Source organism: Halopseudomonas sp. L-58 (genome assembly GCF_056859475.1).
The window spans coordinates 1-53,158 of the sequence record NZ_JBSXON010000029.1; the positions used below are offsets into that span (position 1 = coordinate 1).

The window sequence follows — 53,158 nt, forward strand, 5'->3', positions numbered from 1 at the left end:
CGCCGCGCACGGCGCTGGAGCTGCCCAGAGTCGCACCATCCGGGTCGCTCAGGGTCAGGGTCAGGTTCTCGAAGGTCCCGACACCCCCTTCAAACAGGGCGTCGTCCAGGGTCGGAATACGAATCTCGCCGTTCAGATCACCGCCCGGAATCTCCAGCACACCGCTGATGGTCTGGGTATCCAGATCCGCCGCGCTGCCGGTGTTGGAGGTCAGGGTCCAGCTGAGGGTCACGGCCTCGGTGGACTCGTCGCTCATGGTGACGTTGAACACCAGGTCTTCACCTTCAACCACCCGCGACCCTACGCCATTGAGCTGTTCCAGATTGAGCTCCGGCACGTCGTTATCTTCGATCTGACCAGTCACGCTGGTTGTGCTACCCAGATTCGCACCCGATACCGAGGTCAGGGTCATGGTCAGATCTTCAAAACTGCCCGCACCGCCTTCGAACAGGCTGTCATCAAAGGTTGGAATGGTGATGCTGCCGGTGGTGCTGCCTGCCGGAATAACCACGCTGCCGGAGTAGACAACCGGATCAGTCAAATCGCCTGCTTCGGCGCTGCCGTTCAGGGTTATTGTCCAGTTGACAGTCACGTCCTCATCGGATGCACCGCTCATGGTGATGCCGAAGACCAGGTCACCGCCTTCGACGGTCTGTGCGCCGATACCGTCAGCATCGTCCAGGTTGACGACCGGAATGGCGTCATTGTCTTCGATCAGGCCCACTGCAGACACATCACCCGGCACCGCCGCAACGACATCGGTAATGGACACAACCAGGTCTTCAAAGGAACCTGGACCGCCTTCGAAAAGAGCGTCATCGAAGGTCGGAATCGACAGCAGATAACTGGTCTCACCGGCCGGAATGGTGACCGTACCGGTCAAGAGAGTGCCGCCGGGCAGGTCATCGCCGTCAGCAGAGCCCAGGGTTACGCTCCAGGTAAAGGTAACCGGCACCGTGCTGGGTGCGGAGAGGGACACCAGAAAGTCGAGAGAGCCGCCTTCTACCGCCTGCGCACCGTCTACATCGCCGCCGGGCTCAACCGGTGTAATGGAAATAACCGGGCCGCCATCCTCGGGCAGAAACAGGTCTTCTTCGTTGGGAATCTCAAGGGGAGCGGACGCAATCGGGCCGGTATCCAGGCCAACGTCGGGGGTCACACGCAGATCAAGACGATCAAGCAAAACGAAGGAATGGCCACCACCCTGACCACCGGCACCCGCTGCGCCGGCCGCCGGACCGGCCGCTGTCGCCTCAAGCAATTGGGTCGGGTCAACACCGGCTGCGATCGCCGCCTGAATGGCGTCAATATCCAGATCCTGGGGCTGGTCTGTTGCTGCGGCAGCTTCATCGTCGGCAACGCGGAAGGAAGAGTCACGACCCAAGTCGACCTCGCGACCATCGCTCAATTCAAGCGATACACTGCCCTGCTCGCCGGTAAATACCTGTTCACCGGCCATCAAACGGTCGCCTTCAACCAGCAGGCGCTTCTCCCCGCTGGGCGCGACTGCAAAGACCTGACCGACAACCTGAGTAACTTTTGCGCTGGTAGCCATTTTCATGACTCCTTTCATTTCATGTGGACAACAGCCCCGGGACTGTCAATTCCTGACATCACCCGGGAACCCTCGGCTTCCCTTCACTACCCTCAACGCCGGCTCCGCTAGACTTCCCCTGACGAGACAGCCACCCTACGACGCGCGAGATTCAAAGCCAACCAATTGACGATGAAATAACATAAATATTCATTCGTCAATTTGATGACTATGTGTAAATATACTAAACCTTCAGGGAACACGCTCTTACTGTTTTAGATGCTTTGGCAATATAGCCGCAGGAAGCTGCTCCAATTTAGTATCAAAACAGTATTACAGAGACAGCTCTCCCGCCGAAAAGCCTGACTAGACTTGAGAGCATGCGTGGAGCCTGTCATCCACCGCACAAATACTACTGGCGCACCATCAAGGAGGATCTATGAAATCCTTAACCCCGTGGCAGTTTCTTGCACTGCCGCTGACCCTGTCCGTCTCTCTGGCGGTTTCGGCGCAGTCGCTGCCCGAAGCCATCCAGACCGCTATCGACAACCACCCGGAGCTGCGCGCTTCTGCCAGCAGCCGACTTTCAGCGGAAGAAGACCTCAGGGGAGCACGGGCAGGATATTACCCGACGGTTGATCTGACCGGCGGCTACGGCAGGGAAGGCACCGACAGTCCGGCCACTCGCGCTGCGGGTGAGCACTGGGAAAAACTGAACCGCGGCGAGGGCGCACTGCGTCTCGGGCAGATGCTGTTCGACGGCTTTGCCACCGCCAACGAGGTTGGCCGCAACGTCGCGACCGTCAACTCCCGCGCCTACCGCGTACTGAGCACCGCCGAGCAGATCGGCCTGGCCACTGCCGACGCCTACCATCAGGTACTGATGCGCCGCGAGATGGTACGCCTGGCTGAGGAAAACATGCGCAGCCACGAACGTGTTCATGATCAGATCCGCCTGCGCAGCGAGCGCGGCGTCGGCCGCAATGCCGACCTGGATCAGGCCGAAGCGCGTCTGGCCCTGGCCCGCAACAATCTGGTTACCGAACAGGCCAACCTGGCCGATGCCGAAGCAGTCTATTACAGCATCGTCAGCCAGCCACCGGGCGATCTGACACTGCCCGCGCCCATTACCGGCATGCTGCCCGAGTCGGTGGAAGCAGCGCTGCAGGACATCCCCAATAACCCGTACATCAAGACCGCCGAGGCCGATCGCACTGCCGCCGAACGCCAGTACGAGGCCGCCAAATCGCCCTTCTACCCGCGCTTTGACCTGGAGCTGTCACGCAACTTCGACAACGACCTGGACGGCACCGACGGCCACTACAACGAATGGCAGGCCATGGTGCGGATGCGCTACAACCTGTTCAGCGGCGGCCGCGACAAGGCTCGCATGGCGTCCAGTGCGCACCAGATCAACGAAGCAATCGAGATTCGCAACAATGCCTACCGTCAACTGAGTGAAGAGTTGCGGCTGGCCTGGAACGCCATGGACAGCGCGCGCAAACAGGTACCGATCGCCCAGCAGTATGTTGATCATACCGTTCGCGTTCGCGAAGCCTACCGCTCACAGTTCAACATTGGTGAGCGCACCCTGCTCGACCTGCTGGACAGTGAGAACGAGCTGTTCACAGCGCAACGCCGGCTGACCGAAACCCGATTCTCCGAGTATCTGGCGCAGTACCGCCTGCTGGCGGTTGCCGGTGAACTGCTGCGCAGCCAGTCGGTAGTACCGCCGGCTGAATCAATGGCTCTGAGCGATTCCGGCTCTTCCAATTCCGATTTGCCGACAGGTCAATAACGTTTTGACAACGCCTGATGTACTGACGGGGCCGCAAGGCCCCGAACAGGGGGCGAGCAGCAACGCGGGGGACGACCCCCGCAGCCGCTTCGATGATCCACTGCTTGATGCGCTGCTGATTCTCTGCACCTGCCTGCAGGTGCGGACCAGTCGTGGCGTGCTGGCTGCTGGCCTGCCTCTGCGCGACCAGCGCCTGACACCGGAGTTGCTGCCTCGCGCGGCGGCAAGGGCCAATCTGCAAGGTCGAATCCTCAATCGTCCGCTGGACCAGATTGACGCCATTGCCCTGCCCGCACTGCTGTTTCTCAAGGATGGCCGCAACGTTGTGCTTGAGTCCTGGCAGGACGGCAAGGCACGCCTGCTGACCAGTGAATCCGCCGGCGGCGCCAAGCTGATGGACAAGTCGGCACTGGCAGAGCTGTATAGCGGCAAAGCCTTTTTTGCCCAGCCCAGACACCGCTTCGAGGTGCAGTTCGATTCCCCGCTGCCTCGCACGAAACATTGGTTCAAGGATACCCTTCGGCTTTCGCGTCGCCTGTATTCCGATGCGATGGTTGCCAGCTTTCTGATCAACCTGATTGCGTTGATGACGCCGCTGTTTGTCATGAACGTCTACGATCGGGTGGTACCCAACCAGGCCACGACTACGCTGTGGGTACTGGCTATCGGTATATCGCTGGCACTGTTGTTTGATTTGATCCTGCGCACACTGCGCAGCTACTTCCTCGATCTTGCCGGGAAAAAGACCGACATCATCCTGTCGGCGACGCTGTTTGAGCGAATTCTCGGCATGAACCTCAAGGCCCGCCCGACGCGGGTCGGCAGTTTTGCGCAGAATATTCACGAGTTTCAGAGCCTGCGCGACTTTTTGACCTCGCTGACCCTGACCAGCCTGATTGATGTGCCGTTCTCACTGCTGATCCTGCTGGTAATCGGAATAATCGGCGGACCACTGGTCGCCATTCCGCTGCTGGCCTTTCCTCTGACGTTATTGCTGGGCTGGCTTATTCAGGGGCCGCTGTCGCGCTGCATAGATCAGACCCTGCACCTGTCGAGTGAACGCCAGGCGATGCTGATCGAGACCCTGGGCGGCATCGACCTGCTGAAGGTCAACTGCGCCGAAAGCGAAAAGCAGCGCCAGTGGGAAACCACCGTGGGCGCGCTCGGGCGCCTGGAGATGAAAGCGCGAAAACTCTCGACTCTCGCGGTCAACGGCACCCTGTTCATACAGCAGCTGGCCGGCATCGCGATGATTGTCAGCGGGGTCTATCTGATCGGCGATGGCGCCATCAGCATGGGCGGTTTGATCGCCTGCTACCTGCTCAACAGCCGCGCCCTGGCACCGCTGTCACAGGTATCCAGTCTGCTCACGCGCTACCAGCAGGCGCGCCTGACCATCGGCACTACCGACGAAATGATGAGCATGCCGCAGGAGCGCCAGCCTCAGGCCATTGCGACTCAACGCCGCCAGCTGCATGGGGCCATCGAGGCGCGAGACCTCTGCTTTACCTATCCCGGTCAGCAGTATCCCGCGCTCGACCACCTGAACCTGCGCATCCTGCCCGGCGAGCACATCGGCATCATCGGACGCAGTGGTTCGGGCAAAAGCACACTGGAGAAGCTGCTGCTGAATCTGTATCAGCCCGACAGCGGACATCTGCTGGTTGATGGCGTTGATATCCAGCAACTGGAGGTAGCCGACCTGCGCCACAACATCGGTTACGTACCGCAGGATATTCAACTGTTCAACGGCACCCTGCGCGACAACCTGACCCTGGGCGCGCGCTACGTAGACGACGAGCGCCTGCAGCAAGTAGCCGACATGGCCGGGGTTAGCGAGTTCGCCCGCCTGCACCCGCTTGGGCTGAATCTGCAGGTTGGCGAGCGCGGCATGAACCTCTCAGGCGGCCAGCGGCAGGCCGTGGCAGTCGCCCGCGCGCTGCTGCTTGACCCGCCGGTACTGGTGCTGGATGAACCCACCAGCGCCATGGACAACAGCAGTGAGGAACGCCTCAAGCGTCAGCTGCAACCCATTTTGCACAACCGTACGCTGTTGCTGGTGACCCACCGGGCTTCAATGCTGTCGCTGGTGAACCGGCTGATTGTGATTGACGGCGGCAAGATTGTCGCCGACGGCCCCAAGGAACAGGTACTGGAAGCCTTGCGCAAAGGACACGTGAATGTCGCACGGAGCTAAACCCACCCTGCAGTTGGGTAACAAGCCTGCCCCCGCTAGCGCCGCGGCTGCAGACACGCCATTGCAGGATCTGACCCACGCCATTCTGGAGGACTCCCCCAGATCAGCTCGGCTGATGCTCTGGGCGCTGGTGGCGTTTTTGCTGACCGGGCTGCTTTGGGCACACTTTGCCAAGGTGGAGGAGCTGACACGCGGGCTGGGCAAGGCCATCCCGCCCGGCAAGCTGCAGCGGGTGCAGAACCTGGAAGGCGGCATCGTTGCCGAGATTCTGGTCCGCGAAGGTCAGATCGTCGAGAAAGGCGCCCCGCTATTGCGCCTCGACGACACCCGGTTCGCCTCCAATGTCCAGGAAACCCGTGCTGAACAGCTGGGCAAACAGGCTGCACTGGCCCGTCTGACTGCCGAAGCCGAAGGTGGCGAGCTGGTGATGCCGGACGAGGTTCTGCGAGATGCTCCGGAGCTTGCCGAAGCGGAAGTGGCCCTGTACCAGTCGCGGCAACGGCGGCTGGCGGATGAGCTGGCGATTCTCGATGAGCAGCGCCGTCAACGCGAACAGGAGTTGAACGAGCTCCGCTCAAAGCAGCGTCAGTTCCGCAATAGTCTGGGGCTGCTGCAGCGCGAGATCAGCATGTCTGCACCGCTGGTGAAAGACGGTGCCATCTCCGAGGTAGAAGTGCTGCGCTTGCGCCGGGCCGAGGTGGAAACACGCGGCAATCTGGACGGCACCACCCTGGCCATACCGCGCGCCGAGTCGGCGTTACGCGAGGTCGAACGCAAAGCCGAGGAAGCACGTAACCGCTTCCGCAGCGAAGCCTTTGAAGAGCTAAATCAGACCCGCATTGACCTGCAAAAATCGTCTGCGTCAGGGCTGGCACTTGAAGACCGGGTGCGTCGGACGCTGGTAACCTCGCCCGTGCACGGTATCGTGCAGCAGCTACTGGTCAACACTATTGGCGGCGTTATTCAGCCGGGCAGTGATCTGGTGGAAATCATTCCGCTGGAGGATACCCTGCTGTTCGAGGCGCGTATCCGCCCGCAGGACATTGCCTTCCTGCATCCAGGCCAGGAGGCCATGATCAAGATTACCGCCTATGACTACACCATCTATGGCGGGCTCAAGGGGGAACTGGAGCATATCAGCGCCGATACGGTCACTGACGAGAATGGCGACAGCTTCTATCTGATTCGCCTGCGTACCGACAAGAACCACCTGGGCAGCGAGGAGAATCCGTTGCTGATCATCCCCGGCATGGTCGCCAGTGTCGACATCATTACCGGCCGCAAGAGTATCCTCAGCTATCTGCTCAAGCCGGTACTGCGTGCCCAGGCCGAGGCGCTGCGCGAGCGCTGATACGCTCAGGCTGCAGCGCCGACCCAGCGCTGCAGCAGCGCCAGCACCTCATTTGGCGAGCGATAGCCATTGCCCAGCAGCGCCAGCTGCCCGTCGCGCTCGGCGAACAGAATCGGCAGCTCGGCCAGTCCCCGATCAGCCGCCCAGCCCCAATCCTCATCGAGCAGTTGCTGCGTATCGGCCTGATCGAAGCGTGCCGCAAATTCAACCGGGTCATAGCCGTTGGCAGCGGCAATCTCAAGCAAGACCGCTGGCCGGGTAATATCCATGCATTCGGCGAAAAACGCCTGCTGCATGGCCCGAACAAAGGGCCACAGCCGCTCGACGTCGAGGGCGCGCGCAACAATCAGTGCCTGACTGGCGGGACGCACGTTGTAGATCAAGGGTTCGGGCAATGCCTGCGGGTCGGCAAACGGCTGACCACTGAGCGCAGCGACTGATTGCCAGTGGGCGGCCAGCGCCTGGCGGGAGGCGTTATCAAGCGGCGCCTGCAGGTGCGGCCGCAAACTGCCGGCCACCAGGTGGACCGGCACATCAGGATGGGCCTGGAATATCGCATCAATCAGCGGCGCCAGACCCCAGCACCATGAACACATCGGGTCCATCACGTAGATCAGGCGCTGCTGCATGGCGTACTCCGGGTCGGTCAGCTATCGGCCTTGGCGTTGGGCGAGGCCAGTTGCGGGGGCATGCCAATCGGATGCGGAAGGTTGCGCGCCTTGGCCAGCTGAATCTGGCGCTGACGCTCTTCGGCGCGTTGCCGGGTTTTCTCCGGCAGGCTGTCGTAGCAATGCGGGCAACTGATGCCCTCTTCGTATTGCGGCGATGCCATATCCTCGGCGGATACCGGGTGACGACAGGCGTGACACTGATCGAATGACCCCGGGGCCAGATCATGGCGCACGGTTACCCGGTTGTCGAACACGAAGCACTCACCGTTCCACATCGACTCTTCGGCCGGCACATCTTCAAAGTACTTGAGAATACCGCCCTTGAGGTGAAATACCTCATCAAAGCCTTCCTCCAGCATATAGCTGGAGGCCTTTTCGCAGCGGATGCCCCCGGTACAGAACATTGCCACCTTTTTGTGACGTTTTGGATCGAAGTGCGCGCGCACGTATTCCGGAAACTCGCGAAAGGTCTTGGTTTTCGGATCGATCGCACCCTGGAAGGTGCCGATCGAGACTTCGTAGTCGTTGCGGGTGTCGATCAGCAGCACCTCGGGATCGCTGATCAGGGCGTTCCAGTCCTTTGCCTCGACATAGGTGCCGACCTTGCTGGTTGGCGAAATGCCGGGCACGCCGAGGGTGACGATTTCTTTCTTGAGCTTGACCTTGGTGCGGTAGAACGGCATCTCGTCGCAGTAGGACTCCTTGTAGTCCAGGTCTGCCAGACGGGTATCGGAACGCAGCCAGTCCAGCACCCGGTCCATGCCTTCACGGGGGCCGGCGATGGTGCCATTCATGCCCTCTCGCGCCAGCAGCAGGGTACCTTTGACGCCGTTGGCGACAAGGGTATCAAGCAGGGGTTGGCGAAGAGCTTCGTAGTCGTCCAGCTGGACGAACTTGTAGAGTGCCACAACAACGATTGCAGACATGCTTACCTCGGTATTCAGTGAGCGCCCGCGTAAAGGGCGTACGTTTTGAAGCGGCGCATTCTAGCAAAGTGACCGCCGGCGACAAACCACCGGCAGACGGAGGGTCAGTGCTGGTCTGCCTTGCTGCCACCCAGGCAGTTGGGCGAAGCCGGCGCCTGCTGACGCTGCTGCCACTCGGCCGGTGTGTAAGTGTGCAGGGCCAGCGCGTGAATACGCTGCATCAGTTCGCCCAGGGTGGCATATACCAGCTGGTGCCGCTTGACCGAATTTAGCGCGCTGAAGCGCTCACTGACCACCACCGCCTTGAAATGCGACTCCGAGCCGGGCGGCACGCTATGCATATGGCTTTCGTTGATCAACTCCAGATGCGCAGGGTTCAGTGCCTGCAGGGCCTGTTCAAGTGCTTGTTGGACGACAGCCATAGTCATCTCCTGAAAAAGGTTTTCTCGTAATAGCGGCGGCCTTGGCATTCGCAGGGCGGACTAAGCGCAGCGTATCCGCAGTGCTCCACATTTTCAGCCCCGGTGGCCAACGCTATGCGTTGACCACCCTACAGGCGATATGTCGCAGGGCCTGGCAAAGCAGCCGATGACGATGCCGGGCCACGGCGGGGATAATGCGTAGATACCGTCTTCCAACTTAGTGCGCAATGGCCAATGCGGGATCGAAGGGCTTACCTGATTTGAGTACGCCATAGGCGATACTCAGCAGCTTACGCATGGCCGCGCACACGGTTTGCTTACCCATTTTGCCCCTGGCCCTCAGACGCTCGACTTGCGCCTTGATCGCCGGGTTGTAGGTCATCGCTACAACAGCAGGTAGGTAGAGGGCACTGCGTAGTCGAGCTGACCCTGTTCGTGAGATGCGGGTACGACCGTAGAAGGCGCCTGACTCTTGCAGGCGCGGGTCTAGGCCCGCGAACGCAGTGACCGCGCGGGAATGGGTAAAGCGTTCTATCTCGCCCAGCTCAGCCAGGATCAGCGCCGCTGTCTTGTCAGCGATGCCGTCGATGCTCACCAGCAGATCACGTTTACCACGTAGATCCGGGTCATCATCGATATGCTGCTTGATCTGCTTTAGCGTCCATTCGATTTGTTCATTGAGCCGCTGCACGATCGCCTGAATCGAGTCCTTGACGTTTTCCCGGCTGACATCAAGTCGGTTCAGCTCCATCTGCCGCAGTGCTTGAAGGTCTTCCAGATGCCGGGTTAGCGCTCGCAGCTGGCGCAGTGACCGGGGTTCGGGTTGCCAGGCTCGCAGGTGATCCAGGTGGCGCTGACCATAGGTGGCGATCAGCTTGGCATCGAGCTTATCTGTTTTGCTACGCTGCAACTGACTTTGAGCGTAGCGAGCAATTTGTGCGGGGTTGAGCACTGCGATTCGATAACCTAGAGCATGGAAATGCTCGGCGAGTGCTTCATGGTAGATGCCGGTAGCTTCCATCACGATCCAGGCCCCTGGCTCAGCATGGCGCTGGAGCCAGTCTTCAAAGACGGCGAAGCCTGCCTGATCGTTGCTTAATTTGCTCTTGGTTCGGTGTTTGCCGTTGGGCTGCAGTATGGCCAGATCAAAAGTGCGCTTGGCGATATCAATGCCCACTACCAGTGTCATGAGATGTCCTCCATGCAGTCGTCTTGATGATCACGTCACCCCGTCCAACCTTGTGCAATGCGAGCTCTTGCGGCTCTAGATACCGTTCGGACTTGAGGGATGAAATGGAGGTGGCAGCCCAATCTACGCTGCAAGCTCGGCGGCTTAAGGGCGGACACGGCTTACCAGCCTCCCCCGAGGATCAGTCGGGAACTATGCCCCCTTGGAGAGGCAGTAGTCGAGATACAAGGGCGGACTAAGCGTAGCGTGTCCGCCATCGATGCTTGGCAACCATTCTAACGCAACAATCGACCGACGATTGCCTCAGGACCCGGCTGGCGGCGGTGTAACGGCAAGGCGGCGCAGACGCCGCTGCCGAATACTGTTCATCAGGCTTGGTGCCAGCGCAATCAATGCCGAGCCTGCAACCACCATCAGTGCGCCCAGATAGGCGAGGCTGTTGAGAATCTCCGGCTCGATCACCCCCGGCCAGAGCATGGCCCCAAGGGCCACCAGCGAGAAGGTAAACAGCGGCGTAGTAGTCACGGTCGCGCTCACCCGGGACGCCTCCCAATGCGCCAGCGCTTCGGCAAAGGCACCGTAGGCAACCAGCGTATTGAGGCAGCAGCCCAGCAGCAGCCAGCCTTGCAGAGGAGTGAGGCTGAGCACCTGGGTTGGTGTAGCAAGCGGGGTGATCAGCGCAGCGCACGAGAGGTAGATGACCATCATCACCGATACCGACGACCAGACCGTCAGCAGCTGCTTCTGGGCCAGGCCGTAAAGCGCCCAACTGAAAGCCGAGGCAATCGCGATCAGGATACCCAGGGTGTAGCTGCTCATTTGCGTCATCAACTCAACCAGTCGCTGATTGAAGAACAGCGCAAATCCCGGCAACAGGACGACCAGCCCGAGTACCTGGCCGACCCCGAAACGCTCGCGGAAAAGCAACATGCTGCCAATCATCAGCATGATCGGCGCGGTCTGAATAATCAATTGCATGGTCCCGGCCGACAGCCGGTTGAGCGCCATCAGATAGAGCACGTAGTTGAACGCCAGACCCAGCACGGCGATAACCAGCAAGCCCCGATTGCGCGTCGACAGCGCACGAATCGAGGGCAGCTTGCGTTTGGCGGCCAGCCAGATCAGAAGCACCAGACCGGCGCTCAGCAGGCGATACCAGGTCACGGTATAGGGGTCCATGACCTTGAGCACTTCCTTGAGCATGATCGGCAGCACACCCCAGAGCAGAGTGGTGGTTAACGCCAACAGGAATCCGTACAACCAACGGCCGGATGAAACATGCATGCTGCAAACTCGGAAAGCAAAGGGAGGGAACGCTATTCTAGAAAGCCGCCTCGCATCGCAACAGAGACAGTTTCAGCTGGCTTGCACCCCTAACTGTACCGGTCAGGCCTCGGTTGCAGGCTGCGCGTCGGTGACCCGGTGCCACTGCCGCCCCTGCTCATCCGGCGCCACCCTGTAGCGCGCCCACCGGACAAACTCGCTGACCCGGCAGATGCCATTGCCGCCCTCGCCCGCACCCTTGATGATGCGGTAACGCACGCGACCGGCGCGCCCCGGCCGGCTGACTACCTGCAGCACCTCGCGCACCGACCAGTTCCGACCCGGCAAGCCGTTGCTGTAGAAGCCACCCGGCTCCAGGTCGGCCGCAGTCACGCCCTTGCTCTGCGCGTTGGCGTTGGCCAGCTCGACAAGTCGCAGCAGATCGTTGAAGTCGATATCCATGTAGGCGTTCATTTGCTTGAGCGCATGCTCGAAATCTTCCGGCGCGATACCCGGCGCCCGGCCTATGGCATGCCGAGTCAACGGCAACGGGTAGCGCCGGCTGGTGAACAGGCTGTTGAACAGCACGGCAAACAGCACAATAACCAGTACATCAAGCAAGATCGGATAGAGCACGAAACTGAAGCCCGCATCGACAATCTGCGGCCCGCCCAGCACCACAATCATGGCGGTTGCGCTGCCCGGCGGATGCAGGCAGCGGGCATACATCATGATGATGACGCTCCCCCCCACAGCCAGGGCGGCGAGCCAGAACCCGGAAGGCAACCACTGCACACAGGCCACTCCGAACAGCGCAGACAGCACATGGCCGCCAATGACCGACCAGGGTTGCGACAGGGTGCCGTGGGGCATGGCGAACACCAGCACCGCGCTGGCGCCCATCGAGCCGGTCACCCACAGCGCACTCTCTGCGCTCATCACCAGATGGGTAATCCAGTACAGCAGAATCAGCGCCAGCGTCGTGCCCAGCGCCGAGATCAGCTTTTCCTGATGGGTGGTACTGTCCGGGCGCCAACCGAGGAATCTGAGCCACCGGCGCAACCACCGCACACGAATCACCTGTCCGAATCCCCCAATTTTGTCACCATGCGCAAGATGATAACGCGTTCCACCCATCCGCGAACTGCTAAGCTGCCTGAGAAACCCTCTGCTGGAGCACAAACATGCACGACCTGGCCGAACGAGAATTAGCATCGGCAGATAACGCCAGCGCACTGGTGCAGGAGCAGATTCTGGCCCTGCTCGCCGCCCTCCCCGACTGGGAGCTGAATTGTGTCGAGGGCATTCACCGCATTGAACGGGTCTACCCCTTTGCCGACTTCGCCAGTGCCCTGGCGTTCGCCAACCGGGTCGGCGCTCTGGCAGAGGAACAGGATCATCACCCGGCGCTGCTGCTCGAGTGGGGGCGGGTCACCACCAGTTGGTGGAGTCACTCGCTGGGCGGGGTGCATATGAATGACCTGATCATGGCGGCGCGCACCGAGCGGCTATTCCAGAGCGGCGAGCCCCGCTGAGGGCGATTGGCGACATCACCGCGTGCGCTTGTAGCCATTTTGTCTAACACAATTCCACGCCGGGCCGGAACACCCGGGCATCGCGTGCTATAACAAAAAACAGGCACTATTTATCGCTACCGCGATCCGTTTTGCGGCCTCCCGTCCAACCAGACCATGCGCCGCCTGATACCCACAAGGTATTCATGCTAATAAAAACAAGAAGGCATATGCCATGAAATCGCTGCTCAAACCCAAATGGTCCACCGTTGCGCTGGTTGTCCTGGCTACCTGGCTGCTGCTGATTCTGCCCAATATGGGGTAACGGCCGTCGGCACGGTACAATAACCGGGAATCCCGTATCCCCGGAGCCTGCGTGAGCGCACCTACTGTCGAGTCTGCCGACCTGGTCTGGATGGAAGGCGACCAGCCCTTCTCCAGTCGCTTTGATGATGTCTATTTTTCCCGCGACAGCGGCCTGGAAGAGACCCGGCACGTATTTTTGACCCACAACCGCCTGGCAGAGCGCTGGCGCGCGATGGCCGCTGGCGAGCATTTCTGCATCGCGGAAACCGGGTTCGGCACCGGACTTAACTTTCTCGCCGCCTGGCAGCTGTGGCAGGCCAGCGCGCCCGACGATACCTATCTACACTTCGTCAGCACGGAAAAATACCCGCTCGCGCGCACGGACCTGCAACGCGCCCTGGCCATCTGGTCAGAGCTGGCAGACCTGAGTGCCGAATTGCTGGATCAATATCAGGATCTGACGCCCGGCTGGCAGCACTTTTCCTTTGCCGGTGGACGCGTCACCCTGACCCTGCTGATTGGCGATCTGTTCGATACCCTGCCGGAGTTGGACGCTCCCGTTGACGCCTGGTTTCTCGACGGGTTTGCCCCGGCACGCAATCCGGACATGTGGCAGCCGGCGCTGTATCAGCGCATGGCGGAACTGTCACGGCCGGGCGCCACGGTCGCGACCTTTACCAGCGTCGGTGATGTGCGCCGGGGACTGATCGCTGCCGGCTTCGAGATGCGCAAGGTCAAGGGTTTTGGTCGCAAACGCGATATGCTCTGCGGTCAGCTGCAGCAGCCGCCAGCGCAACCCTGGCGAGCCCCCTGGTATGCTCGACCGGAAAGATCGGGAAAGCGCTCGGCGATCATCATCGGCGCTGGTCTGGCTGGCTGCAGCACTGCCCACGCCCTCGCCCCCCGCGGCTGGCAGGTGCAGGTTATCGAGCGTTTACCCGACATCGCGGGTGCCGCCTCCGGCAATCCGCAAGGCATTCTCTACTGCAAGCTATCGCCCCACCATCCGCCGCTGTCGCGGTTTATTCAAAGCGCCTATCAGTACAGCCTGCGCCTGCTGCAGCGCGAACTGAAACAGGGCGAAGGGCGCTGGCATGCCTGCGGCGTCCTGCAGCTGGGCACGGACGACAAGGAGCAGCGCCGACAACAGGGACTGGCAAGCCAGGGCTATCCCGCCAGTTTCCTGCAGGCAGTCGATGCCCGCCAGGCCAGCGCGCTCGCCGGCGTGGAGATCAGCAGTCCCGGCCTGTTCTTCCCCGCAGGCGGCTGGGTCAGTCCGCCAACCCTGTGCCGGCAGTTGCTTGAGCACCCCAATATCGAGGTCAGAACCACCACTGCCGTCGCCGATCTGCGCTATGACGGCAGCCAGTGGCAGTTACTGAACGAACAGGGCGATTGCCTCGCTGCCAGCAGCACGGTGATCATCTGCGGCGCCCACGAGACAGCGCGTTTCTCCCAGACCCGCCATCTTTCGCTGAAACCGATCCGCGGCCAGATCACCCATCTGCCGGCCGACGCACACAGTAGCCGACTGAAGACGGTTCTCTGCGCTGATGGCTATGTATCGCCGGCAAGGCAAGGCGAGCATCACCTCGGGGCAAGCTTTCGCTTTGACCGCCTCGACCTGACGCCCAGCAAAGAGGAAAACCGCCATAATCTGCAGCTACTGCAAAGCCTGTCGCCTGAACTGCACCGCCATTTCAGCGCGACAGCGCCGCAGGGCGCACGTGTCGGCTTGCGCTGCACTGCCCCGGACTACCTGCCGCTGCTGGGGCCAGTGCTGGACCCCGACGCATTCCTTGATCAGTACGCGGTTCTGGGCAAGGACGCTTCGCAGCAACCAACGGGCCCCGCGCCCTGGCAGCCTGGGCTGTACGTCAACACCGCACACGGATCACGCGGTCTGATCAGTGCCCCACTCAGCGGAGAGTTGCTGGCTGCCTGGCTTGGTGACGAGCCGCTGCCGCTGCCGCGGGACCTCAGTGAAGCCGTGCACCCCTCCCGTTTTCTGCTGCGTCAGTTGGTCAGGGGCAACGCCTCCAGCAGCCAGAAATCGAAGCAGTAGCGGCGGCGATAATGACCCTGTGCTAGCATTCGGATAGATCAAAACAAATAACAAAAGATCACACGCTGGTGGTCTAGCCGAGTGCACTCTGTATGCGTTTGTGCCGCGTTCTTATACTGTGCTGGGTTGCGCTGGGCATGGCCTTCTCGTCCTGCTTGGCGTTCGCCCAGGTTAGTCACCAACTGGCTGAAAGCGTCGATATCAGCAACCTGCATGCTCGCCTGTCACTCGGCCGGCAGTTGCTGCTCCTGGAGGACCCACAGGGCAGCCTGACTATCGAGCAACTGCAGCGCGGCAGCGTTCAGCCCTGGCGCCCGATCAGCAGCCAACATATCAATGAAGGCAAGGACTCATCAGTCTGGTGGGTTCAATTTGCCCTGCGCAACACCCTGACTACCCCCATCGAAGGAGTAGTGGAAATCGAGTATCCACTACTGGACAACCTGACGCTCTACCAACTGCGCCCCGGGGCGGCCCCACTGATACAGCAGGGCGGCGACCATCTGCCACCCAGTGCGCGCGCGGTTGCCGTCAGCAACCACTGGTTTCCGGTCACCCTGCCGCCGGGAGAAACGCGCTTCTACCTGCGCGTTGATACCGCCAGTACCGTGTTCGTCCCGCTCTACTTCTCCAGCTGGCCAGCCAGCAGCGCGCAGCTGGAGACCAGCATGCTGGGTGCAGGGCTGTTCTACGGCATTCTGCTGGGGCTGTTTGCCTACAACCTGTTCCTGCAGCTGTCGCTGCGCGAGGCAACCTATGCCTGGTATCTGGCCCATATCCTGAGCATCTTGCTGTTCATGGCCACCTTCGATGGCCTGCTGTGGAAATGGATTGACGCCAGCATTACGTTACAGACTCTGGCCATCTACACGCTGATGTTCATTCATTGCGCCGTGTCGACCCAGTTCAGCCGGCACTATCTGCACACCCGCGAGCAATTCCCGCGTCTGGATCGGATACTGCGCGTAAAGATTCTGATCGTGCTGGCCGCGATGGTGGTGATACCCGTATTCAGCACCACTTTGTACAACAACATGGCCAGCCTGTTTGTACTGGTCAGCTCAATCATTCTGCTCGGCACCGGCATTTATGTCTGGCGCAAGGGTTTCCGCTACGGCGCCCACTACACCCTGGCCTGGGGCTTTCTGCTCTGCTCGCTGATTCTCTCGACTGCGGGCTCGCTGGGATTTGAGCTGTTTGGTGCCAGCTACGGCACTCACTGGGTGAAGTTCGGCATGTGCGCCGAGATGATCATTCTCTCGCTGGGACTGGCCGACCGCATCAACGCCCTCAAAGAGGCACGCTACCGGGCAGACGAGGAAGCCAGGCAAGCACGCCTGGAAACCCTGGCGCAGAGTCGCTTTCTGGCGCGCATGAGCCATGAAATCCGCACCCCGATGAATGGGGTTCTCGGCATGCTGCAGCTATTGATGGAAACCCGTCTGGATAACCAGCAGCGATTCTATCTGGACACCATCAGCAAGTCCGGCCAAACCCTGCTGACGGTCATCAACGACATCCTGGACTTCGCGCGTCTGGAATCCGGGCAGGTCAAACTGGAAACCCTCGCCTTCGACCCGGAAGCCCTGGTGTCGGAAACGGCAGGCCTGTTCACCGCGCAGACACTGGAGAAACACATTGGTCTGTATTGCAGCGTATCACCGGCACTGCCCGAGCAGTTGATTGGCGACCCCACCCGACTCAAGCAGGTATTGATGAACCTGCTCAGCAATGCATTCAAGTTCACCAGCAAGGGGCATGTCAGCGTCGAGGTCAGCGGCGCGCCGAGCGATCGGGGGAACGGGCAGTGGGATATCCGCTTCGACATCAGTGATACCGGCATCGGCATAGCACGTGACGCGCAGGCAGGCCTGTTCGACTCCTTCACCCAGGCCGACAGCAGTACCACAAGGCGCTATGGCGGAACCGGCCTCGGTCTGGCAATCAGCCAGGAGCTGGTGCGCCTGATGGGGGGCACCATCACGCTGGAGAGTGACAAGGATCAGGGAACCTGCATGTCGCTTTCACTGCCGATGCAGAGCGCTGGCGCAGCACCGGACAAGCCGCTCGCAGGTATCGCCACCATCGTGACCCGTCATGCGGCAGCCCGCCCGCATTATCAGACCCAGCTCGCACGACTGGGCTACCAGGTCGAGCCCCTTGAAGGAGAGGCTTGCGAACAACAGACTGCACTGGTGCTGCTCGACGCCCAGGACATACCGACCGACCGCCTCCAGCAACTGCTGCATCACTACGAACAGGAGAACACTCCGATCCTGCTGCTGCGGGCAGCCGACGATCATCGCCAGCTAGCCTGGCAGGGCCAGGTGCTGGAGCAGAGCCTGCCGCTGCTTCCGGGGCAATTGCAGAAGGCGCTGGCGCTGCTGCTCAATAGCAACCCACCGCAGGCTCAGCCAACCGAGCGTCCGATCAGCGAGCAGTGGCGTGGACGCGGGCATCTGCTGATTGCCGAAGACAACCAGGTCAATCAACTGGTGGTAAAGACGCTGCTGGAGAAAGCGGGTTACAGCCTGGAACTGACCGAAAATGGCGCAGATGCCCTGCGCCTCTACCGGGAGGACCCGGAGCGCTACGATCTCATCCTGATGGACTGCGAAATGCCCCAGATGGACGGATTTGAGGCAACCCGGCGGATACGCGCCCATGAACAGCGGGAACATCTGCCACGCACGCCGATTGTCGCCCTGACCGCCCATGTACTCGACACTCATCGCCTGGAGGGCATGACCGCCGGCATGGACGACTACCTGCCCAAACCCGTCGACAGCGAACAGCTGTATGCCAGTCTGCAGCGACTGATCAGGAGCCGAGCAATCCAATGACGCCTTCGACCAGCAGCTTGCCACCGGTCAACAGCAGAAACAGGTAACACAACCGATAGATCAGCTGCTCATTGCTGCGTTGCAGCATCCAGAACCCGAGTTTGACGCCGATCGGAGCCAACGGCATCAGCGCCAGCGACGTCAGAAGGTTCTCAGTGGAAAACTGCCCGAGATAGACATAGGCAGGGACCTTTACCCAGTTGACCAGGGTAAAGAACACGGCCAGCGTGCCCATCAGCACCGTTTTCTCCAGCCGCTGAGGCAGCATGTATACATTGATCGGCGGCCCGCCGGCATGGATGCCAAAGCTGGTAAAACCGGAAACAAGCCCCCAGAACCGGCCCCGCCAGACACTGGCAGGACGCGCCAGCGTCTGATCACGGCGCAACCAGGCGTTTAGCACAAAAAGGACGGCGATGGTGCCAATGAGCAGGCGGATATGCTGCTCGTTGAGCACCCGAAACGAGAGCGCACCAAGCGCAACGCCGACCATTGCAGCAGGCAGAATGATACGCAGGTTGGTCTTGTCCCAGCGCCCGCGAAACGTACGGATGGCAACCAGATCCATTGCACAGAGAATCGGCAGCAGGATCGCTGCCGCCTTCTGTGGCGACACCACCATGGCCATCAAGGGCACGGAGAGAATGGCAATATTTCCGCCAAAACCGCCCTTGGCGATGCCATACAGCAGCACCGCGGGCACGGCACAAAGATAGAATAGCGGGTCGTCGATCATCGTCCGGTCAATACCCTCTTAAAGGGCGCGAGTGTAACATTGCCCCCACCGTCAGCAGAGAAACCGGCGCATGTTGATTCCCTATCAGTTGTTGGAACCAGAAACCCTTGATGCACTGCTGGAAGACTTTGTCACCCGCGATGGAACCGACAATGGCGACGACAGCAGCCTTGAGGTGCGGGTTGCCCAGGTAAGACGTCTGCTGGAACGCAAGGAGGTGGTCATCGTATTCCACCCCGATACCGGTGATACCAGCCTGGCCCACCGCCACAGCGTGCCGCCCGAACTGCTGGAGGCGTTTCTCGAGTAACCGCAGCAGGACACCTGCGTTGAGCAGTGTGTGACATATCAGCGCAGAGCAACCGCCGGAAAGCACCGGAAAAACCACGTCAAGCGAGCTATTTCGCGGCCTTCAGGTCCAAGCGGCGAGCTGATGACGATGCCCGGATGCATGCGCGAGCGCTTGGAGACAGGCCGGTGAGCGGCTACCATAGGGGCTTCCCCATGCAGGCATGCGAGGTAGAGATGAAACAGTTAGTTGTACTGGGCCTCAGCGGCCTGCTTGGTCTGGGCAGCCTCACTGCTCAGGCATGTACCCCGGAAGAGGCGATTGCCAAAGGCGAGCTTCTGGCGCAGATGATCTACGATCGCACCAAGGACCAGCCGGGCATGGCCGAAGAGCTCAATGCACGCCTCAAGGCGCTGCAAGAGCAGGATCCGGCCAACGGCCGCTACGACTCCTGCCAGGGCTACCAGCGCATCATTGACGAGCTGGAAGGCCGCGCCCCAGCCGACACACCTGCCGAGGCGCCCGCCGAAAGCAATCAGTAAATTCGATACGATTAACGTATTTTTTGCGTTATCAAATCGAATTTACCAGTCATACAATGGCGCAAAACCTATCCTTGGGAGATGCGCCATGACTCAGCACCGTGATCTGATCGAAGCCATTGTCGGGCAACCGGCCTCGGACGGCGACGGCGTGCGCCTGACCCGCGTATTCGGCGGGCGTGATGCTGCGCGTTTCGACCCCTTCCTGATGCTCGACGAATTCAACTCCGACAGCGCAGACGACTACATCGGCGGCTTCCCTTCCCACCCCCATCGCGGCTTTGAAACCGTCACCTATATGCTTGAAGGCCGCATGCTGCACGAGGACCACCTCGGCAACCGCGGGCTCCTCGGCCCCGGGGACGTGCAATGGATGACCGCAGGCCGAGGCATCATTCACTCGGAAATGCCGCAACAGGACCGGGGAACCATGCGGGGTTTTCAGCTCTGGCTGAACCTGCCCGCAGCCGACAAGATGCAACCGGCGCACTATCGCGACCTGCCAGCGTCGGCACTGCCAGAGCAGGCACTCGCTGGCGGCGGACAACTCAAGCTGATCGCCGGCCGTATAGAGCACAACGGTCAATCAGTGACAGCACCGATCAGCGGCGGCAAGACCGACCCCTTGTACATCGATGTGCAATTGAACGCGAACGAGCATGTCAGCTTGCCGATTCCGACCACCCACCGGCTGCTTGGCTACGTCTATGAAGGAAGTGTCGCAGTGCAAGGCGAGCAGCGCACCGCCGTGCTGGAAAAGGGCCGCCTTGGGCGTTTCGGTGAAGGCGACAGGGTCAGTTTGCAGGCGGGCTCCGCCGGGGCCCGGCTGTTGCTGCTGGCAGGTCGTCCGCTGGGGGAGCCGATCGTTCAATACGGCCCCTTCGTGATGAACAGCGAGGCTGAAATCCATCAGGCCATACGTGACTACCAGCTCGGACGACTGACCGACTAGGCGCCGGCGCCGACCTCAGAGGATCGGCGTTCGGCCGGCCAGCGCGTGGGCCAGGGTGCCGCCGTCGATATACTCCAGCTCGCCGCCGAGCGGCACGCCGTGGGCAATACGCGATACCCGAATACCGCGCGGGCGCAGCAACTCCGCGATGTAATGGGCGGTGGCTTCGCCTTCCACGGTCGGGTTGGTCGCCAGAATGATCTCGTCTACCGGCCGCCCCTCGATACAATCGAGCAGCGCCGGCACGCCGATTTCCTCAGGGCCCATGCCGTCAATCGGCGACAGATGGCCCTTGAGCACAAAGTAGCGTCCGTTGAATCCGCCAGCCTGCTCGACCGCCCAGACATCAGCCGGGCTTTGCAGCACACAGAGCAGGCGGTCGTCCCGGCGGGGATCACTGCACAGCGAGCAAATCTCGGTCTCGCTCAGGGTGCGGCAGCGCTGGCAATATCCCACACCCTCAACCGCCGCCTGCAGGGCATGTGCAAGGTGAGCCGCTGCAGCACGATCACGTTCCAGCAGATGCAAGGCCATGCGCTGGGCAGTTTTCGGCCCTACGCCCGGCAAACCACGCAGGGCGTCGACCATCTGACGAATCAGCGGACTGAAACTCATCGATCAGAACGGCATCTTGAAGCCGTCGGGCAGATTCATACCCGCGGTAAAGCCGGACATTTTGTCCTTGTTTGCCTGCTCCAGCTTGCGCACAGCATCGTTCACCGCGGCCGCGATCAGGTCTTCCAGCACTTCCTTGTCTTCCTGCATCAGGCTGTCATCCAGATTGACGCGGCGCACATCGTGGCGACCGGTCATGACAACCGAGACCAGACCGGCACCGGACTGACCGGTGACTTCCATATTGGCCAGCTCTTCCTGCATTTTGGCCATTTTTTCCTGCATTTGCTGGGCCTGCTTCATCAGGCCTGCCATGCCACCTTTCATCATGACGCTATCCTCCAGTATCAGCTTGCGGGCTCGTCAATCGGACGAATCGTATCCGCACAAATTTCCGCGGAAAACTCCGCGCACAGTCGTTGGACCATCGGGTCGTTATGAATGCTCAGCTCGGCCGCCTTCTGACGCGTCGCCTTGCGACGGGCGGCGGCAACCGCTGGCGTTTCCTGGGTGGGCGCAGACACATCAACGGTCAGCGCCACATCCGCCTGCGTAACGGCAGCGATTGCCTGCTCAAGACGCTTGCGGTGGTTTTCGTTGTAAAGCGCACTATGGCCCGGGTCCAGATGGAGTGTCCAGAGCCCCCCGTCGCGCGCGACCAACTGGCAATGCGCGGCGATACTCTGGGTCAGACCGGACAGGCCCAACTGATCAAACAGCCCCAACCACTCGGCCGCCAAACCGCTGGCCGGTGGCAAATCGCTGAGTTCATCGCCGGGCTCGTCAACAGCAGCCTCATCCGTCGATTCAGGCTGCCAATCGGCGATGTACTGACTGGCGTCCAGATCGTCCTCGTCATCACGATCCACACCGCTGTCGTCAGGCGGCGGGCCATCCAGCCAGTCTGCTGGCGGCTCGTCCTGCGGTGGCCGATACGGCGCCTTCGGGTTCAGCGGGCGTGGTGTTTCTGGCGCAGGATGCTCGGGCACCTCGGCTGACGGGGCTGCCGCGGGTTCTGTCTGCGACACCGGAGCAACTGTTTCAGGCGACACCACGGGTGCAGGTGCAGGTGCAGGTGCAGGTGCAGGTGCAGGTGCAGGTGCAGGTGCAGGTGCAGGTGCAGGTGCAGGTGCAGGTGCAGGTGCAGGTGCAGGTGCAACAGGAGTCTGAGCGACAGCTGCAGGAGCGGCAACCGACTCAGCGGTTGGCGCCTTGGTGTGTGCGGACTCAGTGCTGGCTGAACTGGGTCCTGTCGACTTTTCCGGCTCTGGCGGCGCTGACTGATCCGGTAGCGCGCCGGGCGTCACCGTAATACCACCGGAGGCGGCATCAGCAAGCGTACCCGGGCGAAACGCCAGCATTCTCAGCAGCGCCATTTCGAAACCGCCACGCGGCTCCGGTGCCAGAGGCAGATCACGGCGGCCATGCAGGGCGAGCTGGTAGAACAGCTGCACATCCTCGGCGCTGACCTTGCCGGCCAACGCCAGCACACGCTGCTGATCACCCAGGCTGTTGTCGGTTGCCTCGGGCACCACCTGCGCCATGGCTACGCGCTGCAGGGTTGAAATCAGCTCGGCCAGCACACCGGCAAAATCCACGCCCTGCTCTGCCAACTGCGCCGCGGCGGCCATCAGGCCACGGGCATCACCGGCAACCAGCGCGTCCAGCACGCCAAATACCTGAGCATGGTCGATGGTACCCAGCATGCTGCGCACCTGCTCAACCCGCAGCTGGCCATTGCCAAAGGCAATCGCCTGGTCGGTCAGACTGAGCGCATCGCGCATTGAGCCATCAGCCGCACGCCCGAGCAGCCAGAGCGACTCCTCGTCAAAGCCGATCTGTTCCTCACCCAGCACGTGACGAAGATGCTCCACCACTTTTTCCGGTGGCATGTTCTTCAGCGCGAACTGCAGGCAACGGGACAGGATGGTGACAGGCAACTTCTGCGGGTCGGTTGTTGCCAGCAGAAACTTGACATGCTCCGGCGGCTCTTCCAGCGTTTTCAGCAGCGCATTGAAGCTGTGGCTGGAGAGCATGTGCACTTCGTCGATCAGGTAGACCTTGAAGCGCCCGCGCGACGGCGCGTACTGCACATTCTCCAGCAGCTCGCGGGTGTCCTCGACCTTGGTGCGACTCGCCGCATCCACCTCGATCAGGTCGACAAACCGGCCCTGATCGATCTCCAGACAGGCCGAGCACTGACCGCAGGGTTCAGAGCTGATGCCCCTTTCGCAGTTAAGACACTTGGCAAGAATCCGGGCGATGGTGGTCTTGCCGACCCCGCGGGTACCGGTAAACAGATAGGCGTGGTGCAGCCGGTTGTTATCAAGCGCATTGATCATGGCCTGCAGCACATGGGTCTGGCCGACCATCTCGCGGAACAGGCGGGGCCGCCACTTGCGGGCTAGTACCTGATAACTCATTGGCTCTGTTGGTATCCGTTGGTCTAAAGCGAGCGAGTAATGTACCCAAGCAGCGGCTACAATGCGAGCGCAAGACGCCAATGCCGGCGATTGTTACCCATGACAGTCCGCATCAGGCATCACGACCGGGCGCATCCGGCCGGGGCGAGGGCCTGCCCATTCTGTCTCGCCAGCTGCAGCGAGCTCCTTCAATATTCCACTTAAAGGATCCAGCCAACTCATGTCGGCCCTGAGTAATCTGTCCATCAAGCTACGCCTGACCATCCTCAGCGCATTTGCCCTGATTCTGCTGATCATACTGAGCATCGTTTCGGTAAACGCACTCAGCAATGCCGCCAAATCCCTCAAAACGGTCTATCACGATCGCCTGATTCCCACCGGCCAGTTGGGGCGCATTGAACTGGCCGTACAGACCATTCAGACAGAGTTGCTGCTGTCAGCACAGCATAACCCCAGCCATCCCCTGCGCAGCAGCCACCAGCACCCACTGGATCAGCACCTGAATGTTGTTGACGGCGCTGTCAGTCTGATCAAAAAGGATTGGAGCGCCTATCTGTCAACGCACCTAACGGCCGAGGAGAAGCAGTTAAGCGACACCGTCGATGCGCAGCTTGAACGCATGCTGACCCAGGGTGTAGTGCCTGCCCTTACGGCTCTGCGGCAAGCGGACTTTGCCGCAGCCAACCAAATACTGCTGACCACGCTGCGGCCTGAGGCCGGTACGTTGGCAGGCACGCTCGAGCAGTTGCTCGAGCTGCAGAGCGCCATCGCCGAGCAGGAGTACCAGAACGCCGAAACCAGCTATCAGAACACGCTGATAATCGCGGCTATTACTACCCTGGTCGCCCTCACCGCACTGCTGCTGATGTCCTGGAGCATCATTCACGGTATCAGCGCTTCCGTCACCCGACTGGAGCAGGCCAGCACCCGGCTCGCCGACGGCGACCTGACCAGCCGCGCCAACGACCGCAGAACCGATGAGCTGGGACGCATCAGCCAGGCCTTCGACCGCATGGCAGAACGCTTCCAGAACACCATCAACCAGGTGGCCGGCTCCAGTGGCCAACTTGCCGCTGCGGCCGAGGAAACCTCGGCAATCAGCGTGCAAACCGGCAGCGGCGTGCGCCAGCAGCAGCATGAAGTCGAGCAGGTAGCGGCCGCGATGCACGAGATGACCACCACAGTGCAGGACGTGGCGCGCAATGCTGCCGAGGCCGCCGATGCGTCACATCAGGCCGAACAGGAAGCCCAGCAGGGCCGCCAGCTGGCCACCCGCACCATCGATGCCATTCAATCCCTGGCAGAGGAAGTGGAGCGCGCCGCCCAGGTTATCCAGCGGCTGGAACAGGAAAGCGACAGCATCAGCTCGGTGCTGACGGTGATTCAGGGCGTCGCAGAGCAGACCAATCTGCTGGCGCTTAACGCGGCCATCGAGGCCGCCCGCGCCGGCGAACAGGGGCGCGGCTTTGCAGTGGTGGCCGACGAGGTCCGAGCGCTGGCCTCGCGTACCCAGCAGTCCGCATCCGAAATCCAGCAAATGATCACCCGCCTGCAGGAAGGCACTGGCGAAGCGGTCAGCGTGATGCAGATCAGCCGCGACAAAGCCAAACAAGGGGTAGACGCTGTTGGCCTGGCAAGCGATCGCCTGCTTGCGATCACCGACGCCGTGACCCGCATCAATGATCTCAACGTGCAGATTGCGTCGGCCGCGGAAGAGCAGTCATCGGTCGCAGAAGAGATCAATCGCAATATCAACAACGTCAGCGATATTGCACAGCAAACCAGCACGGCGTCGGAGCAGAGCGCAGCCACCAGCGAAGAGCTCGCACGCCTGGCCAGCGACCTGCAACAGCTGATCGGACGCTTCCGCGTCTGATCTACCGCATCAGGACAACGCCGGACGCTCAAGGTCCGGCGCTGTCCTGTGCAACCCACCTGAATGACCAACCTCAGCATAGAACCGCCGATACCCTTCGCTTGACGGATAACGGGTATGACTGCGTCTAAGGCTTAATGACGACAGCGGGTATTGAGCGAACGACGAATCTCGCGTCTGCCAATGACCGGACGCAACGATTGCGGCACCGCAACACGGCAGTAGAAGACAGAGTGACGGGAAAGCTGGAGATATGAGGGTAAGGCCTGCATGTACCACCTCTTGTACCACCTGCACAAGAAACGGCAAAAAGCCTTATAAATCAAGTATTTGGAGGCAACCCCACCAGCCACACCCCGGCACACGATATGACCGCTGCGGCTGCTCCCTTCCGGGCCTGACCGGGTTCACGGCTGATCATTGCGAGGGGACCGGTGGGGCCACCATAGCGACCTGAGCTTGCTCAGGCCGCGCTATTGTAACGGCTTATGCTCAAGTTACAACCCGAATATCAGGTTTTGAAGCGACCAACCTGTTGCTGCAGATTGGCAGCCAGGCGTGCGAGCACGTTACTGGCATCGCGACTTTCCTGAGACGACTGCGCAGACTGGTTGGACAGATCACGAATGCCGCTGATGTTGCGGGCGATATCTTCGGTTGTCTGACTCTGCTCCTCGCACGCGGCGGCGATCTGCGCAGCCATGTCGTTGATGCGCATGACGGAGGCGGAAGTCTCGTTCAGCGAAGATTCGGTGGTACCGGCCTTCTCGACGCTCTGTGCTGCCAGCTGGGCACCACGCTGCATGACGGCAACAGCCTGTCCGGTGCCGCTCTGCAGCTTCTGGATCATTTGCTGGATATCACGGGTGGAGTCCTGGGTACGCGCCGCCAGTGCACGGACCTCGTCGGCCACCACCGCAAAGCCGCGGCCCTGCTCGCCGGCGCGGGCGGCCTCGATGGCGGCATTGAGTGCCAGCAGGTTGGTCTGCTCGGCAATACCCTCGATCACACTGAGCACGCCGCCAATCTTGTCGGTGTCCTGCTCCAGATTGTTGATCACACCCGCAGCCTCTTCAACATCGGCGGCCAGGCGTCGCAGATCGTTCATGGTGGCTGACACCACATCGGAAGCGGAGTGTCCCTGACGGTCTGCCTCACGGGCGGCATCAGCAGTACTATGCGCGTTGTCGGCAACCTCGTGGATGGCAGCGCTCATCTCCGTCGCAGCGGTACTGACCTGATCGACCGCCATATACTGCTCGTTGACCAGTTTCTCCTGCCCCTCGGCAATTGCACTCATCTGCTCGGCAGCCGAGGCTACCTGCAGGGTCGATTCGGCAACGTCGCGTATCAGCCCCTGCAATTGCTCCAGAAATGCGTTGAATGCCTTGCTCAGCTGGCCCAATTCGTCATTGGAGTGCACCACCACGCGGCGGGTCAGGTCGCCCTCGCCGTCTGCAATGTCGCGAATGCGCTGCAGCAGCTCACGTAACGGGTTGGTAATCAGGCCGGGGAAAAATACGATCATCAGAAAGCACACGACGGCACCGATGGCCAGCACCACCGTCACCCGAGCATGGCTTGCAGCGACATCCGCTTCAGCTTCAGCCGCTTCCGCTTCAGCCTGCTGGTTGATCAGCTCGGTCATCTTGTTGATCAGCTCACGCGCCCGCGAAAACTGCTCATAACCCTGACCGTAGCTGCTGTCACTCGCCCTGGCTGCGTCGCCGGACCGTGCCAGGCGGACGTTCTCGAGTGAGGTGGCTTTCCAGACAGCAAACGCCCTGGCGAATTCATCCGCCAGCGCACGCCCTTCCGGCGTTTTGGTGGCAGCCGCGTAACGCGCAATGCGATCACTGGCCTGTTGCATGTTGTCAGTGTGCTCGGCATCCAGCCCGCTTGAGACCACGCCTTCGATAATGGCCCGCTCGGCCGCCAACGCCTGATACATGTCACGGTCGGCTTCAAGCACCACCGAGCTGCGCGGCAACAGGTCGGTCGAGACACGTACCAGACGCGACTCAACCTTGGAGACAGCCCAGAATGCGGACAGTCCAAGGAGGACGAACAACGCGGCCAGAATCAGAATGGGAAGGGTCAATTTCCAGCGGAAACTCAAATCACGGAAGACACTAAGCATGGCTCTTTTTCACTCTTGTCAGCACGGCAGGCAGGACTCGAGACACGAGTCCGCGATAACTCCCTGGAGGCAGGCTCGGCTTGGATCATTAAACATCACACCGACAACAGCCAACGCGCGCCGTCACGCACACGTCAATTTTTTGCTTCCTGACATGAGTATCGACCATGAGCGCTAAAGCATGAGTGCTTTTTAGTTGTTTTTCTCATAAAAAACAGGGCGCTTACAAAGAAGTCTTACGCTGATCTCAATTGGCACCTGTAAACAGCCAAGCGCTCATCAGCGGAATGTACAGCAGCGCGACAAGCGTGCTGAGCAGCGCGGTGCCGGCAACCTGCGCGGGATGGGTGTCGAGCAGCGTGGCTATGACAACCGTATTGGCGGCAATGGGGGTGATGGAGATCAGCATGATCGCCTGATAGACGGCGACATCGTAGACCTGAAACAGACGGGCATCCAGCGCGCAGAATGCCAGCGCCAGCAACGGCCAACTGACGAACTTGCCCAGCAGCGCCAGCCCGGTAAAGCGCAAGTCTCCGGCCAGACCGCGGAAACTCAGAATGCTCATACCGATAATCATCATGCCGAATACGCTGTAGGCACCGCGCAGGTTATCGAACAGCGGCTCGAATGCATCCGGAATCTGCAGGCCGGCACTGTTGAGGCCAACCGCCAGAAAGAAGGCGTATAACGACGGCAGCCGCACTACCTTGAGCAGACAGTCCCGAATGCCGTAGCGCCCGCGCGCGGCCAGATAAAACCCGACGGAGTTTTCGAACAGGGTGGTGCCGAGCATGCAGACGATATAAATCGCCAGCCCCTGCTCACCGAACAGCAACAGCGCAACCGGAATACCGAAGTAACCGGTATTACCGGTTCCGACCGCAAGCGGGATCATGTTGGCGCCGGCCCCTGGAAACCAGCGTCTGGCGATCTGCAAATGCGCCCAGCCGGTGAGGCTGCACAGCGCGAAGGTCAGAAACGGCAGCAGGATGACTTCAGCAGACAGCGGCGCGTGCATCACCCCGGAAAACACCACCGACGGCGTCACGATATACATCATGATGCCAGCGATGTGCCGGCCGCTGGCATCCAGATAGCGGCCGGCTAGCCAGCCAAGACCAACCGTCACATAGAGCGGCAACAGTTTGTAGAGTAAGGCAAGGGCGGCCAGCATGAGGGCTCCGCAGCGAACAGTCGGTGCCGCAGTCTAGCAGCCCCGACACGGCTTAGTCGGCGATCAGGTATACCCGCTCGGTCAGCGAACGCATGCCCTGGCTGGCAAACACGGCGTGATCGGCCAATACATCCTTCTCTTCCAGCACCTCGATACTGCAGTCCGCGTACAGTTGCCGTACTTCGGCATCGGACACGCTGAAAGGCGGCCCGGGGCGCTGCTCCTGCGGATAATCCAGGGTCACCAGCAGCAGACGCCAGCCCGCGGGCAGCAGTGCGCGTTGATGGGCAACGTAACGCGCACGCATTTCCGGCGGCAGCGCAATCAGCGCCGCGCGATCATAAATTGCACCGATTCCCTGCAGATGCTCGGGCCGGAGTGCGAAGACATCGCCGCAATACAGCGTAAAACCGGCGCCCTCGGCAACCTCAAACTCCCCCTCCGTTTGCCATTGCAAATCCAGCCCATGCTCGTCAGAGAAGCTCTCCAGCGCGCTGCGCGCCAACTCAACGCCCCGAACCGGGTGCCCCTGGCTGCGCAACCAGATCAGATCAAGCGATTTACCGCATAAAGGCACCCAAACCGGAGCCTCTGCATCGACTCCGAGCTGCGGCCACCAGCGCTGCAGCAGCGGATTGGTTGACGCCTTGTGAAACCCGATTTCCCCGCGCTGCCAGCGCTCATGCCAGAATGCCGCATCCATCCTGCTTTCTCCCTACGTTGCAATGCGTTGACTATACAGCAATTTTTTTACCGCTCCGGGCCATAAACGATATAGTGAACGCGTTCCATCCACCCGCTCCGAGCTGCTCCCATGGACTATATCAACACCCTCTTTCTGATCGGTGCCGTGCTGCTCTGCTTCAGCGTGCTCGCCAGTTCGCTGTCGTCGCGTCTGGGCATCCCGCTGCTGCTGATCTTCCTGATCATCGGCATGCTGGCCGGGGTGGACGGTATTGGCCGTATTCAGTTCGAGGATGCCAACACCGCCTTTCTGATCGGCAGTCTGGCATTGGCGATCATTCTGCTTGATGGCGGCATGCGCACACGGGTGGAAAACTTCCGGGTGGGGCTGTGGCCCGCCGTGTCCCTGGCCAGCCTCGGGGTGCTGATCAGCGCCGCGCTGACGGGTGCGCTTACCGCCTGGCTGCTGGAGCTGCACTGGCTGCAGGGCCTGCTGCTTGGTGCCATCGTCGGCTCCACCGACGCCGCTGCGGTGTTCTCGCTGCTGCAGGGCAAGGGGCTGAACCTGAAACAACGGGTTGGCGCAACGCTGGAGATCGAGTCGGGGTCCAACGATCCGATGGCGATTTTCCTGACCATTACCCTGGTCGAAATGCTTGCCAGCGGCCAGACCAGCTTCAACTGGTCCTTCGCCCTGCTGCTGATTGAACAGTTTGGCATCGGCGCTCTCTGCGGACTGGCCGGCGGCTTCGGCCTGGTCTGGCTGGTCAACAGGGTGACGCTGCCAGCCGGCCTGTATCCGCTGCTGATCACCAGTGGCGCCATCATGGTGTTTGCCGCGACCAACAAGATTGGCGGCAGCGGCTTTCTTGCCATCTATCTCACCGGGCTGATCCTGGGCAACAACCGGGTACGCAACCTGCAGAATATCCTGCAGGTGCAGGACGGTATGGCCTGGCTCAGCCAGATCGGCATGTTCCTGATGCTGGGTCTGCTGGTAACGCCCAGTGAAATGGTCATCATCGCCCTGCCGGCGGTGTTGATTGCGCTCTTCCTGATTTTCATCGCCCGGCCGATTGCGGTCATGATCTGCCTGATCCCGTTTGTGTTTTCCTGGCGCGAGAGGTTGTTTATCGCCTGGGTCGGCCTGCGCGGCGCGGTGCCGATCATCCTCGCAATCTTCCCCCTGCTGGCGGGGCTCGAGCAGGCGCAGCTGCTGTTCAACCTGGCCTTTGTGGTGGTGCTGGTCTCATTGCTGCTGCAGGGGTCTTCACTGCCGCTGGCTGCACGCCTGTGCAAGGTAGAGATTCCGCCGCAGCCTGAGCCGCTGCAGCGCACCAGTCTGGATACCGCCATCGACGGCGACTTTGAACTGCTGATCTACCAGCTGGACAACGCCAACTGGTGCGTTGGCGTTGCCCTTCGGGACCTGAAGATGCCCGGAGAGACACGCATTGCCGCACTGTTCCGCGGCAATCATCTGATGCACCCGACCGGCAGTACTCAGCTCGCCCTGGGCGATGTGCTCTGCGTTGTGGGACGGCCGCGCGATCTGCCGGCGCTGTCAAAACTGTTCAGCAAGGCGCAACCGCCTCGTTATCTGGAAAACCGCAGCTTCTTCGGCGACTTCATCCTCGAGGGCGAGGCCACACTGGGCGACGTTGGCAAGTTCTATGGCTTCGCCGTCCCGGAGGATATGCGCCAGCTCAGCCTGGCGGCGTTTTTCAGCCGCCAGTTCGGCGGTCATCCGGTGGTGGGCGATCAAATCGAGTGGGAGGGTCACACCTGGGTGGTTGCCGCCATGGACAACGACTGGATCCTCAAGGTGGGTCTGAAACTGGGCGACGGTGGCAGCCCGCCATTCGGCTTTTGACGGAAGTCCGTTACGGCACTTGACTCTAACATGATGTCAGGGTTCAAGCTGACCGCATACAAACCGTAATGGAGTCACCCCATGACTGAATTCACGCTCCACATCAGCGGCATGCATTGCGCAAGCTGCGTGGGCAAGGTCGAGGCCGCTCTTGCCAATGTTGACGGCGTTGATCAGGTCGCCGTCAACCTTGCCGCCGAAACGGCGCGCATCAGCCTGGATGCGCCTGCCACCCTGACCGACGCCGAGAAGGCGCTGAGTCAGGCCGGCTACCCGGCGCGGACCCAGGAAGCCCAGCTGCAACTGGAGGGACTGACCTGTGCCGGCTGCGTGCGCCGCGCCGAGCAGGCCCTTCAGGCGGTTGAAGGCGTGCTCTCGGCCCAGGTCAATCTTGCCAGTCAGCAGGCCCGAGTAACCCTGCTGGACGGCACCGACAGCGACGAGATCCTGCGCGTCTTGCGCAAGGCAGGCTATCCCGGGCAGTGGCTGGATGACGCGCGACCCGCCGCCGACAGCGGCCCGAATCTGCCCAGCGAGCGCCGCTGGCTGATTGGCGCTGCGCTGCTGACCGCGCCCATGCTGCTGGCCATGATCCCAGCCCTGCTTGGCGCCGGTCACTGGATGCTGCCCGGCTGGTTGCAGCTGATTCTTGCCAGCCTGGTGCAGTTTGTCTTTGGCGCCCGCTTCTATCAGGGCGCCTGGCATGCGCTGCGCAATCGCACGGCCAATATGGACCTGCTGGTCGTGCTCGGCACCAGCGCCGGCTGGCTGCTCAGCAGCTGGAACCTGTTCGCCAGCGGCGGCCACTCGCCTCACCTCTACTACGAAGCCTCGGCGACCATCGTCACCTTCATCCTGCTCGGGCGCTATCTGGAAACCCGCGCCAAGGGGCAGACGCTGGAGGCGATCCGCGCCCTGACCTCACTGCGCCCGGATGTGGCGCGGCTGCGCGATGCCGATGGCGAGCGTGAAGTGCCGTTGAGCCAGATCATTCCGGGTGACCAACTGGTCGTCCGGGCCGGTGAGCGCATCCCCGTCGATGCAGAGGTAATCGAGGGCAGCAGCCACGTTGACGAATCCATGCTGACCGGTGAAAGCCTGCCCGTCGACCGCAGCCCCGGCGATGCGGTACGCGCCGGCAGCCTGAATCAGGACGGGCTGCTGGTGATTCGTACTAAAGCAGTCGGCAAGGACACCCTGCTCGCGCAGATCGTGCGCATGGTTGAAAGTGCGCAAAGCTCCAAGGCCCCGATCCAGCGCCTGGTAGACCGGGTCGCCGCCGTATTTGTACCAGTCGTGATCATCATTGCCCTGCTGACCTGGGGCATCGGCAGCCTGCTGATCGGCCCGCAGGCCGCGCTGCTCAATGCCATCGCCGTACTGGTCATTGCCTGCCCCTGTGCACTGGGCCTGGCTACGCCCACGGCGATCATGGTCGGTACCGGGGTAGCCGCGCGGCACGGCATCCTGATCCGCGACGCCGAAGCGCTCGAACGAGCTCGCCAGGTTACTGCCGTGGTATTCGACAAGACCGGCACCCTGACCCGCGGCAAACCCAGACTGACCCACATTGAAGCTGTGGACGGAGCCAGTGCCGATCAGGTACTGCGCGCAGCACTGGCGATTCAGCAACAGGCTGAACATCCGCTGGCCCGAGCGGTCTGTGACTACGCCACCGAACATGGCGTGAGCACCGAGGCCGCACAGGACCTGCAGGTGCTGGCCGGACGCGGCGCCCGCGGCGAGGTTGACGGCCTGACCACCTGGCTGGGTAATGCGCGCCTGATGGAGGAACAGGGGCTGGATCTGTCAGCCTACATGGATAAGGCGCAGGCTCTGCAGGCAGACGGTGCCAGCCTGTCCTGGCTGGCTCAGGGGGACCGAGTGCTGGGCATGCTGACTTTCGCCGACAGCCTCAAGGACAACGCAGCAGAGACCGTCGCCCGGCTCCAGCGCCAGGGCATCGAGACCCTGCTGATCAGTGGCGACAGCCAGAATGCTGCCGAGCACATCGGCCGTCAGCTGGGCATTGATCAGACCCGCGGCAATGTGCTGCCGGCCGACAAGGTCGGTGAAATCGAGCGCCTGCAACAGCAGGGCAGGATCGTCGCCATGATCGGTGACGGCATCAATGATGCCCCTGCACTGACCCGTGCCGATGTGGGTATGGCCATGTCCACTGGCACCGACGTGGCCATGCACAGCGCCGGCATTACCCTGATGCGCGGCGATCCGGCGCTGGTACCGATGGCGCTGGCGCTGTCACGCCGGACCGGCGCCAAGATTCGCCAGAATCTGTTCTGGGCCTTCGTCTACAACTGCCTGGGCATTCCGCTGGCAGCGGTGGGTCTGCTGAATCCGATGATTGCCGGTGCGATGATGGCCGCCAGCAGCGTCTGTGTGGTCAGCAATGCGCTGCTACTGAAGCGCTGGAAGCCGGAGGACGCATGAATATCAGCCAGGCCGCCGAGGCCTGCGGGCTCAGCCCGCGGATGATTCGGCATTACGAGAAAATCGGACTGCTGCCTGCACCGCCGCGCAGCGAAGGCGGCTATCGCCAATACAGCCAGCGCGACCTGCACACGCTGGGTTTTATTCAGCGCGCGCGCCGGCTGGGCTTCAGCATGGAGCAGATCGGCCATCTGCTTACTCTGTGGCAGGACCGTTCGCGCTCCAGCGCCGAGGTCAAGGCACTGACCGCCGCACACCTGCGGGAGCTGGAAGAGAAGATACGGGATCTGCAGGCCATGCATGATACCTTGGCCGAGCTGGCAGACTGCTGCAGTGGCGATGACCGCCCGGATTGCCCCATCATTCGCTCGCTGGCCGATGATTGAGCCGAACACCAAGGAGCCGCCATGGAGCTGAAATCGCTGCGTCACTTTGTGGCCCTGGTCGAATATCAGGGTTTTGCCCGCGCCGGTGAGGCCATCGGCCTGAGCCAGCCGGCGCTGAGCCGCAGCATTCAGAACCTGGAACTGCGCCTGGGCTGCACGCTGGTCAGCCGCTCTGGCAAGGGCGTCGAGCTGACCCCGCAGGGCGAGCTGGTGCTAGAACATGCCCGTCGACTGATCGCCGGCAGCACCGCGATGCGCAATGCCCTGCGTCAGTTCAACGATCTCGAAGCCGGCGAGCTGCTGGTAGGCGGTGGCCCCTTCCCTGCCGCAGGCCTGCTGCCGCGGGTGCTGGGCGAGTTCAATCGACGCTATCCCGGCGTCAAGGTACGCCTTGAGGTTCAGCACTGGGTCGCACTGCGCAAACAGTTGCTGAACGAGGAGCTGGAGCTGTTCGTTGCCGACATTCGCGAACTGCAGGATGACCCGCTACTGCAGGTAACCCCGCTGCAGCAACAGCCCAGTCGCCTGTTCTGCCGGGCCGGACATCCACTGGCTGGACGCAGCGACCTCAGCCCGGCACTGCTTGCGCAGTATCCGCTGGCCTGCTTCCGGGTACCCGACATCATTCTGCAGGACCTGCGCCGCACCCTGCCCCGTGAGGATCCGCAGATCAGCCTGGAATGCGACAACCTTGATGTGCTCAAACGCATGGTGCAGCATTGCGATGCGCTGAGTATCGGCAGCCTGGACATCCTGCAGGATGAACTGGCAGCCGGCACCCTCACCCTGCTGGACTGGCCCGACCTGATGCCAGGCACCAGCTTCGGACTGGTGACCCGTGCCCACGGGCCACTGTCACCGGCGGCCGACGCCTTTATCGAGCTGCTGAAGGCTAGCGCAGCAGATTGAACAGGCTCAGGCTGCTGACCTTCACAAAGCTCTGCTGTGAGGCCTCAAGCACCACCGATTGCAAACTCAGACGACTCAGAGCCTCGGCATAATCCAGATCTTCCAGCTGCGAGGTCACCGTGGTGTTGATCAGTGCCACTTCCTCGTTTTCGGTCTGGGTCGATTCGATTACGTTCATGCGCGCACCAATGGTGGTTTGCACGCTCAGCACGTTGTTCATCGCGTTGTCGAGGTTATCCAGACTGACCGCAATCACATCGCGCAGCTGCAACTTGTCGTCGGTGGTCGCGGTGCCGTTCTCCAGGGTCTGGCGCAGCAATGAGACGGTTTCCAGAACACCGCGGGTCTCCCGATTGGTGCTGGTTGCAGTGCTGTCACCGGTGCTGATGGCGAAGCTGTCACCGGGCTGCAGATCGCCGTCGAGCTTCACCGAGACACCCGCATAACGGATGTTGTAACTGCCGTCGTCTTCCAGCTCCAGGGCGCCCGTCACCGGCGGCACCAGCGGCAGGCCTCCGCTGTCGACAATCTCGTAGGTGTCGCCAGCCGCGCCAATCACAATGCCGACGCTGCCCTGCGGATAGAAAGTGCTGTCGTACTCGGTCTTGTTCTCTACCGTACCCAGTGAGATGCGCGCGGTGCCGGTATTGGTTGCCGCGGCCTCGGTATTGACCCGATTGACGTTGGCGATGTTGACGAACAGATCCTTGCCGTTGTCGTTGATTGGCACGGTCTTGGACCCGGCGATCTGCACCGAGCGCTGGCCCTCATCGCCCTGGTAGGTGTAGGTGCCGTCGGGATTTTTGACAAACGGTGCTTCGCTGCTCTGAAAGCCGCCAAACAGGTACTCGCCACGGGCATTGCGGGTATTGAACAGATTGAACAGTTCCTGCTCGCGCTGCTCCAGCTCGGTTGCCAGCGCCTTGCGGTCATCGTCGTTGCGCGAGCCGTTACCCGCTTCGATGGCAATCTCGCGCACGCGCTGCAGGGCGTTGTTGACCGAGTTGAGGATACTCTCCTCCTGGGTCAGGCTGTTGTTCGCCGCCGTCATGTTGGTGCTGTATTGCTCCAGGCGGTTGGACTCCTGGTTCAGTTGCAGCAGCCGAACGGTCGCTACCGGGTCGTCCGCCGGCGTCAGCAGGCGCTTGCCGGAACTGATCTGTTCCTGGGTACGCGTAACGCTGCTGTAATTGTCAGAGATACCACGCACGCCGCTGTTAAACTGCTGAATGGTTGAGATGCGCATGTGAGGCTACCCGTTATCTGATACTGCTGATCAAGGTGTCAAAAATCGTGCGTGCAACCTGAATGACCTGTGCCGAGGCATTGTAGTACTGCTCGAACTTGATCAGGTTGGCCGCTTCCTCATCCAGGTTGACCGCCGACACCGAGTCACGGTTGTTGGTGGCCTGCACCAGCACAGCCTGACTGGATTCGGCATCCGTACGCGCCTGTGCGGTGAAGGTAGCCACCCGCTGGACCAGGTCGCCATAGCCGTCAACAAAGGAAAACCCCTCGGCGCCGTTGGCCTGGCCGAGCACCTTGGCGCTCTGCAGCTCGGACATCACCAGCGCATTGCGATTATCCGCCACCCCGGTATTGAAGTTCAGGCTGAAGCTGTCGCCATCCTTCGGCGTACCGGTGAGGCTCATACTGAAGGTATAGGCGCCTACCGTCACTTCAACACTGTTGGTCTGACCGGGCGTGATCACCAGCGGCGACGGATTGAGCGTCGCCGTACCACTGCTCACCTGCAGCTCACCGCTGGCCGCATCATAGCCGAGCTCGATCGGCAGCAAGCCCTGCAGCGTAGCCGGATCAATCGGCGCCGGGCCGTCGATCAGGGTGGGCTGACTCATGGTGCCGGTACCGCGGTTATCCAGATTGGTGTCCACCACGGCAGGCGCGGCAAACGCCAGCTCCTGCGGCTGATCCATCACCACTTCCATGCCGGCGGCGGCAAAGCGGGTGGGTGTCAGCAGGAAGCGGTCGCCGGCGGCGATACCGCCACCACCCAGCTCGATGGTAAAGCCGTCCAGCTCAGGTGGCGGGACACTGGTCAAATCAAACGGGCCGACCACACTGTCGTCAGAGGTCCGGCGTACCGTGAACTGGGTTGAACTGGTAAATACAACGTCATACTCGGAGGTACTCAGCTGCGAGGTGTCGCTGATGCGCACGCTCAGTTTGGCATCCGGGTCGCTGTTGGTGGCACGGGCATAGCTGCGCCCATCGACCAAATCCGGGCTGTTGACGTCATTGAACAGGGCGGCACCGGCATTGCCGTTGAGATCCAGGCCCTGCCCCTGCTGACTGTTGAATTCACTGCTGATCGACAGCGCCAGCCGGCCGATGGCATTCAGCGCGGGGTCCAGCACATCGTTGCGGTACTTGAGCAAGCCACCCAGCTCGCCACCGCTGACCAGACTGGTAATGTCCTGGACCGAGTTGCCACTTTTGAGTACTACCTCAACCCTGCCGGGATCGGCACTGCCGCTGCGCACGGCCAGGGTGGATGCTTCCTTGCCGACAACCAGCGGCTGACCTGACCCGACAAAGATATTCAGGGTATTGTCGTCCTGCTGCACCACGGAAATACCGATCAGCTCGCTGAGCTGGCGCACCGCCTCGTCACGGGCGTCAAGCAGGTCATTGGGCTGGGCACCGTTGGCCGAGGCAATGGCAATGCTGTCGTTGTACTGGGCGATCGAGGTCGCCAGGCGACTGGTCTGATCCGCCAGCGTGGTCATCTGCTGGCTGATGAACTGGTTCTGGCTGTTCAGGCTGCTGTGGACGGTATTAAAGCGCGACGCCAGACCCTCTGCCTCGGACAGAACGAGCTGGCGCGCCGGCAAGTTGGCCGGATCTTCAATCGCAGTCTGCAGGGCATCGAAATAGCTTTGCAGACCAGGGGTAATACCGGTCGCGCTGCTTGAAACCAGGGTATTGAGCTGCTCAAGCTGGGACTGGAACGCCTGTACCTCGGAGTTGGTCGAGGTGGAGGTACGCACCTGATTGGTCAGAAACTGGTTATAGATGCGCGAGACATCGACCACCTTGGTGCCGTTGCCGATATAGCCGGCACCGGTATAACTGGGTACCTGGGTGGCCTGCAGCGCCGACTGGCGGGAATAGCCGGGCGTGTTGACGTTGGTAATGTTTTGACCGGTCACCGCCAGCTGGGTCTGGGAGGCTCTGAGGCCCGTCAGTCCGATACCGAAAAGATCTGCCATGATCAGGCCCTGCTGCTGGAGTCAGTGGATGGGGTGCTGGCAGCAACGCGCTCATCGCTGTTGCTGATCAGTTGGCGCGCAATCTGCGACACCTTGCGCGCGTACTGCGGGTCGGTGGCATATCCGGCATTCTGCAGCTCACGGAAGAAGGTGTCGGGATTTGCAGTGCTGCTCAGCGCCTTGCTGTAGCGACCATTACTTTCGAGGAAGCTGACATAGTCCTCGAAGCTCTGCTCCCAGGACGCGTAGCTGCGAAAATCTGCCCGCTCCCGGGTGCGCACGCCATCACGGTATTCAGTCGTTGCCACATTGGCGCTGTCGCCCTGCCAGCCGCCATGGGCCTTGATACCGAACAGGTTATGACTGGAGCTGCCATCGGACTGACGAATGACCGATTTTCCCCAGCCGGTTTCCAGCGCCGCCTGGGCAACCAGGTAGTGCGGGTCGACCCCAAGACGCGCCGCGGCTTTCTCCGCCATCGGCAGCATGGTCTCGACAAATTCCTGACTGTTGGCGAAGCGAGTGCGCTGGGCAGCTTCAGGGCTGACTGCCGCCATCGTCGAGCGGCCGTTACGCAGCGCCTCGATGCCGCGCAGCGGTTGCCAGCTGTCACTCTCGCGGCTGGTCGGGCGCTGCGTCTGCTCGGCCTGGGCCAGACGATCTGCCCAGGCGCTGTAGTCCGCCGACACCTGCAGGCGACGACGCGCCAGCAACGCGGACTGGTCGACCCCGGGTGCGGCGCCCTGCTCACGCTCCGAGCCGGCAGCAGACTGTGGCGACAGCTGGCGCACCAGCGCATCGGTGAGGCCCAGACCGCGCCCTTCCGACAGATGCACCGATAGCTGGCTGTCGTACATTTCCTGATAGAACTTGGTCTGCGGGGTATTGAGCGGATTGCCCTCGGCAAACGCCGCGTTGGCGTCACGCATGCTCTTGATCATCATGTTGGTGAACAGCGATTCAAACTGCTGCGCCACCTTGCGCACATTCTCCGGGCTGTTGGCATTGGCACCGGATTTCAGCTGGTTGACGGTATTGATGTCGGTGTAGCTGATATTGCTGCTGACGTTCATGAGCCTGCCTCCCGTCAGATGATGACCAGATCGGCGTTCAACGCGCCGGCCTGCTTCAGGGCTTCGAGAATGGCCATCAGGTCACCGGGGGCAGCCCCGACCTGATTGACCGCACGCACGATTTCATCCAGCGACACACCCGGGCGGAAGACGAACATGCGGCTGTCGCCCTCCTCGATATTGATCTGCGAGCTGGGCGCGACCACGGTCTGACCGCCGGACAGAATGCCGTCCGGCTGACTGACCTGCGGGTTCTCGCTGATGGTCACGGTCAGGCCGCCATGGGTGACGGCAGCCGGCTGCACCCGCACATCCTGGCCGATAACAATGGTGCCGGTGCGCGAGTTGATGATGACCTTGGCCGCCGCGTTGCCCTGCTCCACGGTCAGGTTCTCGACCATGGAGATGTAATCAACGCGCTGATTGGGGTCGATCGGTGCGCGAACCCGCACTGAACCGCCGTCCAGCGCCTGCGCGACATCGGGGCCAAAGGTTTCATTGATGCGATCGACAATGCGCTTGGCCGTGGTGAAGTCTGGGCGGTGCAAGTTAAACGTCAGATGGTCGCCGGAGGTAAACGGGCTGGCCACAGCACGCTCAACGGTTGCGCCGTTGGGAATGCGGCCCGCGCTGGGAATATTGACGGTAATACGCGACCCGTCTGCACCCTCGGCACCAAAGCCGCCGACGACCAGATTGCCCTGGGCAATGGCGTAAACCTGACCGTCGATCCCCTTCAGCGGAGTCATCAGCAGGGAACCGCCGCGCAGACTCTTGGCGTTGCCCAGCGAGGAGACGGTGACGTCAATGGTCTGGCCCGGACGAGAAAACGGCGGCAGATCAGCATGAATCGCTACGGCTGCGACGTTTTTCATTTGAATACGCGTGCCTGGCGGCACGGTAATACCAAACTGGCTGAGCATGTTCTGGAAGGTCTGCACGGTAAACGGGGTCTGGCTGGTCTGGTCACCCGAGCCATCCAGACCGACCACCAGACCATAGCCGATCAACTGGTTGCTGCGCACACCGGCAATGCTGGCGATGTCCTTGAGACGATCGGCCAGCGACAGCGGGCTGACGAGCAGCAAAACAAGACCGAAAATCAGGCTGCGCATGACAATGCTCCTGTCAGAACGGCCACAGCGGGCTGAGGAAGAACTGGCTCAGCCAGCCCGGGCGATTTGCATCGGCAAAGGCACCCTTGCCGGAGTAGGTAATGCGTGCATCCGCCACGCGGGTGGAGAGCACGGTGTTGTCGGGGCCCACATCGTCTGCGCGCACCAGGCCGCTGATGCGGATCAGCTCGTCGCCCTGATTGAGGGTGATCCACTTTTCGCCGCGAACCGCCAGAATGCCATTGGGCAGCACCTCGGCAACGGTAACGGTAATCGAGCCGGACAGGCTGTTGCTCTGGTTGGCGTCCGAGCTCCCTTCAAAGGCACGTTGACCCGACATGTTCACGCCCAGATCCAGGCCTTTGAAACCGACCGCATTGCCCAGCAGGGTCGGGTTGGCAATCGTGGTCGAACTGGACTTGTCGATTTCGCTTTCAGCCGATTTCTGCGCCGCGGTCCGTTCGGTCAGGGTGATGGTAATGATGTCGCCGACCCGGTGCGCCTTGCGGTCGTTATACAGACTCATCTCGAAACCGGGCTGATAGATCGCCCCGTTGTTGAGCTCCTGCGGCAACGGCGTGCGCGGCAGCACCGGGGCATAGGCCGGATCGTCACGCATCGGCGGCGCCTGCATGCAACCAATCAGGCTGAGCGGCACCAACAGCATCAAGAACTTAGCCAAACGGATCATGATTACCAGCTCCCGTCAGAGATTCTGACTGATGTACTGCAGCATCTGATCTGCGGTGGAAATGACCTTGGAATTCATTTCGTAAGCGCGCTGGGTAGTGATCATGTTGACCAACTCCTCCACCACGCTGACGTTGGAGTTCTCCAGGGTGTTCTGCAACACGGTGCCCAGACCGTTCTGACCGGGGTTGCCGGTCTGCGGTGCGCCACTGGAGGCGGTCTCCAGGAACAGGTTGTTGCCAATGGCTTGCAGGCCGGCCGGATTGATGAAATCGGCGGTCTGAACATTGCCAATCTGCTGTGATCCGGCGTTACCAAAGGTAGTGATGCTCACCGTGCCGTCTTCACCTACGGTAAAGGTCTGCACGTCATCCGGCAGGACGATCCCCGGCTCCAGCGGGAAGCCGTTGGAAGTCACGATCTGACCGTCCGCATCCAGGTGGAAGCTGCCGTCACGGGTATAGCCGATGCTGCCGTCGGGCATCAGAATCTGGAAGAAACCGCGACCGTTGATAGCCATGTCCAGCGGCTGCTCGGTGGTCTGCAGCGTACCCTCGGTGAAGATCTTCTGGGTGCCCACCACCCGCACACCGGTACCCAGCTGCAAGCCGGATGGCAGCTGGGTATCCTGGGTGCTCTGGCCACCGGGCTGGCGCTTTATCTGATAAAGCAGATCCTCGAACTCGGCCCGGTCGCGCTTGAAGCCGGTGGTCGATACGTTGGCCAGGTTGTTGGAAATGGTCGACAACATGGTGTCCTGTGCGGACAGACCGGTCTTGCTGACCCAAAGTGCGTGGAGCATCACCTTTCTCCTCGCGTGTCAGTTAGTTGACACGCCGTTGCATTAACTCATCTGCAGAATGCGATCGGTCGCCTGCGCGTTCTCTTCCGCTGTCCGCATCATCTTGATGTGCAGCTCAAACTGGCGCGCCAGCGACAGCATGGCGGTCATCTCTTCGACCGCATTGACGTTGCTGCCTTCCAGGAAGCCGGTAGCCACCTGAACCACGCCATCGGCCACCTGAGGCTGGCCGTCTTTGGTTCGCATCAGACCATCAGCGCCCTTCTCCAGCGTCGCCGGATCGGGGTTGACCAGCTTCAGACGATCCACTTCCGCCATGACCGCCGGGCCTTCACCCAGAGCTCGGATGCTGATGGTGCCGTCCGACCCGATCTCGACCTTCTGCGCCGGGGGAATGGCAATCGGACCGCCGTTGCCCAGCACCGGCAGACCACTGCTGGTGCGCAGCACACCGAAGGCGTCAATATTCAGGCTGCCCGCCCGGGTATAGGCTTCGGTGCCGTCAGCTGCCTGCACGGCAATCCAGCCTTCGCCCTGCACGGCCACATCAAGCTCGCGCCCGGTTTCCTGCATCACCCCTGCCGACATGTCGGTACCGGGGCGTTCGGTCATGGCATAGGCGCGCGTGGCGTAGCCATCGCCAAATACCGGCATTGACCGGGCCTGCTCAAAGTCACGGCGAAAGCCGGTGGTGGTCAGGTTGGCCAGATTGTTCGCGTGCGCACGCTGCGCCATCGCGTTCTGGCTTGCCCCTGTCATGGAGATGTACAACGATTTGTCCATGCCCTTCTCCGCTTACGTGTGGGCGACAAGTAATTGCCGCTTTTACTCACTTACAAGGGATAAAGCAGGGATCATGCCAAGATTTAAAAATCAGGATTTATCGTTATTTTTCAAAAAGATAGAAAAACATAAAACAAAAAAGCGGCAATACCGGCAGATCCTTTTGCCGGTATTGCCGCTGTCATTCCGACGCCGCCACTGGCGGCTGAAGCGTTAACGCAGGTTGATGATGGTCTGGGTTACCGCATCCTCGGTCTGAATGGTCTTGGCGTTGGCCTGGTAGTTGCGCTGGGCAACAATCAGGTTGATCAGTTGCTCGGAGATATCCACGTTGGAGTCCTCCAGCGCGCCCGACTGAATGCTGCCAAGGGTGCCAGTGGTCGGCGCACCCACAACCGGGTCACCCGACGAGAAAGACTGCGCCCACGCGGTGCTGCCAAGCGGCGTCAGACCTTGCTGGTTGGCAAAGGTAGCCAGTACCACTTGCCCCTGCACCCGAGTCTGACCGTTGGTATAACGGGCGACCAGCAGACCAGTGTCGTCAATTTCCAGCCCGGCCAGTTCACCGGTGGTGAAGCCGTCCTGGCTCACTGCGGTTACCGCAAAGCTGGAGGCGTACTGGGTAGAGCCCGTCAGGTTAATGGTCAGGTCATCGACCGGCGAAGTAGCACCAGTGGGCTGCCCCTCACTGTCAAGCGGAACCCAGCCGGCGATGGTATAGGGCTGATTGGTAGTCAATTCGCCGACACTGTTGAAGTCGACATCAAATCGAGTGGTTGCCAGCGGGTCGAATGCCGGATCGGACGCCTCGACACCGGACTGGACATCACGCCCGTCGATCAGTACGTACATATCCCAGCTGTTGGCGTCGTTCTTGACGAAGTATTTGGTCATCACATGCGAATTGCCGAGGCTGTCGTAGATGTTGACCGAAGTAGAGCTGTTGTAGGTCGCCGAGTTGGTCGGATCGAAGGTGCTGCGCGCAGCATCCAGGGCCGCTGCCTCAGCGGTAGCGATCTCTGCCGGCGTCGGGTTGGCCGGATCAGCCGCGGTCGCGATCGACGCAGCGTAGGCGGCATCGTATTGCTGAACGTAGACCTCAGGACGGGTTTGCGTCGAATTCAGGTTCAGCGTAGTGACAACAGCACTGGTCTCGTTCGGATCTGCCGAGCGGGTATCGACCCGCAGATTGGTCTGCACGCCTTGGTTGATCTGCCCCGTCACTGCGTTGACACCGAACCCCTGTAGGTTCTCGCCGTTGTTGTTGACGATAAAGCCGTTGGCATCGGTACCGAAGTAGCCGGCACGGGTGTAGCTGAGCGCACCGTTGTTGCTGGTCACAAAGAAGCCGTTGCCGTTGATCGCCAGATCCAGACTGTTTTCGGTGAAGCTGATGTTGCCCTGGTTGAACAGCTGAGCCGCGTTGGCCAGCGCTACACCACTGCCGGTGGCATAGCTGCCTGAACCGAGTACCGATGCAGCATAGACATCCGCGAACTCGGCACGCGAACTCTTGAAACCGACGGTACCGGCGTTGGCAATGTTGTTACCGGTAATGTTCAGATCGGAGGCCGCCGCCCGGATACCACTCAAGCCAATGTTGAAAGACATGGTTCTATCTCCTCGCCTACTTTCGTTCGGACGACTTATTGAATTGCGTACACATTGGACAGGCTGATACTGCCCAGCCCGGCCACATTAAGAAGCATCTCGCCACCGCTACCCGCCCCCAGCGAAACGCTGTCCACATTGGCCGGCAGCAGTGTCGCCATCTGCGTATTGGTACCGTTGATGGTGGCCATCGCCTCGAAGGTGTAAACACCCGGCTCCATCAGGTTGCCGGCACCGTCGGTGCCGTCCCAGGTAAAGTCGTGCATCCCGGCTTCCAGTGCGCCCAGATTCACGGTATCCACGAGGCTGCCGGATTCGTCATAGACCTTGACGAACACGTTGCTGCTGCTGGAGCTCAACGCCAGCTGCCCTTCCAGACCGGCAGAAGTGTCCACTACCGCCTGGTCAGTCGGCACGATCACCGTCCGCCCGACCATCGACGAGGCCTGCAACGCCTGCGAAGACTGGTAACCACTCAGCAGCGACTCCATCGAGCCATTGAGGTTATCGATCCCCTCGACCGTACTGAACTGCGCCAACTGGGCAATAAACTCGCCATTTTCCTGGGGTGAAAGCGGATCCTGGTTGTTCATCTGCGCCACCAGCAGTTGAAGAAACTGATCCTTGCCCAGCTCGTTGCCGGTCGCGAAGCGGTCTGAATCGAGCTGGTACTGATCCAGCGCCGACGCACCTGATGAAACATTACTGATGCTCATGGTCTACTTATCTCCGTTCACTGACCCAGCGTCAGAACGCGCTGCAGCATGGTCTTGGCGGTATTCATGACCTCCACGTTGGTCTGGTAGGACCGTGAGGCAGACATCATGTTGGCCATTTCCTCCACTACATTCACATTCGGGTAATACACATAGCCGTCTTCATTGGCCATCGGATGATCCGGCTCATAACGCGGCTCAAGACTGGCATCGGATTCGACGATGCCAAGCACCGCCACACCGTCACCGGCCTGCTGATCCGGACTGAACAACGAACCACCGGTCGCCTGCTGACTGTTGAAAATGGTGGCAAATACCGGGTTTCTGGCCCGGTAGGTTTGATCAATGCTGCTGGAGACGGTATCGGCGTTGGCGATGTTGCTTGCGACCGTGTTCAGCCGCAGCGACTGGGCGCTCATGCCGGAACCGGCGATATCGAACACTTTATCGAGCGACATGATCAGTCTCCTCTGATGGCTGACATCAGCCCCTTGAACTTGCTGTTGAGAAAGGTAAAGCTGGCCTGAAAGTCGATGGCGTTCTGGGCATAGGCCGCCTTCTCGACTTCGGAGTCGACGGTATTGCCGTCAACCGACGGCTGCAGCTGATTGCGATAGCGCAGACCCGCCACCTGATCAACCAGGCTTTCCAGCGCCATGTGCCCGGCATTGGTCCGCTCAACCGCCATACTTTGGCCGTCGCCAGGTACACCGGCGCCCTGCTGGGCAGCCAGGACAGCATTGAAGTCCAGGTCCCGCGCCTTGTAGTTGGGGGTCTCGGCGTTGGCGATGTTGTTCGCCAGCACCTCGGCACGCTGGGAGCGAAACTTCAGTGCCTGCTCATGTAGCCCGAGGGCGTTATCGAAACTGATGCTCATTGCCACCTTCCTCGTTTCGGTCCGTCGACCAAAAAACGTCACTGCAAACAGCTAAGCAATCAGCGTGCCAAATATTAAGTTCTTTTTATTTCAGCAACTTAGGCATAGGGCGCCAGAAAAGCGGCAATGATTTACCGGCAAGCGGCAAGACAAACCGGTTTTCGGAAGGCTGGCGGCAAGAGAAAAGCCGGCAGAAATATGCCGGCTTGGGAGGATGCTGCGCACGGGCGTCGCACTGGAGAAGACGCCCTCAACGGGCCTTGTAAACAATCCCCGGGCTGCACTGAACCATCTGGTACAGCTCCGGCAGTCCGTTCAGCGCCTCGGAGGCCCCGAGCATGAGATATCCGCCCGGCTTAAGTGTTGCGTGAATTCGTCGCAGAATGTCTTTCTTGACATCGGCAGAGAAATAGATGAGCACGTTGCGGCAATAGACAAGGTCAAACTTGCCCAGCATCGAGTAGCTGTCCAGCAGGTTCAGCGCACGGAACTCGACGCGATTGCGAATGGCAGGCTTGATCGCCCAGCGCCCCGGACCGAGCTGATCGAAATAGCGGGCCAGGCGATCCTGCGACAGGCCGCGCGCAACAGACAGGCTGTCGTACTCGGCCTTTTTGGCGGCATTGAGAATGCCGCCGGAGAGATCGGTTGCCACGATCTGGGCACCACCACGCAGTTGGCCCAGATTACTGCGCTCGAACTCGTCGATTGCCATGCTCAACGAGTAGGGCTCCTGACCCGAGGAGCAGGCTGCGGACCAGATACGCAGACGCTGGCCTGGCGAGCTCTTGATGAACTCCGGAATCAGCCGGGTTTTCAACACTTCGAACGGATAGACATCACGAAACCAGAGGGTTTCGTTGGTGGTCATGGCATCGATAACCGCTTCGCGAAGACCGCCGCGCGGCTGGGCCTGGATGCGCTTGACCAGCTCGCCGAGGTTGGCAATGCCCTCCTGCTCAAGCAGCCGATTAAGCCTGCTGGACACCAGGTACTGCTTGTTGTCACCCAGCACGATACCGCAGGCCTTCTCCAGAAAGTCCCGGAACAGCTGAAAATCCTGATTTGCCAAAGTCACGAAGCCTGCCTTGTCTCAGTTAAAACCATCTTGCTAGGCCTGACCATCAGCGTCACCGCGCAACGAACGCAAGCGCTCGATCACCCGCTGCGCCAGATCATCCGGCTTGAATTTGGCAAGGAAATCGTCCGCACCGACCTTTTTGACCATCGCCTGGTTAAACACCCCCGACAACGACGTATGCAGCATGATATGCAGCTTGTTCATGCGCGAATCGTTACGCACTTCAGCGGTCAGAGTGTAGCCATCCATCTCCGGCATCTCGATATCAGAGATCATCATCAGCAGAGACTGACTGACATCCTCACCCTGATCAGCCCTCGCCTTCAGCCAATCCAGTGCCTGGCGACCATCATTCAGCGCTACGATCTCGACACCGATTTCCTGCAGGCAACGCGCCACCTGTTTACGCGCAATCGATGAGTCGTCCACGATCAGAACCGTCCGGGCTCCTGCATCGGCCTGGGACTCCGCATCAATGACACCATCGGAAATCTTCTCGTTGGTGGGTACCACCTCTGCCAGCACCTTCTCCACATCGATAATCTCGACCATCTGATTATCAACCCGGGTGACTGCTGTCAGATAGTGCTCCCGACCGGTACCCTTTGGCGGCGGATGAATCTCGGACCAGTTCATGTTGACGATGCGCTCAACCGAACGCACCAGAAAGCCCTGCACCTTGTAGTTGTATTCGGTAATGATCACGAATGCTGTATCAAGGTTGTCCAGCCCGGGGCCGCCGGTGGCGCGATTGAGGTCAAGGATCGGCAGAGTGCCGCCACGGATGTGAGCTACGCCGCGAACGACTGGATGCAGCTTGGGCATCGCCGTCAGTCGAGGGCATTGCAGCACTTCCTTGACCTTGAAAACGTTGATGCCATACAGCTGATTGCCGGCCAGCCTGAACAGCAGCAGTTCGAGTCGGTTCTGGCCAACCAGCTGGGTTCGCTGATTGACTGAATCCATCACACCAGCCATGGACTGCTCCTCATGTTTGCATCGGGTGAAACGGCATGTTTCGTGCAGGCCCATCAGCAGACGACGTTAATCTGACGGACATCACCCAACTGTTTGTAGGTAATTGTATGCGTTTTATCACCGGGTGCGCGGTATTGGCGATATTTTTTTCCGCCCCCACACAGGCAAACCCGCTCATTGACCAACTTATCGGCGTGACCAGCCAATATCTTGAGCAGCAAGTGAGCGATTATGCGCAGACCCTGGGCGGCGACCCGCGCCATGAGGTTCGCATCAACAGGCTCGATCAGCGCCTGCGCCTGCCGATATGCGCCGAGGACGCCCTTTCGGCTCGTCTGGAGAGCCCGGACATCCCGATCGGCCGGGTCACCGTCAGGGTAACCTGTGACGGCCCTTCCCCCTGGCGGCTGTTTGTGCAGGCTCAGGTCAGCCTCTACCAGCAGGTAGTGGTAAGCAGCCGCCCGTTATCACGGGGCGGCGTCATCGGTGCGCAGGACATTCGCCTGGCCGAGCGTGATACCGGCCTGCTGAACAGCAATTACCTGCTCGACCCGGCCCAGGCTATAGGCATGCAGCTCAAGCGCAACGTCAGCGCCGATACCGTCCTGAGTCATACCCAGCTGGAGCAGAATCGGCTGATACAGCGTGGCGACAAGGTAGTCATCAGCGCCGGCAACAGCAGTGTCAACGTTCGGATGCCTGGAGAGGCGCTGGAAGATGGTACACTCGGCGCCCAGATTCGCGTGCGTAACACGCGCTCCAACCGGGTCATAAGAGCCCGGGTAACCGGCCCTGGACAGGTAGAAGCAGGAATGTGATCATGCGCGGCAACAGCTTTTTCCGCTTGCCGAGCGCTGCCTCTCACGCCGTGACGGTCTTCACACTATTTTTTCCTAAAGTTTTCCTTCCGGCTGCCGTTACAGCGGCTAGAGAAGATTTTACAGTTTGAGGAATTCATCATGGTCATCGACTTCAACTCGCCCAACGGCCCGAATGGCGCCGGTCGCAGCAGCCAGGCTGGCGGTGCGGCAGGCAAGCGTGAAGCAAGCTCGGTCAGCGAGTCTGGCACTCAGGCTGCGGCTAGCCAGGCCAAGTCGACAGAGAGCACGTCATCAGTCAACCTGAGCGCTCAAGCCCAGCAACTGCAGGCCATCGAAGAGAAGCTGCGCGAGCTGCCCGAAGTGGATAACGAGCGTATCAGCCAGATCCGGCAAGCCATTGCCGATGGCAGCTACAAGGCTGACAGCAGCCGAATTGCAGACAGACTGCTGAATCTGGAAAGCTGATAGCCAGTAGTCAGATATCGACACTGGCTGTACTCTTCGACTAACCCCGCCAAGGGGCAGCCTCAGTCAGGAGATAAGCCATGCACCTACTGCAAGAACGCTTCGAGTCGGCGGAACAGGACTGCCAGCGCTATCTGGACCTGCTTGAACAGGAACGCGACGCCCTGACCCGGCAGGACATGGCCATGCTCGAACCCCTGCTAGCCCAGAAGCGCAGCCTTGCAGACGCACTGGTTGTTCACGACCAGGCAATCAGGCACTACTGTCAGACCCACAACATTTCGCAAGATCAATTGGCCGCCCACATCGAGCAGGCGGGCGACCCCCAGCTCCAGCAGGGCTACCAGCAGTTCCTTGAGGCGCTGGCCAATTGCAAGCAGGCCAATGATCGCAACGCCCGCCTTGTTCACCACAGCCAGCACAGCACTCGCACCATGCTTGATCTGCTGCGCAATCAGGGCGAACCGGGTAGCGGCATCTATGATCAACTCGGCAATCGCAGCCGCTCCGGCATTACTCGAAACCTGAGCAAGGCCTGATCACGAATATCATTGCCGCCAACCTCGCGGTATAGTTGCGCCTGCTGTTACGAATCATAACGAGAAGCCGACGTGTCCAACCTGTTTTCACAAGAAACCGGCCCCCAGCCGCCCAGAGAGGTGCGCGCCCCCGTTGAGATAATTTCTCTGCTACGTACCCTGATGCAGGCTCGAGACGCGCTGACCATCAGCTTCACCGACCGGGCGCAAAAATTTCAAAGTTTCATCGTCAACGTCGATGCCGACAAGGGAACGATGTGGATTGACGAAATGATCCCCCGCGAGGGCGACCGCTACGCCAGTCAGGGCGAATCCTTCAGGATTGATGCCTGGCATGAAGGCATACACATGCGCTGGAGCTGCCCGGGCGCCAGTAAGGTCATGCTTGACGACGCTCCTGCTTACGCCTTTGCGCTGCCGGACGAGCTGATCTATCACCAGAAACGCGGCGCCTTCCGTGCCAGCGTGCGGCGTACTGCCGATATTGCCGTTGAAATAGCCGCTCCCGACCGGGATCGGCGCTTCACAAGCTACCTGATGGACCTGTCTGCCACCGGCTGCAAGGTGCGCCTGGAGGGCGACCGGAGCAAATCACTGAAGCCAGGAGAAGAGTACAGCAGCAGCGTGCTCCATCTGCCTGACGTCGGTCGTGTCAGCGTCACCGTTGAAGTTCGCCACGTCGTATTCCGAGAGGAAGCCAACGAAACCCACGCAGGCCTGATGTTCAAGCTGCAATCCGCGCAGGCCCAGCGCAGCATCGACCGCTTCGTCAACTATCTTCAGCGCGAAGCGCGGCGTCTCGAGAAGGAAGACCTGTTCTAGCCAGGTCGATGATCATCCTGATCAGCGTCGAGCCCGGAGTCTGCTGCCGCAGACTCCTCAACCACCACCTCGTCCTGCATCTGCTCGATTACCGCACTCTCCTCCACCCGGGGATCAATTGCGGCTGACAATGGGGAGCTGGCAAGGTTGCCGGCCGCCGGCATGAACTGCAGCGGCGCGGCCTCCACGAGATGATCGCCGGTGACTGCGGCAGACCGCACCCTGAAGACCAGAATGGCACTGCAGGCAGCCATAAATACGTAAAGCATACCGGGGCCCAGCCACTTCATAAGCCCTGAACTGACCAGCGGCCCCACGCTCGCACCCAGACCAAAGGTCACCAGCAACATCGCCGACAGCGGCACCCGATCATCCGGCTCAACATGGTCATTGGCCAGCGCCACAGCCATGGGATACAGGGTGAACACCATCAGGCCGAATATCGCCGTCATGAAAATCAGACCGCCGGCCGGCATCAGACCAATCGCCATGACCACCGACACTGCGGTCAGCACCATCGCACTCACCTGAATCAACTGGCTGCGATCAATCCGATCGGACAGCCAGCCGGCAGGCCATTGCGCCGCCAGCCCGGCACAAATGGTCACCGCCATGAACATACCAATTTCCGATGTCGGCAGCCCCATAGACTTGGCGTATACAGGCGCCATACCGTAAAACGCCCCCATCATCAGCCCCGCGACACCGATAGTGGTCAGCGCCTGAGGAATACGCTGCAGAAACAACCTCGCCTTCAACGGCGCAGGGCGCAGCGGTGCAGGGTGGATCTGCCGGGTGGTAGCGACAGGCACCAGGCAGAGCGAAAAGCACATGGCGACATACAGCAGATGATCCAGCGAAAGCTCCGGCTTGATAGCGAAAACCACTTGCCCCAGCACCAGACCAAGGTAAGTCACCACCATATAGCTGGCGAATACCATGCCCCGCTGATGCGACTCGGACTGCTCGTTCAGCCAGCTTTCCAAAACCATGAACTGGCACATCATGGCCATGCCCACTAGCACCCGCAGCCCAAGCCACACAATCACATTGTCAAACAGCGCGTGGCACAGTACCGACGCCGTCACCAGCCCGGCACCGGCAACAAAGGCGCGAATATGACCAACCCGGGCGATTAGACGGTGACCAACCGAAGCCCCCATCACCAGGCCGCCGTAATAGCCCGTCATCAACAAACCGATCCACAGTTCGCTGACGCCATTGGCTGCCAGCGTCAGGCCCAGATAGGTACTCAGCAAACCGCTGCCAAGCAGCGTCAGCAAAGTGGCGAAATACAGTGAAGAAAAGGCGGTCAGTGCGCGAGGCATGCAGGCTCCCGTTACAATCCCTGGAGATAACTAGCCGGCAACAATGCCAGCTAAACGCAGAATAGTCGACCCACCGGCAAAGGCAGGGTTCCCGAGCCGCCGGATCGCGGACCGGGCCAGGCAGCAATCAGGGGAAAGGAAGATGGTGCGCGAGCCCGGATTCGAACCGGGGACCTACCGCTTAGGAGGCGGTTTCAAGGCTATTTCACGGCGCGCCATAAAAATTCTTTTTCATTTAAAATCAATAAATTACAAAACCACAACGCATCATAAAATATCATGACCGTTCAGGGTATCGCTCAGATTTCGGGTATTAAAACGTGTATCATTTTTAGGCTCATCTTCAGCCTCCAGAGAACGTAAATGGCCAAGGCACTGAATAACCAAGACCTGATCCGCAAGCTAAAGCCGAATCCTTTACAGCCGTTCTACCGACGAGCCGTACACAGCCATGTTGGATCAGGACTATACGTCAAGGTTACAGCTGCTGCCGGGCGCAAGTATGTTGCCCGCTACACCATCAAAGGTAAACCTGTCGACGTGACACTCGGTAACGCGATGTCCATGACATTGCAGGAGGCAAAAGACAAACATTTGGAGGGTTACAACCTCGCTGCCGAGGGGCTAGACCCGCGCCTCGCCTGGAAAGCACGAGTCAAGTCCAACGAGCAAGCAACGACGATGCAGTCCCTTTTTGATGAATGGCTGCAATTTTACAGCACCACACCCAGCCAACGATCAAAACGGATTCCGGCCAAAAAAACGGTCCGAGAACATCAGGCCCGCTGGAACCGATATTGTAATGCCGACCTAGGGCCGCTGCTCGTGCGCGACGTCAACCGCCAGATCCTCGTACCATTTCTTAGAAAACTAGCAACAACGGTCCCGGTTGAAGCCAGGCACCAACTCAATGTCCTGCGCGCAATGCTCGGCTATGCGGAAGACTGCCAGCCCCCCGCTGTCAGAATAGTTGGAACCTCTACAGATGTTAGAGTTTGAATCTCCAACCTGGGGCAGAGAGAAGGTTCCCATGAAGTATTCCCCCGAGCGGCGCGAAGCCATCTTGGCCAAGCTGGAAGCGCCGTATAACCG

The 53,158-nt window shown here is 60.6% G+C and carries 48 protein-coding genes, 1 tRNA gene and 1 other RNA gene; 19 read left to right on the forward strand and 31 right to left on the reverse strand.

The genetic code is table 11. The features are described 5' to 3' along the window. The coding region (locus AC13EY_RS01845) for a retention module-containing protein (RefSeq protein ID WP_482890392.1) at window positions 1–1,555 on the reverse strand (1,555 nt) is incomplete at its 3' end. Between the two features lie 418 nt (window positions 1,556–1,973). Here AC13EY_RS01845 and AC13EY_RS01850 point away from each other — a divergent pair. The 3 genes from AC13EY_RS01850 to AC13EY_RS01860 are packed head-to-tail and all read left to right on the forward strand — an operon-like array spanning window position 1,974 to window position 6,880. Beyond that, entirely contained in the window at window positions 1,974–3,332 is a 1,359-nt protein-coding gene (locus AC13EY_RS01850) for a TolC family outer membrane protein (protein WP_482876240.1), read from the forward strand. Between the two features lie 22 nt (window positions 3,333–3,354). After that, entirely contained in the window at window positions 3,355–5,529 is a 2,175-nt protein-coding gene (locus AC13EY_RS01855) for a type I secretion system permease/ATPase (protein ID WP_482876274.1), read from the forward strand. Next, complete coding sequence (locus AC13EY_RS01860; RefSeq protein ID WP_482876241.1) at window positions 5,513–6,880, forward strand: HlyD family type I secretion periplasmic adaptor subunit; 1,368 nt, start codon at window positions 5,513–5,515, stop codon at window positions 6,878–6,880. Before AC13EY_RS01855 ends, AC13EY_RS01860 begins: the two co-directional genes overlap by 17 nt. Window positions 6,881–6,885: 5 nt before the next feature. Here AC13EY_RS01860 and AC13EY_RS01865 read toward each other — a convergent pair whose 3' ends face one another. From AC13EY_RS01865 to AC13EY_RS01890, 6 genes are all read right to left on the reverse strand, one after another. Then, complete coding sequence (locus AC13EY_RS01865; RefSeq protein WP_482876242.1) at window positions 6,886–7,509, reverse strand: DsbA family protein; 624 nt, start codon at window positions 7,507–7,509, stop codon at window positions 6,886–6,888. Window positions 7,510–7,526: 17 nt separating this feature from the next. Continuing rightward, window positions 7,527–8,477, reverse strand: coding sequence for an oxygen-dependent tRNA uridine(34) hydroxylase TrhO (gene trhO / locus AC13EY_RS01870; RefSeq protein ID WP_482876243.1), 951 nt, complete (start codon window positions 8,475–8,477; stop codon window positions 7,527–7,529). A gap of 104 nt (window positions 8,478–8,581) precedes the next feature. Beyond that, the gene (locus tag AC13EY_RS01875) at window positions 8,582–8,899 is read right to left on the reverse strand and encodes a BolA family protein (protein WP_410172334.1); all 318 of its coding nucleotides are present in this window, start codon (window positions 8,897–8,899) and stop codon (window positions 8,582–8,584) included. A 217-nt stretch (window positions 8,900–9,116) separates the two neighbouring features. Further along, on the reverse strand, window positions 9,117–10,088 hold the full coding sequence (locus tag AC13EY_RS01880; RefSeq protein ID WP_482876246.1) for an IS110 family RNA-guided transposase: 972 nt from the start codon (window positions 10,086–10,088) through the stop codon (window positions 9,117–9,119). A gap of 303 nt (window positions 10,089–10,391) precedes the next feature. After that, the gene (locus AC13EY_RS01885) at window positions 10,392–11,372 is read right to left on the reverse strand and encodes a DMT family transporter (protein ID WP_228247248.1); all 981 of its coding nucleotides are present in this window, start codon (window positions 11,370–11,372) and stop codon (window positions 10,392–10,394) included. 102 nt (window positions 11,373–11,474) lie between these two features. After that, window positions 11,475–12,422: an HPP family protein gene (locus AC13EY_RS01890; protein WP_269687695.1), complete on the reverse strand. Its 948-nt coding sequence runs from the start codon at window positions 12,420–12,422 to the stop codon at window positions 11,475–11,477. 113 nt (window positions 12,423–12,535) lie between these two features. Here AC13EY_RS01890 and AC13EY_RS01895 point away from each other — a divergent pair, with 113 nt between their 5' ends. The 3 genes from AC13EY_RS01895 (at window position 12,536) to AC13EY_RS01905 (ending at window position 18,079) form a co-directional block, all read left to right on the forward strand. After that, window positions 12,536–12,886: a 4a-hydroxytetrahydrobiopterin dehydratase gene (locus tag AC13EY_RS01895; RefSeq protein ID WP_482876248.1), complete on the forward strand. Its 351-nt coding sequence runs from the start codon at window positions 12,536–12,538 to the stop codon at window positions 12,884–12,886. 355 nt (window positions 12,887–13,241) lie between these two features. Beyond that, window positions 13,242–15,236: a bifunctional tRNA (5-methylaminomethyl-2-thiouridine)(34)-methyltransferase MnmC2/FAD-dependent 5-carboxymethylaminomethyl-2-thiouridine(34) oxidoreductase MnmC1 gene (gene mnmC, locus AC13EY_RS01900; protein WP_482876250.1), complete on the forward strand. Its 1,995-nt coding sequence runs from the start codon at window positions 13,242–13,244 to the stop codon at window positions 15,234–15,236. A 137-nt stretch (window positions 15,237–15,373) separates the two neighbouring features. Continuing rightward, a complete protein-coding gene (locus AC13EY_RS01905; protein ID WP_482876253.1) occupies window positions 15,374–18,079 on the forward strand; it encodes a hybrid sensor histidine kinase/response regulator in 2,706 nt (901 codons plus the stop codon). On the opposite strand, the gene AC13EY_RS01910 is transcribed toward AC13EY_RS01905, so the two are convergent. Further along, complete coding sequence (locus tag AC13EY_RS01910) at window positions 18,057–18,815, reverse strand: sulfite exporter TauE/SafE family protein (protein WP_228247254.1); 759 nt, start codon at window positions 18,813–18,815, stop codon at window positions 18,057–18,059. The two genes, AC13EY_RS01905 and AC13EY_RS01910, sit on opposite strands and share 23 nt — an antisense overlap. Before the next feature lie 70 nt (window positions 18,816–18,885). Between AC13EY_RS01910 and AC13EY_RS01915 the strand changes: the two genes are divergently transcribed. From AC13EY_RS01915 to AC13EY_RS01925, 3 genes are all read left to right on the forward strand, one after another. After that, a complete protein-coding gene (locus AC13EY_RS01915; RefSeq protein ID WP_088276652.1) occupies window positions 18,886–19,125 on the forward strand; it encodes a YheU family protein in 240 nt (79 codons plus the stop codon). 215 nt (window positions 19,126–19,340) lie between these two features. Next, the gene (locus AC13EY_RS01920) at window positions 19,341–19,646 is read left to right on the forward strand and encodes a hypothetical protein (RefSeq protein ID WP_088276654.1); all 306 of its coding nucleotides are present in this window, start codon (window positions 19,341–19,343) and stop codon (window positions 19,644–19,646) included. Window positions 19,647–19,734: 88 nt separating this feature from the next. After that, window positions 19,735–20,598, forward strand: a complete 864-nt coding sequence (locus AC13EY_RS01925; RefSeq protein WP_482876256.1) for a pirin family protein — start codon at window positions 19,735–19,737, stop codon at window positions 20,596–20,598. 15 nt (window positions 20,599–20,613) lie between these two features. Here AC13EY_RS01925 and recR read toward each other — a convergent pair whose 3' ends face one another. The 3 genes from recR to dnaX are packed head-to-tail and all read right to left on the reverse strand — an operon-like array spanning window position 20,614 to window position 23,636. Continuing rightward, a complete protein-coding gene (recR, locus tag AC13EY_RS01930) occupies window positions 20,614–21,213 on the reverse strand; it encodes a recombination mediator RecR (protein WP_228247256.1) in 600 nt (199 codons plus the stop codon). Window positions 21,214–21,216: 3 nt separating this feature from the next. Then, a complete protein-coding gene (locus tag AC13EY_RS01935; RefSeq protein WP_088276660.1) occupies window positions 21,217–21,543 on the reverse strand; it encodes a YbaB/EbfC family nucleoid-associated protein in 327 nt (108 codons plus the stop codon). Window positions 21,544–21,560: 17 nt separating this feature from the next. Then, window positions 21,561–23,636, reverse strand: a complete 2,076-nt coding sequence (gene dnaX / locus AC13EY_RS01940; RefSeq protein ID WP_482890393.1) for a DNA polymerase III subunit gamma/tau — start codon at window positions 23,634–23,636, stop codon at window positions 21,561–21,563. Between the two features lie 220 nt (window positions 23,637–23,856). Here dnaX and AC13EY_RS01945 point away from each other — a divergent pair, with 220 nt between their 5' ends. After that, window positions 23,857–25,512, forward strand: coding sequence for a methyl-accepting chemotaxis protein (locus AC13EY_RS01945; RefSeq protein WP_482876259.1), 1,656 nt, complete (start codon window positions 23,857–23,859; stop codon window positions 25,510–25,512). A 134-nt stretch (window positions 25,513–25,646) separates the two neighbouring features. Here AC13EY_RS01945 and AC13EY_RS01950 read toward each other — a convergent pair whose 3' ends face one another. The 5 genes from AC13EY_RS01950 to AC13EY_RS01970 form a co-directional block, all read right to left on the reverse strand. Continuing rightward, window positions 25,647–25,784, reverse strand: a complete 138-nt coding sequence (locus AC13EY_RS01950; protein WP_308444264.1) for a DUF6538 domain-containing protein — start codon at window positions 25,782–25,784, stop codon at window positions 25,647–25,649. 68 nt (window positions 25,785–25,852) lie between these two features. After that, an RNA gene (gene ffs, locus AC13EY_RS01955) (signal recognition particle sRNA small type) lies at window positions 25,853–25,949 on the reverse strand. Between the two features lie 74 nt (window positions 25,950–26,023). After that, the gene (locus AC13EY_RS01960) at window positions 26,024–27,652 is read right to left on the reverse strand and encodes a methyl-accepting chemotaxis protein (RefSeq protein ID WP_482876260.1); all 1,629 of its coding nucleotides are present in this window, start codon (window positions 27,650–27,652) and stop codon (window positions 26,024–26,026) included. A 247-nt stretch (window positions 27,653–27,899) separates the two neighbouring features. After that, window positions 27,900–28,829, reverse strand: a complete 930-nt coding sequence (locus tag AC13EY_RS01965; RefSeq protein ID WP_482876261.1) for an AEC family transporter — start codon at window positions 28,827–28,829, stop codon at window positions 27,900–27,902. Window positions 28,830–28,881: 52 nt separating this feature from the next. Beyond that, the gene (locus AC13EY_RS01970) at window positions 28,882–29,532 is read right to left on the reverse strand and encodes a thiopurine S-methyltransferase (protein WP_228247261.1); all 651 of its coding nucleotides are present in this window, start codon (window positions 29,530–29,532) and stop codon (window positions 28,882–28,884) included. Window positions 29,533–29,643: 111 nt separating this feature from the next. Between AC13EY_RS01970 and AC13EY_RS01975 the strand changes: the two genes are divergently transcribed. The 4 genes from AC13EY_RS01975 (at window position 29,644) to AC13EY_RS01990 (ending at window position 35,132) form a co-directional block, all read left to right on the forward strand. Further along, window positions 29,644–31,386 (forward strand): potassium/proton antiporter, encoded by a 1,743-nt coding sequence (locus AC13EY_RS01975; protein ID WP_482876262.1) that lies wholly within the window; start codon window positions 29,644–29,646, stop codon window positions 31,384–31,386. An 81-nt stretch (window positions 31,387–31,467) separates the two neighbouring features. Then, window positions 31,468–33,837 carry a heavy metal translocating P-type ATPase gene (locus tag AC13EY_RS01980; RefSeq protein ID WP_482876263.1) on the forward strand — a complete coding sequence of 790 codons (2,370 nt, stop codon included), beginning with the start codon at window positions 31,468–31,470 and terminating at the stop codon, window positions 33,835–33,837. Beyond that, window positions 33,834–34,223 carry a Cu(I)-responsive transcriptional regulator gene (cueR, locus tag AC13EY_RS01985; RefSeq protein ID WP_088276676.1) on the forward strand — a complete coding sequence of 130 codons (390 nt, stop codon included), beginning with the start codon at window positions 33,834–33,836 and terminating at the stop codon, window positions 34,221–34,223. The genes AC13EY_RS01980 and cueR overlap by 4 nt, the downstream gene beginning before the upstream one ends. A gap of 21 nt (window positions 34,224–34,244) precedes the next feature. Beyond that, a complete protein-coding gene (locus tag AC13EY_RS01990; RefSeq protein WP_233049317.1) occupies window positions 34,245–35,132 on the forward strand; it encodes a LysR family transcriptional regulator in 888 nt (295 codons plus the stop codon). Here the strand turns inward: AC13EY_RS01990 and flgL are convergent. The 13 genes from flgL to AC13EY_RS02055 form a co-directional block, all read right to left on the reverse strand. Further along, on the reverse strand, window positions 35,116–36,378 hold the full coding sequence (gene flgL, locus AC13EY_RS01995) for a flagellar hook-associated protein FlgL (protein WP_482876264.1): 1,263 nt from the start codon (window positions 36,376–36,378) through the stop codon (window positions 35,116–35,118). The genes AC13EY_RS01990 and flgL overlap by 17 nt on opposite strands. 13 nt (window positions 36,379–36,391) lie before the next feature. Further along, window positions 36,392–38,365, reverse strand: a complete 1,974-nt coding sequence (gene flgK / locus AC13EY_RS02000) for a flagellar hook-associated protein FlgK (protein ID WP_335599578.1) — start codon at window positions 38,363–38,365, stop codon at window positions 36,392–36,394. 2 nt (window positions 38,366–38,367) lie between these two features. Next, window positions 38,368–39,438 (reverse strand): flagellar assembly peptidoglycan hydrolase FlgJ, encoded by a 1,071-nt coding sequence (gene flgJ, locus AC13EY_RS02005; RefSeq protein WP_482876265.1) that lies wholly within the window; start codon window positions 39,436–39,438, stop codon window positions 38,368–38,370. Between the two features lie 14 nt (window positions 39,439–39,452). Next, window positions 39,453–40,553 carry a flagellar basal body P-ring protein FlgI gene (locus AC13EY_RS02010; RefSeq protein ID WP_088276686.1) on the reverse strand — a complete coding sequence of 367 codons (1,101 nt, stop codon included), beginning with the start codon at window positions 40,551–40,553 and terminating at the stop codon, window positions 39,453–39,455. Window positions 40,554–40,566: 13 nt separating this feature from the next. Next, the gene (flgH, locus tag AC13EY_RS02015; RefSeq protein WP_228247269.1) at window positions 40,567–41,244 is read right to left on the reverse strand and encodes a flagellar basal body L-ring protein FlgH; all 678 of its coding nucleotides are present in this window, start codon (window positions 41,242–41,244) and stop codon (window positions 40,567–40,569) included. A 15-nt stretch (window positions 41,245–41,259) separates the two neighbouring features. Then, on the reverse strand, window positions 41,260–42,045 hold the full coding sequence (flgG, locus tag AC13EY_RS02020) for a flagellar basal-body rod protein FlgG (protein ID WP_088276690.1): 786 nt from the start codon (window positions 42,043–42,045) through the stop codon (window positions 41,260–41,262). Between the two features lie 42 nt (window positions 42,046–42,087). Further along, complete coding sequence (flgF, locus tag AC13EY_RS02025; protein ID WP_228247270.1) at window positions 42,088–42,828, reverse strand: flagellar basal-body rod protein FlgF; 741 nt, start codon at window positions 42,826–42,828, stop codon at window positions 42,088–42,090. Window positions 42,829–43,041: 213 nt separating this feature from the next. Continuing rightward, window positions 43,042–44,439: a flagellar hook protein FlgE gene (locus AC13EY_RS02030; RefSeq protein WP_088276694.1), complete on the reverse strand. Its 1,398-nt coding sequence runs from the start codon at window positions 44,437–44,439 to the stop codon at window positions 43,042–43,044. A gap of 35 nt (window positions 44,440–44,474) precedes the next feature. Beyond that, window positions 44,475–45,155, reverse strand: coding sequence for a flagellar hook assembly protein FlgD (gene flgD / locus AC13EY_RS02035; RefSeq protein WP_228247271.1), 681 nt, complete (start codon window positions 45,153–45,155; stop codon window positions 44,475–44,477). Between the two features lie 17 nt (window positions 45,156–45,172). Continuing rightward, a complete protein-coding gene (gene flgC / locus AC13EY_RS02040) occupies window positions 45,173–45,613 on the reverse strand; it encodes a flagellar basal body rod protein FlgC (RefSeq protein WP_088276698.1) in 441 nt (146 codons plus the stop codon). 2 nt (window positions 45,614–45,615) lie between these two features. After that, complete coding sequence (gene flgB / locus AC13EY_RS02045) at window positions 45,616–46,032, reverse strand: flagellar basal body rod protein FlgB (protein ID WP_228247272.1); 417 nt, start codon at window positions 46,030–46,032, stop codon at window positions 45,616–45,618. 250 nt (window positions 46,033–46,282) lie between these two features. Continuing rightward, window positions 46,283–47,110 carry a CheR family methyltransferase gene (locus tag AC13EY_RS02050; protein ID WP_228247273.1) on the reverse strand — a complete coding sequence of 276 codons (828 nt, stop codon included), beginning with the start codon at window positions 47,108–47,110 and terminating at the stop codon, window positions 46,283–46,285. Window positions 47,111–47,143: 33 nt separating this feature from the next. Next, window positions 47,144–48,091, reverse strand: coding sequence for a chemotaxis protein CheV (locus AC13EY_RS02055; RefSeq protein ID WP_482876266.1), 948 nt, complete (start codon window positions 48,089–48,091; stop codon window positions 47,144–47,146). A 221-nt stretch (window positions 48,092–48,312) separates the two neighbouring features. Between AC13EY_RS02055 and flgA the strand changes: the two genes are divergently transcribed. The 4 genes from flgA to AC13EY_RS02075 all read left to right on the forward strand — a co-directional run bounded on the left by flgA (window position 48,313) and on the right by AC13EY_RS02075 (window position 50,738). Continuing rightward, complete coding sequence (gene flgA / locus AC13EY_RS02060) at window positions 48,313–48,909, forward strand: flagellar basal body P-ring formation chaperone FlgA (protein WP_269687709.1); 597 nt, start codon at window positions 48,313–48,315, stop codon at window positions 48,907–48,909. 141 nt (window positions 48,910–49,050) lie between these two features. After that, the gene (flgM, locus tag AC13EY_RS02065; protein WP_482876267.1) at window positions 49,051–49,377 is read left to right on the forward strand and encodes a flagellar biosynthesis anti-sigma factor FlgM; all 327 of its coding nucleotides are present in this window, start codon (window positions 49,051–49,053) and stop codon (window positions 49,375–49,377) included. A gap of 80 nt (window positions 49,378–49,457) precedes the next feature. Then, the gene (locus tag AC13EY_RS02070) at window positions 49,458–49,916 is read left to right on the forward strand and encodes a flagella synthesis protein FlgN (RefSeq protein WP_482876269.1); all 459 of its coding nucleotides are present in this window, start codon (window positions 49,458–49,460) and stop codon (window positions 49,914–49,916) included. A 120-nt stretch (window positions 49,917–50,036) separates the two neighbouring features. Then, the gene (locus AC13EY_RS02075) at window positions 50,037–50,738 is read left to right on the forward strand and encodes a flagellar brake protein (RefSeq protein ID WP_285677954.1); all 702 of its coding nucleotides are present in this window, start codon (window positions 50,037–50,039) and stop codon (window positions 50,736–50,738) included. Here the strand turns inward: AC13EY_RS02075 and AC13EY_RS02080 are convergent. Continuing rightward, a complete protein-coding gene (locus AC13EY_RS02080; RefSeq protein WP_482876271.1) occupies window positions 50,735–52,066 on the reverse strand; it encodes an MFS transporter in 1,332 nt (443 codons plus the stop codon). The genes AC13EY_RS02075 and AC13EY_RS02080 overlap by 4 nt on opposite strands. A gap of 143 nt (window positions 52,067–52,209) precedes the next feature. Further along, a tRNA-Ser gene (locus AC13EY_RS02085) sits at window positions 52,210–52,282 on the reverse strand. Between the two features lie 147 nt (window positions 52,283–52,429). Here AC13EY_RS02085 and AC13EY_RS02090 point away from each other — a divergent pair. Beyond that, on the forward strand, window positions 52,430–53,065 hold the full coding sequence (locus tag AC13EY_RS02090; RefSeq protein WP_482876273.1) for an Arm DNA-binding domain-containing protein: 636 nt from the start codon (window positions 52,430–52,432) through the stop codon (window positions 53,063–53,065). Window positions 53,066–53,158 lie beyond the last annotated feature (93 nt).

What these genes read in the sequence shown, in the direction of transcription:
- flgD (WP_228247271.1), bottom strand. Translation starts at nt 45,155, where the DNA reads ATGAGCATCAGTAATGTTTCATCAGGTGCGTCGGCGCTGGATCAGTAC.
- flgK (WP_335599578.1), bottom strand. Translation starts at nt 38,365, where the DNA reads ATGGCAGATCTTTTCGGTATCGGACTGACGGGCCTCAGAGCCTCCCAG.
- AC13EY_RS01885 (WP_228247248.1), bottom strand. Translation starts at nt 11,372, where the DNA reads ATGCATGTTTCATCCGGCCGTTGGTTGTACGGATTCCTGTTGGCGTTA.
- AC13EY_RS01925 (WP_482876256.1), top strand. Translation starts at nt 19,735, where the DNA reads ATGACTCAGCACCGTGATCTGATCGAAGCCATTGTCGGGCAACCGGCC.
- flgJ (WP_482876265.1), bottom strand. Translation starts at nt 39,438, where the DNA reads ATGAACGTCAGCAGCAATATCAGCTACACCGACATCAATACCGTCAAC.
- AC13EY_RS01945 (WP_482876259.1), top strand. Translation starts at nt 23,857, where the DNA reads ATGTCGGCCCTGAGTAATCTGTCCATCAAGCTACGCCTGACCATCCTC.
- AC13EY_RS01880 (WP_482876246.1), bottom strand. Translation starts at nt 10,088, where the DNA reads ATGACACTGGTAGTGGGCATTGATATCGCCAAGCGCACTTTTGATCTG.
- flgM (WP_482876267.1), top strand. Translation starts at nt 49,051, where the DNA reads ATGGTCATCGACTTCAACTCGCCCAACGGCCCGAATGGCGCCGGTCGC.
- AC13EY_RS02080 (WP_482876271.1), bottom strand. Translation starts at nt 52,066, where the DNA reads ATGCCTCGCGCACTGACCGCCTTTTCTTCACTGTATTTCGCCACTTTG.
- AC13EY_RS02090 (WP_482876273.1), top strand. Translation starts at nt 52,430, where the DNA reads ATGGCCAAGGCACTGAATAACCAAGACCTGATCCGCAAGCTAAAGCCG.
- AC13EY_RS01895 (WP_482876248.1), top strand. Translation starts at nt 12,536, where the DNA reads ATGCACGACCTGGCCGAACGAGAATTAGCATCGGCAGATAACGCCAGC.
- AC13EY_RS01960 (WP_482876260.1), bottom strand. Translation starts at nt 27,652, where the DNA reads ATGCTTAGTGTCTTCCGTGATTTGAGTTTCCGCTGGAAATTGACCCTT.
- AC13EY_RS01905 (WP_482876253.1), top strand. Translation starts at nt 15,374, where the DNA reads ATGGCCTTCTCGTCCTGCTTGGCGTTCGCCCAGGTTAGTCACCAACTG.
- AC13EY_RS02055 (WP_482876266.1), bottom strand. Translation starts at nt 48,091, where the DNA reads ATGGCTGGTGTGATGGATTCAGTCAATCAGCGAACCCAGCTGGTTGGC.
- AC13EY_RS02010 (WP_088276686.1), bottom strand. Translation starts at nt 40,553, where the DNA reads ATGCGCAGCCTGATTTTCGGTCTTGTTTTGCTGCTCGTCAGCCCGCTG.
- AC13EY_RS02030 (WP_088276694.1), bottom strand. Translation starts at nt 44,439, where the DNA reads ATGTCTTTCAACATTGGCTTGAGTGGTATCCGGGCGGCGGCCTCCGAT.
- AC13EY_RS01980 (WP_482876263.1), top strand. Translation starts at nt 31,468, where the DNA reads ATGACTGAATTCACGCTCCACATCAGCGGCATGCATTGCGCAAGCTGC.
- trhO (WP_482876243.1), bottom strand. Translation starts at nt 8,477, where the DNA reads ATGTCTGCAATCGTTGTTGTGGCACTCTACAAGTTCGTCCAGCTGGAC.
- AC13EY_RS01990 (WP_233049317.1), top strand. Translation starts at nt 34,245, where the DNA reads ATGGAGCTGAAATCGCTGCGTCACTTTGTGGCCCTGGTCGAATATCAG.
- AC13EY_RS01965 (WP_482876261.1), bottom strand. Translation starts at nt 28,829, where the DNA reads ATGCTGGCCGCCCTTGCCTTACTCTACAAACTGTTGCCGCTCTATGTG.
- AC13EY_RS02070 (WP_482876269.1), top strand. Translation starts at nt 49,458, where the DNA reads ATGCACCTACTGCAAGAACGCTTCGAGTCGGCGGAACAGGACTGCCAG.
- dnaX (WP_482890393.1), bottom strand. Translation starts at nt 23,636, where the DNA reads ATGAGTTATCAGGTACTAGCCCGCAAGTGGCGGCCCCGCCTGTTCCGC.
- AC13EY_RS01910 (WP_228247254.1), bottom strand. Translation starts at nt 18,815, where the DNA reads ATGATCGACGACCCGCTATTCTATCTTTGTGCCGTGCCCGCGGTGCTG.
- AC13EY_RS01850 (WP_482876240.1), top strand. Translation starts at nt 1,974, where the DNA reads ATGAAATCCTTAACCCCGTGGCAGTTTCTTGCACTGCCGCTGACCCTG.
- AC13EY_RS01865 (WP_482876242.1), bottom strand. Translation starts at nt 7,509, where the DNA reads ATGCAGCAGCGCCTGATCTACGTGATGGACCCGATGTGTTCATGGTGC.
- flgC (WP_088276698.1), bottom strand. Translation starts at nt 45,613, where the DNA reads ATGTCGCTCGATAAAGTGTTCGATATCGCCGGTTCCGGCATGAGCGCC.
- AC13EY_RS01920 (WP_088276654.1), top strand. Translation starts at nt 19,341, where the DNA reads ATGAAACAGTTAGTTGTACTGGGCCTCAGCGGCCTGCTTGGTCTGGGC.
- AC13EY_RS01975 (WP_482876262.1), top strand. Translation starts at nt 29,644, where the DNA reads ATGGACTATATCAACACCCTCTTTCTGATCGGTGCCGTGCTGCTCTGC.
- AC13EY_RS01875 (WP_410172334.1), bottom strand. Translation starts at nt 8,899, where the DNA reads ATGGCTGTCGTCCAACAAGCACTTGAACAGGCCCTGCAGGCACTGAAC.
- AC13EY_RS01860 (WP_482876241.1), top strand. Translation starts at nt 5,513, where the DNA reads ATGTCGCACGGAGCTAAACCCACCCTGCAGTTGGGTAACAAGCCTGCC.
- AC13EY_RS01935 (WP_088276660.1), bottom strand. Translation starts at nt 21,543, where the DNA reads ATGATGAAAGGTGGCATGGCAGGCCTGATGAAGCAGGCCCAGCAAATG.
- flgF (WP_228247270.1), bottom strand. Translation starts at nt 42,828, where the DNA reads ATGGACAAATCGTTGTACATCTCCATGACAGGGGCAAGCCAGAACGCG.
- AC13EY_RS01970 (WP_228247261.1), bottom strand. Translation starts at nt 29,532, where the DNA reads ATGGATGCGGCATTCTGGCATGAGCGCTGGCAGCGCGGGGAAATCGGG.
- flgL (WP_482876264.1), bottom strand. Translation starts at nt 36,378, where the DNA reads ATGCGCATCTCAACCATTCAGCAGTTTAACAGCGGCGTGCGTGGTATC.
- flgB (WP_228247272.1), bottom strand. Translation starts at nt 46,032, where the DNA reads ATGAGCATCAGTTTCGATAACGCCCTCGGGCTACATGAGCAGGCACTG.
- recR (WP_228247256.1), bottom strand. Translation starts at nt 21,213, where the DNA reads ATGAGTTTCAGTCCGCTGATTCGTCAGATGGTCGACGCCCTGCGTGGT.
- flgH (WP_228247269.1), bottom strand. Translation starts at nt 41,244, where the DNA reads ATGATCCGTTTGGCTAAGTTCTTGATGCTGTTGGTGCCGCTCAGCCTG.
- flgG (WP_088276690.1), bottom strand. Translation starts at nt 42,045, where the DNA reads ATGCTCCACGCACTTTGGGTCAGCAAGACCGGTCTGTCCGCACAGGAC.
- AC13EY_RS01915 (WP_088276652.1), top strand. Translation starts at nt 18,886, where the DNA reads ATGTTGATTCCCTATCAGTTGTTGGAACCAGAAACCCTTGATGCACTG.
- cueR (WP_088276676.1), top strand. Translation starts at nt 33,834, where the DNA reads ATGAATATCAGCCAGGCCGCCGAGGCCTGCGGGCTCAGCCCGCGGATG.
- AC13EY_RS01950 (WP_308444264.1), bottom strand. Translation starts at nt 25,784, where the DNA reads ATGCAGGCCTTACCCTCATATCTCCAGCTTTCCCGTCACTCTGTCTTC.